The organism is Psychroserpens mesophilus (assembly GCF_050617655.1).
GTDB lineage: Bacteria > Bacteroidota > Bacteroidia > Flavobacteriales > Flavobacteriaceae > Psychroserpens > Psychroserpens mesophilus_A.
Map to the genome: position 1 here is coordinate 1 of NZ_JBODQC010000004.1, position 57,671 is coordinate 57,671.

Below are 57,671 nucleotides of genomic sequence, written 5' to 3' on the forward strand. Positions count from 1 at the left end.
TACTGGTTTGTGGTAGAGTACCTGGAACCTAATACATTAGAACAAAAAGAATTTAAAGCCCATTTCACCCTGAAAAGGTAGGTATAGGTTACAAGTTAAAAACAAAAAAGACTTTATATTTTATAAAGTCTTTTTGTGTTTGATAATACTTCAACTTAGAAGAGCCCAAAGTATGTTTTTGAATGTCATTTATTTTTGAAAAAACACTAAATAGAATCTAATATTTTAAAACCTATTTTGAGTATTCATCAATTAAAGGTTAAATGCGAGTGAAAGAGTAACGTTAGAATTAATAGCATCAATTGTTGCTGCATCAGTTAAGCCTACAGAGTATAGAGGATTGTTTACTGTTCTTTCTGCTTGATCAAATGTTATATCTAATCTGGTATTACCAAAATGATATCCTAACCCTACAGAATAGCCTGTCAGGTCTCCAACAAAAGAGTCATCTTCATATGGACTTTCCTCAAATCGATAACCACCTCTAAAACTAAATTGTTTAAACTTGTATTCACCACCAAATCTATAGGTATTTGCAGCTTTAAATGTATTACTTATGATCTCATTTTGAGAATTAAAAAAAATGTCATTTTCAGGTCTAAATTCAATGTTTGAATAGTCTCTTCTAGAATAATCAAAACTTAATAAACCTTTGTCTCCAAAAACATACGCTAAACTTCCGGTAATTTTACCAGGAGATCGTAATCTGTATTCAGGAAAAATATTAATGATATTAGGATTTACATTAGTAGTAAAACTACCATTAATATCATCAACAAAAGTAGAAAGACTTTGAGTAGTCTCTTCATTAATTCTAAACCATGTTGGCGAATTATAAGTAAATCCAGCTCTTAAATCTTTAGTTAGTTTAAGAATAGCTCCTAACTGAAAAGAAAATCCGTTACCAGTAGTTAGCAAATTGTTTTCAAATCCAACGTTAGTAACTAATGAGCCTGGGTTTGAATTGGTTTCTCTTAAAAAAGTAAACTTATCATAATTTATAAAATGTGCGTTTAAATTAATACCTAGATACAATCTGTCTTCATATTGAGCAGCAGCATTAAAACTTACTTTACCGTTATAACCACGTGAAATATAGTCATACTGTTGATTAAATGTACCAGGTGTTAAGTTTGATGTATAAATGGTATTAGCGTCTGTGTTATTTGCTGGTTCTAATATATAAGATTCATAGCCTAAAAAAGCCTGTTGGTTTCCAAAACCAAAAGAAGAACCAATTTCAGAATAAGCCTGAGAGATTGTTTCTCCAGTGAATCTTGATATTTCATCAAGTCTTAAGCCTTGTGCATAAGCTAAAAAGTAGTTATCTATAGAATTTGTATTATTACCACTAGCGAACCACTGGTTATCGTGATTGGCTGTTTTATCATAAGCGAAACTAATGACAAATTTTTTCCAAGAAGAGTTGTCATCTGTATTAGCGAAAACGAATACACCACCAGCTTGATGTAAATCTATTTTTGAATCTGACATAGAATTTGTTTGATTGAAAAAAGATACATCATTGTCTATATTTAAATTAGAAAGAGATAATGAAGCATGGCTTCTGTTAAAGACAGCAGATCCTGCAGGATTTAAATTAACAGCCGACATATCACCACCCAGAGCGCCAAAAGCACCACTTAAAGCCCTAAAACGAGCACTACCTTGTATGTCATCTTGAGAGTAGTTAAGGGCATCAGAGATGTCTTGAGCGATGAGATTAGACATAGATAAGACACCTATCATTAATATAGTTAGCTTTTTCATATTGGGATTTTTAATTGTTGAAAATTGTAATTTTATTATCTACGACGACTAGAGCCACCACCTCGGCTACTTGACCTTGAAGTTCCTGAAGACCTAGAACTACTTCCAGAGCTTCTTCTTACCGAAGAAGAACTGCTTCTCCTTGGAGTAGTAGACATTCTTGAATTTGATCTTGTACTATTTGAACGTGGTCTGGTAACATTACTTCTACTTCTTGTAGTATTCGTTCTTGGTCTAATAGCATTATTTGACCTGGTTCTTGTTACATTGGTTCTGATTGTAGACCTAGTTCTAGAATTGTTCCTTAAAGATGTCGAGCTTCGTCTTGACACAGTAGAAGAATTACGACGTGATATATTAGAAGTATTTCGTCTTGTTATTGAATTTCTATTACCATAGGCTAAATTAGAGCCTCTTCGTCCAGAATTGTAAGCTAATCCATGGTTGTTATAATAATAACCACTGAATCCTGGAGGACACCAAAAATTGTTATATCCCCAACCGGTATTCCAACCCCAACTGTTCCAGCCCCAGCCAAAGCCAACATTCCAACCCCAATTGTTATATCTCCAACTATTCCATCCCCAATTATTCCAGCCATAATTCCATCTCCAAGCACTATTCCATACCCATGGATCATAAAAGCCCCAGCTATTGTCAATGTAATTAATTGTTACATTATTACTTGCTTGTCCCCAACCAGCATGTTCACTCTGATTGCCTTCTTCAAGATTTTCATCTGAATAATCTCCTTCATAAGAATCGATATCAGTAAAAATGACGCGTTCATCATCTGGAATATCACTGTATTGATTTGCTTTTTCATTAAAGTAGTTTTTGTAATAACTATTGTTTTCAGTATCTGTAGATGGAGTTGCAGATTCAGAACCTGCTTCTTCATAATAAACTTCACGATCGCTGTAAATACCATCACTTTCATAACCAACATATTGGTATGATCCACAAGAAGCTAAAACAAATGTGAAGCTAAGTGCAACAAAAAATGGCAACTTCTTTATTATGTAGTTGTTGAATTGCATATTTATAGGTTTTTTTACTGTTGAACATTACAAAAATAGTCAGTTTTCATGAACTATTCTTTTATTTAACATAGTCACAATTTTTATGCCAAAAACGTGTATTTTGTTGGAAATTTAATAAATATGTTGCTAGAGTCGTATCAACCGTTTAAATATTTAATAATGTTTGAATTTTTAAAAATTAAAATAAATCAAGATATACATAAGCTTTGTTTTTATTGTAGAACATTATAAAAAATAGTTAGTTTTGCTAAATTAATTTCAGATTCAATAATCACAATTTTTTGTGCGAATATTATAATAATGAGTAAAAATCTTACAAGTAGAGCCGAAGACTATTCTAAATGGTATAATGAATTAGTTGTAAAGGCTGATTTAGCTGAGAATTCTGCAGTTCGTGGCTGTATGGTTATCAAACCTTATGGTTATGCTATATGGGAAAAAATGCAAGCAGAACTTGATCGTATGTTTAAAGAGACAGGTCATCAAAATGCATATTTTCCACTTTTTGTCCCTAAAAGTCTGTTTGAGGCTGAAGAAAAAAATGCTGAAGGGTTTGCGAAAGAATGTGCAGTAGTAACACATTACAGGTTACAAAATGATCCTGACAATGAAGGTAAACTTCGTGTGGATCCGGAAGCAAAGCTTGAAGAAGAGTTGGTTGTAAGACCAACGAGTGAAGCAATTATCTGGAATACATATAAAGGTTGGATTCAAAGTTATAGAGATTTGCCAATATTAATTAATCAATGGGCAAATGTTGTAAGATGGGAAATGAGAACACGTTTGTTTTTACGTACTGCAGAATTTTTATGGCAAGAAGGTCACACAGCACATGCTACTAAAAAAGAAGCTTTAGTGGAAGCAGAATTGATGAATAATGTTTATGCTGAGTTTGCTGAAAACTTTATGGCAATTCCAGTTATAAAAGGAGTGAAAACTGAAAGCGAGCGTTTTGCAGGAGCTATAGAAACCTTTTGTATTGAGGCTTTAATGCAAGATGGAAAAGCACTGCAAGCTGGTACATCTCATTTTTTAGGTCAAAATTTTGCTAAAGCTTTTGATGTTAAATTTACAAATAATGAAGGTCAGCTAGATTATGTCTGGGCAACGTCTTGGGGAGTTTCAACACGATTAATGGGAGCTTTAGTTATGACTCATAGTGATGATAAAGGTTTGGTATTGCCTCCAAATTTGGCTCCTTCACAAGTAGTTATTGTTCCTATATATAAAACAGATGAGCAATTAGATGTGATTACCAGTAAAGCCAATCAAATTATACAAGATTTGAAGGAAAAAGGGATATCTTGTAAGTTTGATGGTAGAACAACACATAGACCTGGAGCTAAATTTGCTCAACATGAATTGCAAGGTGTGCCTTTGAGGATTGCTATCGGTCCTAAAGATTTAGAAAATGAAACAATTGAATTAGCTAGACGTGACACTTTAACGAAAGAAATAGTTAGAATGTCTGATTTAGTTTTTAAAGTTGAGAGTTTATTAAAAACAATACAGGATGAATTATTTACAAAAGCTTTAAATTTTAGAGATTCACATATAACTGAAGTTGATGATTTTGAAATCTTTAAAAAGGTTTTAGAAACTAAAACCGGATTCATTTCAGCACATTGGGATGGAACTTCGGAAACCGAACTTAAGATTAAAGAGCTCACAAAAGCAACTATAAGATGTATTCCAACTAATTCAAAAGAAGAGCAAGGAAAGTGCGTCTATACTGGAAAACCTTCAAATAGAAGAGTGTTGTTTGCCAAAGCTTATTAATTTTTTTTTAAAAAACTTTAGTAAGGTGTTGCAACATTTAAAAATAGTTGTATTTTTGCATCCGCAATGGATAATTGCATGTTCATTTGAAATGTAAGTTTATTATTAAACAAATTATAAATTTACGATTGAATTTAAATCAAATGGCCCGTTCGTCTATCGGCTAGGACGCATGGTTTTCATCCATGTAAGAGGGGTTCGATTCCCCTACGGGCTACAATTTTTAATAAGAAAAAAAATACAATGGCAAATCATAAGTCAGCTTTAAAGAGAATAAGAAGTAACGAGGCAAAGCGTTTAACTAACAGATATCAGCATAAAACAACTCGTAATGCTATCAAAAAGTTACGCGAAATGGAAAAAGCTAAAGATGCAGAAGCTTTTTTACCTACAGTTATTTCTATGGTTGATAAATTAGCTAAGAAAAATGTTATTCACGATAACAAAGCCGCTAATTTAAAGTCTAATTTAATGAAGCATGTTGCTACATTAAAGTAAGGTTTCCATTATTAAAACATTTTTAAAGCTTCTCTTTTGAGAAGCTTTTTTGTTTTTATAAATTAAAAACATACAGGTAGTATAAAAATAAAAGCCTTGATTTCATTATCAAGGCTTTTGTCGTGTATATAATTCTTTTAAAAACTATCCGTTCATCGATACTAAAAACTCTTCATTGTTTCTGGTTTGTTTGAAACGATCATTAATGAACTCCATTGCTTCAACAGGGTTCATGTCTGCTAAATACTTGCGCATTACCCACATTCTTTGAATCGTATTGTCTTCTAGTAATAAATCGTCACGACGTGTACTTGATGATGTTAAATCAATAGCAGGGAAAATTCTACGATTAGATATTTTACGATCTAATTGTAATTCCATATTACCAGTTCCTTTAAACTCTTCAAAAATCACTTCATCCATTTTAGAGCCTGTTTCAGTAAGCGCTGTAGCAATGATTGTTAATGATCCTCCATTTTCAATGTTACGTGCAGCTCCGAAGAAACGTTTTGGTTTGTGTAATGCATTGGCATCTACACCACCACTTAATATTTTTCCAGAAGCAGGCTGAACAGTATTGTATGCTCTTGCCAGTCGCGTAATTGAATCTAATAAAATAACTACATCATGACCGCATTCCACTAAACGTTTTGCTTTTTCTAATACAATATTTGCAATTTTAACGTGCTCATGAGCTTCTTTGTCAAAAGTTGAAGCAATAACTTCTCCGCGAACATTACGTTGCATATCTGTAACTTCCTCAGGACGCTCATCAATTAATAATATCATTTGATACACCTCAGGATGGTTTGCAGCAATTGCATTTGCTACATCTTTTAAAAGCATCGTTTTACCTGTTTTAGGTTGTGATACAATCATACCACGCTGTCCTTTTCCTATAGGAGAAAACAAATCCATAATACGAGTAGAAATTGTACTTTGCTTTTCTGCAATATTGAATTTTTCCTGAGGGAATAAAGGTGTCAAATGCTCAAAAGAAACACGATCTCTGACAACTTCAGGTTTTTGACCATTAATTTTGCTCACTTTTATTAAAGGGAAATATTTTTCACCTTCTTTTGGAGGTCTGACATGTCCTAAAACAGTATCACCCGTTTTTAAACCAAATAAGCGAATCTGTGATTGTGATACATATATATCATCTGGAGATGACAAATAATTGTAATCAGATGAACGTAAAAACCCATATCCATCTTGCATAATGTCTAAAACACCTTCACTTTCAATAATAGCATCAAATTCAAAATCTGGTTCTCTATAGCGATTGCGATTGTCTTTATTTCCGTTGTTTTTATGAGTGTTTCCATCTTTTTGACGGGAATTCGACCTGTTGTCATTGCTTTTTTGACGAGGGTTCGGTTTATTATCTTCTTTTTGACGAGGATTTGGCTTATTGTCACCAGAATTTTTAGAACGATTATCGTTGTTTTGGTTACTCTTTTTTGTATTCCTATTGTCCTTTTTATCGTTAGAATTAGTTTTAGATGGTTTAGCATCTTTTTTATCATCTAATTCCATTTTTTGTTGAGAAGATTTTGGCTCAGATTTTTTCTGAACACGTTCTCTAGGTTTTTTTTCTTGTGCAGGCTTATTTTGCTGTGCAGGTTTTTTTTGTTCCGTTTTATTGGTGTCTTTGATAACTTCTTTCTTAACCACATCAGGATTAGCTGCTTGAAAATCAAGTATTTGATAAACGAGGTCTAATTTTTTTAAACTGCGGTATTTAGGAACATTTAATTTTTGAGCTATATCCTGAAGTTCAGGAAGCTTTTTTGCTTTTAATTCGGAAATTTCGAACATGTATGTTTAATAATTAAGTTTTATAAACTGAGATTGATTTGTTTCTTACTTTTCTGAAAAATGTAATTAATGGGAAAAATTTGAAAAAAATCGGAAGATTTAATAAGCTGTTACACTGTTGGTAACAAATTATATATGCAATAATACAATTTTATTTTTAAAATTTAATACATCTTTTAAAAAGAAACTATTAATTTTGTGCCTCATTATTAATAATAAATGATTCAACGTATACAAACTATATACCTTTTATTATCGGCAGCTGTTTCTGCGGGTTTAATTTTTGTGTTGCACTTATGGACAAACAGTGATGATGTTCCTGTATTTGCAAAAGATGAATATTTGTATTTAGGTTTGTTTTTAGGATCTGCTTTATTATCTTTATTTTCAATTTTAAATTATAAAAATAGAAAGTTTCAATTTGTTTTGGGACGACTAAATATCATATTAAACTTTATTTTATTAGGATTTTTTGTGTATCAATTACTAATACCACCTGGAGAGAGTAACATTTCAGAGAAAGGTGTTGGGATATTCATACCTATTTTATCTATCGTGTTATTGGTATTAGCCAATAAAGCCATAAAAAAGGATGAAGAGCTCGTAAAATCTGTTGATCGATTACGATAAACCCTATTATCTTAATTATTTTAGTGCGTAAACCCAAGGTGAAGACCTTGGGTTTTTTTAATAACGTTTTGGAAATTCAATAACCTCCAGATTATCTATAGATTTTTTATCTATGGTAAATCGTAGCATTGTTCTTACTTTATGAAAACCATGCTTACCAACAGCACCTGGATTCATGTGCAGTAAGTTATAACGTTTGTCTGGTATGACTTTTAAAATATGTGAATGACCACAAATAAATAGTTTTGGTGGATTTGACTTTATCAATTCACGCGTTCTCAAATTGTATTTAGGAGGATAACCACCAATATGTGTTATTAAAACATCAACATCTTCACACATAAAGCGATTGTTTTCAGGAAACTCCAGCCTGGCTTTGTCGTTATCAATATTTCCGTAAACAGCACGCAAAGGTTTTAGTTTTTTAATAGCATCAGTCACTTTTAAGTCACCAATATCTCCAGCATGCCAGACTTCATCTGCTTGTTTGACATATTTTATAATGTCATCATCAATATAACCGTGAGTATCAGAAAGTAAAAGGATTTTAGTCATGAATATGTTCCACTAATAAGCAGAAATCTTTTAATTATGTTAATCTAAGTTGAATACAATTAAAACTAATTATCTTTGTGCTTTTACAAAAATACGAGTTTACTTGAGATATTTTATTGAATTATCATATAACGGGAAAGCCTATCATGGATGGCAAATTCAACCTAATGCTATTTCGGTTCAGGAAATTTTAGAAAACGCGCTTTCAACATTGCTTCAATCTAACATGTCAATAATGGGAGCAGGAAGAACAGATGCTGGTGTTCATGCTTCCCAAATGTTTGCACATTTTGACAGTAATCATTCAATAGATGACAATTTGGTATTTAAACTGAATTCATTTTTGCCAGATGATATTGCTATTCACACTATATTTCAAGTTAATGACGAAGCACATACACGTTTTGATGCGCTAAGCAGAACTTATATGTACAGGATTTCTCAGAAAAAAAATGTGTTTACGTCTGATTTTGCTTATACATTTCAAAATCATTTAGATGTTAAGGCCATGAATATGGCTTGTGATATTCTATTAGACTATAATGATTTTCAATGCTTTTCAAAAGTACATACAGATGTAAAAACGTATCATTGCAATATTATGTATGCACAATGGGATTATAAAGAGGATCAACTTATGTTTACCATAAAGGCTGATCGTTTTTTAAGAAATATGGTGAGAGCAATTGTGGGAACCATGATAAATATTGGTTTAGGAAAAATGAAGGTTGAAGATTTGCACAATGTTATAAAATCAAAAGATAGAAGTGAGGCAGGTTTTTCAGTACCAGCACATGGATTATATTTGACTAAAATTGAATACCCAACGACTATAAACAGTTAAATGGCTAACGAGAAGAAAAAAGTTTTTGATGTATCGCTTTTCAAGCGCTTATTGCAATACATAAAGCCATACAAACTTGTGTTTATCATCTCTCTGGTTTGTGTGATTGGTCTTGCTGGTTTTGGTGCTTTAAGACCTTACGTGCTTCAACAAGCTATAGACAAGCATGTAGCCTTAAAAGCTTATGATGGCTTTTTGTTTTATGTGATTATAATGCTAGTCTTATTGTTACTAGAAGTGGTTAGTCAGTTGCTTTTTATCTACTATGCAAGCTGGTTAGGTCAATCTGTTGTAAAAGATATCAGAGTAAGGCTTTACGAGCATGTACTACGTTTTAAAATGAAATATTACGATAAGTCTTCAGTAGGTGTGCTTATTACTAGAACGGTTACAGATATGGAACGAATTGCAGATATATTTGGTGATGGACTTTTTATGATTTTTAGTGATGTCTTAAAAATGTTAGTTGTTGGTGGTATGATGTTTTATATGAACTGGAAATTGAGTCTTATTGCTTTTGTAACGATGCCAATCGTATTGTTTGCAACTAAAATATTTCAGAAATATATGAAACGTGCTTTTGAAGAGGTGCGAACTGAAGTATCTAATTTAAACTCATTTGTACAGGAACGTGTTACTGGAATGAAAATTCTTCAGTTGTTTACACGTGAAGATACCGAATATAAAAAATTTAAAACCATTAATGAACGGCATAAAAAGGGTTGGTTGAAAACGGTTTGGTATAACTCTGTATTTTTTCCAATTGCTGAACTATTATCTTCCATTACCTTAGGAACCATTATTTGGGTAGGTGGTATTGGAGTTGTAATGAATAACACAGCTACTGAAGGTGATTTATTTGCTTTTATCATGTTTGTTCCCATGTTATTTAGACCATTAAACCAAATAGCCAATAAATTCAATACGCTTCAAATGGGAATGGTTGCAGCAGATCGTGTGTTTAAAGTGTTAGATACCACATCTCAAATAGATGATACTGGAACTGAAATAGCTTCAGAATTTAAAGGAGACCTTACATTTAAAGAAGTTCATTTTTCGTATGTTGAAGATGAAGAAGTCTTAAAAGGAATTTCATTAGATGTCAAGGCAGGTGAAACGATTGCTATAGTTGGTGCGACAGGTGCTGGAAAATCAACAATTATCAACTTGCTGAATCGTTTTTACGACATTCAAAAGGGAACCATTTGCATTGATGGTGTTGATATTAAAAGCTTGACTTTAAAATCGCTTCGCGCTCAAATTGCAATTGTTCTACAAGACGTGTTTCTTTTTGCTGACACTATTCATAATAACATCACACTTAAAAACCCAAACATTACTGAAACTCAGGTTCAGCAGGCAGCAAAAGATATTGGTATTCACGAGTTTATTATGAGTCTGCCAAATGGTTACCAGTATAATGTAAAGGAACGAGGTGTAATGTTGTCTTCTGGTCAGCGTCAGTTAATTTCTTTTTTAAGAGCTTATGTGACTAATCCGAGTATTCTGGTATTAGATGAAGCAACGTCTTCAGTAGATTCCTATTCTGAACAGTTAATACAAGATGCTACAGATAAAATCACAAAAGACCGAACATCAATTGTAATCGCACATCGTTTAGCAACGGTTCAAAAAGCAGATCAGATTATTGTGATGGATGAAGGACGCATTGTTGAAAAAGGCACACATGACGAACTTCTTAAAAAAGAAGATGGGTATTATAGAAATCTTTATGAGGTTCAGTTTTTAAAAGCCGAAGTCGTTTAATTTAATCTTTTGCCTGTTCTGCAGCTTCCAATGCAGCGCGTTGTGCTTCAATCATTTCTTGCATATCACCAGTAATAAGCATAATCGCTATTACGATTATTATTATAATCACCATCGCTATACCCAAAACAGCAAAAAACAAGAGTGTTCTTAGTGCAATCTGGGCAAAACTAAGCTGATATAAGCGTTTAAGAATAAAAGCTGCATAAAGTATCATTAACGGTAGAAATAACATGCTCATTACACCATTTGCAATGCCAAACATAGCAGCTATTATAATCACTATAGCTGAAATTAGAGAAGTCTGAGATTGCCAGTACAAAAAGACAACAATCAACTCGGTATAATTGAATTTATTTAAACCGATAAACGAAATTCTGGCAATGAGTGCATATATTGGAATATACAGCATCATGAATATGGACATGTACTCTTGAATAAAGCTTACGTTCTTTTGTTGAAATTCTTCCTGACCTTCAACGACAAAATTTGAAAAATCTAATGATTCCGGAAAAAACTTGTTTAAAATTAAGAGGTATAAACCAGTTAAAGTAATTGCCAATCCAAAGTAACTTATAGGATTTACATAGCGTTTTCTTACACCTTCTATATAACCACCAATGACAACTTCTGGTTGTTTAAACATATCGATGAATGTTCGTAAAAGCTTATTGTCGTAATTAAAAAATGTCTCACTGATGTGTTCAAATAAATTTCTGAACGTTAGGCGATTTCTAATCACTTTTCCGCCACAGCTATTGCAAAAATCACTTTGTTCAGGAAGCTTAGTATGACAATTTTTACAATTCATTGTTATTTAAAAAATTTAAGATAGATAACACCTACAATGATTCCTACAATAAAAATTAATAAGAATATGGCGCAAATTATAGCTATTGATAAGATAAAACGTAAAATGATTGTAATAACACTTAACTTATGGGTTTTGTAAAAAACAAATCCATAATAAAACATATACAATAGTGTTGAAAGGGTAACTAATACGCCTATGTTTAAGTCAAAAATGGCAAAAAATAAATAAGTAAAGAAAGAGAATAAAACATACTGTGCTGTTATGTACGTGTTTACAACTATATGCTCTGTAAAATTATATAGCTTTTCCTTTAAAAAAGCTAATCGGGTTACAAATGCAGTGAGTGGAATGCCTATTACGTATATCAAACTTTGGTACTCATTTATAAACGTATAATAGTTCGTCATGAATTTTTCCATATCATGTCTGCTTTCTTCTGGATACGTAGCAAAGTAGTTTTGCGTATCAGTAAATACAGATGTGAAAAAGTCAGGATAAAACTTATTTAAAATAAAAAGTTGTAACCCTAAAAGCGTAAGTGAAATTGCTAAATACTGTATGACATGAATGTACTTTTTTCTTGTACCGTTTATATAGCCATTAATTACTGCTTCAGGTTTTGTGAAAAGATGAATAAAAGTAACTAAAAAGGTATTGTCATAATTTAAAAATTGAGCACTAAAGTCTGAAAAAATATTCTTAAGAGTTAGTCTGTTACGTATGACTTTAGCACCACATTCTGGACAAAAATTATGGTGATCACTCAATACTGTGTTGCAGTTTTTACAGTTCATATCACACCAAATCTTTCTTTACAAGGTTAAGTAATTCGTCACTGTTATCAAACATTATAAATTCGCCGTTTTTTAAATAAGACACCTGACCTGTTTCTTCACTAACCACTAAAGCAAGAGCGTCGGTTTTTTCAGTAATACCAACTGCTGCTCTATGTCTCAACCCAAATCGCTGCGGAATATTTTTTTCATTATTTACAGGAAGTATAACACGTGTTGCTTTTACAGTGTTGTTATCAATAATAATGGCACCATCGTGTAGTGGGCTATTTTTAAAGAAGATACTTTCTATAATGGGTTGTGTGACTTTAATATTCATTTCATCTCCTGTGCTTACTAAGAAATCGAGGTTGTTATTACGTTCTAAAACGATAAGCGCTCCAGTTTTTGTGCTTGCCATCTTATGACAAGCTGCAACAATAGCATCCACATTAGTTTCAGTTTCTATATCGTTTTTGAGGAATTTCATTTTACTGAATAGTTTTCCTCGTCCACTTAAATTAGTAGAACCAACCATGAGTAAGAATTTTCGAATTTCTGGCTGAAACACCACAATTAAAGCAATGATACCAACCTTCATAAAACCATCAAAAATATTGTGAAGCATTTGCATTTCCATCAAGTCTGTGACTTTCCAAACCACATAAATAATGATGATTCCGATAAATATATTTATGGCAACGGTTCCTTTTACAAGCTTATAGATGTAGTAGAGTAGAATAGCGACGAGAAAAACGTCAATAAAATCTATAATCCCAAAATCCCAAAATTTGAATTTATCCAAGGCTAGCGTGTTTCTGTAAATGTAATAATTTATGATTAATAAATAAACTCGTTGTGTTCTACAGGAACACCAATTTCTTTTAAACTCTCAATTTTAGACTTAATGGTGATATAATCCTGAAAGCTTAATGTTGAAGAGTATAATAGGTAAAGCTTAAAATCTTGTTCAGATTTAAAATAGGCTTCAATTTTTGAAATCGCATCTTCAATAGTAGAATAAACATCTGTGTTTGAAATGTCTTGATGATACGATTCTAAACTAAAATCAGTGCTTGAAAATGCATTTAAGGCAACACTCATTTTTTCTGGACGCTTATTGTATTCAAAAAAATCTCTGAGCGACTTATTTTGATAAAATACATTTGTAAACTCAATAAAACCTAAATTTTGAATACTGGTATTATTGCAGGTAAAATAATTCTTTGCATTTTCATTTGTATGCATTTGAGCGTTACGTTTTTTGTTTTGCAAGAATTTTATTTTCGGAATGGCTTGCTCTAAAGTTAAACGTTTGTCAACATTAAACAGCCAGTTGGTTGTGCCAATTAAGTTTTTCCGGTTGAGTTCAATACTGTCAGGTTGCGTTTCGTCATAAAATAAATAGGCTGGCGACACATCTAAGACTTCAGTGATTTTTGATTGTTCAATTTCAGGTAATAGCACTTTTTTCTCATTTCCACATGAAAAGAGAATTAAAATAATTAGAAATACTGAATAACGCTTTATGTTCATGTTCATTTTCATTTTTAATTTTATAACTCAATAACTCAACAACTCAACAACTCAACAACTCAACATGTCAGTGAGTTTTATACATTCTATAGCTTCTTTAACATCATGAACTCTCAAAATACTAGCGCCTTTTTGCAAAGCAACTGTGTTAAGAACTGTAGTGCCATTGAGAGCTTCTTCTGCAGAAAAATGTAGTGTTTTATAAATCATAGATTTCCGAGAGATACCAGCTAAAACAGGTAAATCGGTTATTTTTAAAAGCTCCAGTTTATTGAGCAATTCATAATTTTGTTCCAAAGTTTTTGCAAACCCAAAACCTGGATCAATCACCAAATCAACGATTCCTAGCGCTCTTGCTTTTTTGATACGTTCAGAAAAATAAAAGAGAATATCCTTTACCAAGTTATCATAATGGGTTTGCTGTTGCATGGTTTTTGGAGTTCCTCTCATGTGCATCATGATGTAAGGTACATTAAGCTTTGCAACGGTTTCAAGCATGTTTTTATCTAAATGTCCTGCTGAAATATCATTGATTAGGCTCGCTCCAGCGTTGATACATTGTTTGGCAACATGGCTTCTAAAAGTATCTACAGATACTATAATATCAGGAAAATTTTTGACAATCAGTTCTACGACAGGTAGAATACGTTGTAACTCTTCGATCTCACTAACATCATCTGCATTAGGCTTAGAACTATATGCACCAACATCAATAAATGTAGCACCTTCTTCAAGCATTTGATCTACCTGACGCATAACCGAAGACGTGTTTCTAAAGCGTCCACCATCGTAAAAAGAATCTGGTGTGACGTTCAAAATACCCATAACTTTTGGCTGGCTTAAGTCTATTAATTGTCCTTTGCAATTGATGGTTTTACTCAAAACTATATAGTATGGTTAAAGTTTTTAAATCTGATTAATTTATGCGAAATTTACGGAAAATTAAATGTTTTAAATGCAAGATACTTCAAAACAATATGATGACGTCATCGATCAATGCAGAAGTCTTTTTATCAACAAAATGAAAGATTACGGAAGTGCATGGCGTATTTTAAGGTTGCCATCGTTAACAGATCAGATTTTTATAAAAGCACAGCGCATTAGAGGGTTACAGCAAAATAATGTTCGTAAAGTTGATGAAGGAGAAGTTAGTGAGTTTATTGGAATTATCAATTATTGCACGATGGCTTTAATTCAGTTAGAGAAAGGTGTGGTGGAACAACCTGATTTATCTGTAGATGAGGCAATAGCACTTTATGATGACAAAATAGCGATAACCAAACAATTAATGATGGATAAGAACCATGATTATGGAGAGGCCTGGAGAGATATGCGAGTGAGTAGTTTAACCGATTTAATTTTACAAAAGTTGTTACGTGTTAAACAAATTGAAGATAATGCCGGAAAAACCATTGTGAGTGAAGGTATTGATGCCAATTATCAGGATATGATAAATTACTCAGTATTTGCAATGATTCATTTAAGTGAAACTAATTAACAGAATGTCACCTTTAGCATTACTGAAATGAAAATATATTTTTATTGAAAGTACATAACGAAGTTAGCGAAAGGTCTTAATAAAAAAACATGAAAACACTAGTTAACATTAGCCGAATCCTAGTTGGAGCCCTTTTTATTTTTTCAGGATTTATCAAACTCAATGATCCCTTAGGATTTTCATATAAACTGGAAGAATATTTTAGTTACGATGTACTTGATATTCCTTCTTTAATTCCTTATGCTCTTGGAATTTCAATATTTGTAGTCGTTTTTGAAGTGATTTTAGGTATGTTTTTATTAATTGGCTACAAGCCTAAATTTACCGTTTGGAGCTTATTAGGAATGATTGTATTCTTCACGTTTTTAACATTTTATGCTGCTTATTTTGATAAAGTGAAAGATTGTGGTTGTTTTGGTGATTTTCTGAAATTGACTCCATGGGAATCGTTTAGCAAAGATGTAATCTTATTGATTTTAATTTTGATACTATTTGTGGGTCAAAAACATATCCAACCTATCCTGAGTAAATTCGCATTGACTGTTAGTGCTTTATTGAGTTTTATCATTTGCTTATGGTTTGGATATCATGTGTTAATGCATTTGCCTGTATTCGATTTTAGGGCTTATAAAATTGGTGATAATCTTCAGGAAAACATGAAATTACCAGCAGATGCCAAGGATGCTATTATTGATTACCACTGGACTTACACCATAGATGGTGAAGAAAAAGTGTTTACAGATCGTGGTCGTGGACCAAAAACTTACGATAAGATTATTGGTGTTGAAACAGAAACGGTTCAAGAAGGTGATGTTCCTAAAATTCAGGATTTTTCTATAGAATCTGAAGACGAAAATTTAACACAGCAGTTTTTAGAAACTGAAAAGCTAGTCATGATTGTATCTTATAATCTCGATAAAGCTGAAGCAGATGGCATGGCTAAACTAAAAGTGATGACAGGTGAAGCTAAGGCCAAAGGATATACAGTAATTGGTTTGACAGCATCAGGAGAAGACAAGAAAAAAGAAATTCAAAATGCCTATAATTTAGATGTTGAATTCTACCTCTGTGATGAAAAAGTTTTAAAAACCATTGTTCGCGCAAATCCAGGAGTCGTAGTTCTTGAAAAAGGAACTGTGACACAAAAAGTACACTGGAACGATATGGATGAATTAGAATTTTAGTACCATGTGATGTCGTAAAGTCGTGGAGTCGTTAAGTTGTGGATACGTAATTTAGCATTTGATTCAGAATTTATCCTTATTTGATTGTTTTTTTAATTTTCACCTAAACACCTAAACACCTAAACACCTAAACACCTAAACACCTAAACACCTAAACACCTAAACACCTAAACACCTGATAAAATACATATTAAATAAAACGGTTTACGCTTTACTCACATTATTTGGAGTAGTCACGGTTATTTTCTTTTTATTCAATGTATTGCCTGGAGATCCTGCTCAAATGATGCTAGGGCAAAATGAAGACAGCGAACAAATTGCCGCTGTAAAAGCGAAATATGGTTTTGATAAGTCCATTTCAACACAATACCTGTATTACCTTAATGATGTGTCACCATTGTCATTTCATTCTACAAATGTTCAAGATTACACCTATTTAAAAGACGGGAAATATACAGCCACTTCATTGTTTACTATTGGAGCAACAACGACAGTTTTAAAATTTCCATATTTACGAGAATCCTTCACCAAGCAAGGTAAAAAGGTGTCTCAAGTTATTGGAGAAACCTTGCCTAATACAGCGGTTCTAGCTGTTTCAGCAATCTTTATTGCTATTGTATTAGGTGTTTTTCTTGGTATTATTTCAGCGTTATTCAAAGATAAATGGCTGGATAAAACCATTCAAATTTTTAGTACGCTTGGTATGAGTGTGCCATCTTTTTTTAGTGCGATTTTATTTGCCTGGTTTTTTGGATACATTTTACATAAATACACCAATCTTGAAATGACAGGTAGTTTGTATGAACTTGATGATTTCGGTGAGCGTATGAATATTAAATGGAAGAATTTAATCTTGCCAGCAATCGTTTTAGGAATTCGCCCGTTGGCTGTAGTCATTCAATTAATGCGTAATTCACTACTCGAAGTGTTTAATCAAGATTACATTAGAACAGCCAGAGCTAAAGGATTAAGCGAGTTTCAGATTATTACACGTCATGCTGTTAAAAATGCTTTAAATCCTGTGGTTACAGCCATTTCAGGTTGGTTTGCCTCTATGCTGGCAGGAGCCGTTTTTGTGGAATATATTTTTGGATGGAATGGCTTAGGAAAAGAAATTGTTAATGCATTAAACACTTTAGATTTGCCTGTAATTATGGGTTCTGTGCTTGTAATTGCACTTTTGTTTATCATTATCAATATCTTTGTCGATGTCATCTACGGATGGCTGGATCCTAAAGTGAAATTGGACTAATTAATTTTTATAAAAACAGGGATCTTATTGGTAATTGCTGTAAACTTTGATAGCGCAATAAAGAAATATAGTGTATTGAAAAGAATTATTTACATAACGTGTATATGTCTGTGCTTCATCAGTTGCTCAAAGGACATAAAAACTCAGCTTTCAGAAGAGGTCTTGAATGAAGCGTATATTAGTTTAAAAGGTAATTCTGTACCATTTAAAGATATCTTATCAGAGCATAAGGGAAAGCAAATTGTTATTGATGTTTGGGCAAGTTGGTGTAGAGATTGTATTGTTGGTTTACCAGAATTAAAAACATTACAGTCCGACAAGCCTGATGCTGTATATTTGTTTTTGTCTGCAGACAGAGATACAGATGCCTGGAAACGTGCCATCAAAAAACATGAGATCCAAGGAACACATTATTTTATGCCCAAAGGAACAAAAGGACATTTGGGTAAACTTATAGATATTGATTGGATACCAAGATATATGATAGTCGATTCTGATGGCCGAATAGAATTATTTGAAGCTATTGAAGCCGACGATCCTATAATCAAAAAAACATTGAACTAAGTATAACTTTAAACCGACCTGCTTCAGCAGGAAAAGACATGAGAAAACATATCGTAGCTGGAAACTGGAAAATGAATAATGGATTAATTCAAACCGAAACCCTAATTTCAGAATTAAAACAGCAAACCAAAACTTCAAATGCTGAGGTTATGATTGCACCTACATTTACAAATTTATGGCATGCTTTTGAAGCGACTAGACAAGATGATATTGAAGTCATTGCGCAAAATATGCATTATGCCGAAAATGGAGCATATACAGGAGAAATAAGTGCCGGAATGCTAAAGAGTATTGGTATAAAAACTGTGATTCTTGGACATAGTGAGCGTCGTGCCTATTTTAATGAAACGAATGCATCTTTGGCAAAAAAAGTCAACACAGCTTTAGCACATGACATGCGTATCATCTTTTGTTTTGGTGAAGAACTTTCAGATCGTAAAGCTGGTAATGAAGAAGCCGTTGTAGAAAACCAGATAAAGAGTGTATTGTTTCATTTAGAAGCCTCTGCGTTTAAACATATTGTACTGGCATATGAGCCTGTTTGGGCCATTGGCACAGGAGAAACTGCGAGTCCTGAACAAGCGCAAAACATGCATGCTTTTATCAGAAAAACTTTAGAAAGTAAATATGGTAACAGCGTAGCTGATGATATGACCATTCTTTACGGAGGAAGTGTAAAGCCAAACAATGCCAAAGAGATTTTTTCAAAACCAGATGTTGATGGAGGGTTGATTGGTGGAGCTGCTTTGAAGGCAGAGGATTTTTATGCTATTGTAAATGCTTTTTAGATAGTTTAGGGCGTTACCAACCTAAGTCATTACACTTAGGTTGGTCGTGCTTTCACTACTCGCTTCCAAATGCCAAACATTTGGAGAGCTTAAACAAACCGTTCAATCACTAACGCAAAACTTCAATTCAAATCATGTCAAACACTATATATTTAGGTTATTACTTTAAAGTTAAGCCATTACAACCAGCCGTAGAAATTCTTATTGCAGAGTTAGGATATGCTGGTTTTGAGAGTTTTGTTGAAACCGAAGAAGGTGTCACTGCTTACATTCAGAAAGATGACTGGTATGAAGTGATTTTAAATGATATTCAGATTTTAAACTCAGATGAATTTGACATATCGTACGCTTTTGAAGAGATCGAACAAACCAACTGGAATGAAGAATGGGAAAAGAATTTTAATCCAATTACAGTAGATGATGTTTGTACTGTTCGCGCACCATTTCACGAAAAACCGAATACAGAATACGATATCATCATTGAGCCCAAAATGAGTTTTGGTACAGGTCATCATGAAACGACACATATGATGATTCAACACATTTTAAAAAATGAGTTTACTGGCAAATCGGTCTTAGATATGGGTTGCGGAACAGGTGTTTTGGCAATTCTTGCTGAAATGAAAGGTGCTAAACCTATTGATGCTATCGATTATGACAATTGGTGTTACCTGAATAGTCTGGAAAATGTTGAACGAAATAACACCAAGCATATTACCGTTCTAGAAGGTGATGCGAGTTTGTTAGCTGGTAAATCTTATGATATTGTGATTGCGAATATTAATAGAAACATTTTGCTAAATGATATGAAAACCTATACAGATACATTAAATGCAAATGGAATTCTGTTTTTAAGTGGTTTTTACAATGATGATATTCCAATTATTGAAGCGGAGTGTAATAAATTCGGTCTAAAACACGTTGAAACCCTAGAAAGAAATAATTGGGTCGCTTTAAAATTTAAAAAATAATCTTTAAATTTATATAATAGTTTAGTTTTTAATCAACCTCATTTAAGTTAAATGTTATGCATCAAATAATGAGTTCTAAAGAAAAAACAAAAGAAGCTCTCCAAGTTGATACACTTGAGCAGCCTCTTAATGAGATATTATTGTACAATGACGATGTCAATACTTTTGATCATGTTATAGATACACTCATCTATGCTTGTGATCACACACCAGAACAAGCTGAACAATGTTCGATTATTGTTCATTATAAAGGTCAATGTACAGTAAAAACAGGTGAATACAAAGAGTTAGAGCCTCGTTGTTCTATGTTGTTAGAAGCAGGATTGAGCGCCGAAATAATTTAACTGTTCAAACGTCCAATAGCACAGCTTACAAAAGATTTTGCTTTTTTTGTTACTGGATTCGATTCGCCTTCTACTGGGTATCCCAGTGTTGATAAGACTGTTTTTACCGATTCTAATTCTTCAGCTTCAGTGTAGTTAAAGCCTACCGAATGTGCTTCGTTATCTACGACTACGTTAGTAACCCCTTCTAATTCTTCTAAACGTGTTATGATGGTATGTGCACAACCACCACATTTTAAATTTTGTATGTGTAATAAGCTTTCCATATTAAAGTGTTGTCGGACAAACAAAATCCGTAGTTGGTAAATCTGTGTTTTTGATTGCTCCAAAGCCACCAGCAACATCAACTAAATTGTGAAATCCTCTGGCTTTTAAAATAGAAGCAGCAATAACGCTTCTGTAACCACCAGCACAATGTATGTGGTAAGTTTTATCTTTAGAAACTTCATTCATTTTTGTATTGATATAATCCAAAGCAAAATGTTGGGCATTTTCCAGATGCATGCTTTTATATTCACCATCTTTTCTAACGTCTAAAATGTTGACATCACCATTTTTTACACGCTCAGCAAAAGTTTCAGCAGAAATAGACTCTAAGTTATCTGTATCTTTTCCAGAAGAAATCCAGGCATCTAAACCACCATCTAAGTAGCCAAGGGTGTTGTCGTAACCAACACGAGATAGTCTTGTAACGGCTTCCTTACTTTTTCCTTCAGGAACAACCAGCAAAATAGGTTGCTTTAAATCGGTTATTAATGCACCAACCCAAGGCGCAAATTGTCCGTTTAGCCCAATAAAAATAGAGTTCGGAATATGCGCTTTAATATATTCGCTTTCTGGTCTGACGTCAAGAACTAAAGCTTCTTCATGGTTAGCCATAGCTTCAAAATCATCTGGACTTAAAGGAGCATTTCCAGACTTTAAAACGGTTTCAAAACTGTCATAACCTGTTTTATTCATTAAAGCATTTTTAGCAAAATACTGTGGAGGAGGAGCAATACCATCTAATACTTCTTCGATAAATTCAGCTTTAGTCATGTCTGCTCTTAAGGCGTAATTTGTTTTCTTCTGATCACCAATAGTTCCAACCGTTTCTTTACTTAAGTTTTTTCCACAAGCAGAGCCTGCGCCATGAGCTGGATAGACAATAACATCATCAGCAAGAGGCATGATTTTCTCACGAAGAGAATCATAGAGCATTCCTGCTAAATCTTCTTTAGTTAAATCTGATTTTATAGCCAAATCAGGTCGGCCAACATCACCTAAAAACAAAGTGTCACCAGAGAAAATAGCGTGATCTTTTCCGTCTTTATCAATAAGTAAATATGTCGTAGATTCTAAAGTATGACCAGGAGTGTGTAAAGCTTTTATAGTGATATTTCCTAGTTTAAACTCTTCATTATCTTTGGCAGAATGGATTTCATAAGTAGTTTCAGCTCCAGGACCATAAATAATAGTAGCTCCAGTTTTTTTGGCTAAGTCGACATGACCAGAAACAAAATCGGCATGAAAATGAGTTTCAAAAATATACTTTATAGTTGCATTATTAGCAATCGCTTTATCGACATATGCTTGAGTTTCTCTTAAAGGATCAATAATTGCAACTTCACCTTCAGATTCAATATAATAGGCACCTTGTGCTAAGCAGCCAGTGTAAATTTGTTCAATTTTCATAATAATTTCAATTTAGTTGTTGGCATTTATAACGGAAACGTCAAATTTTAAACATGATGCAAAGATAAGAAGTATTCCGCTTTTTTTTCTGATATATATCAGGTTTAACTAGTGAGGCAGCTTATCTTTTATAACACCATAAACGTAAGTACCCAATAGTGCAGCAGCTATAACGATGAGTATTGAAAATGCACCAGTACCTACTAAGATATACATTGGTCCTGGACAAGCTCCAGATAATGCCCAGCCTAATCCAAAAAGGATACCGCCAAAAATATAACGAGTAAGACCTTTGTCTTTTTTAGGAACATCCATTTGATATCCTTCAGTATTATTTAGGTTTAATTTTTTAGATATAAGAATTAAAAGAACTCCAGTTCCTACAGCAGTTCCAATAATACCATACATATGAAAAGATTCAAATTTGAACATTTCATAAATGCGATACCATGACACAGCTTCAGATTTAACTAATACAATTCCGAAAATAATACCGACGAATAAAAATTTTAAAAGCTTCATATTAATCAAATATTATAGGAAATAGTAAATGAATCATTATGAGTCCACCAATAAAAAAGCCAACGACAGCTATTAAAGAAGGACGTTGTAAGGTGCTTAGACCAGTAATGGCATGACCTGAAGTGCAACCTCCAGCATATCGTGTGCCAAAACCAACTAAAAATCCACCAACTAGTAAAATGGAAATGCCTTTAAGGCTTAAAACAGCATCCCAACTATAAAGTTCAGCAGGCAGTAAAGATTGGCCAGCATTTTCAAAACCTAACAAAGAAAGGTTTTCAATTGTTTGAGGATTTAAATCAATATTAGTAGGAACAGATAAAAAATGATGTGCAATAAAACCACCAATAACAGCACCAATGACCACAATGAGATTCCATCGTTCTGCTTTCCAGTCAAAATCAAAAAAGTTAACTTTTTTTCCTGCACCACCAATGGCACAAAGTGTTCTTAGGTTTGATGACATGCCAAATGTTTTTCCAAAGTAGATTAAAAAAAACATAATGAATGCTATAAGTGGACCTGAAACGTACCAAGGCCAAGGCTGTAATAGATACTCCATAAATGCTATAATTTTTGCAAATATATACAGAGCTTATGATATGTTTTGCATTTTTAGTGATAAATAGCTTACCAATGCTGATGTTTAGTAATAGTCGATGTGGCCTGTGGACATATGTGTTATAAAAAAAGCAAGCTAAATTCAGCTTGCTTTTTTTGTGACCATGGCAGGATTCAAACCTGCAACCTCTTGAGCCGTAATCAAGTGCGCTATTCAGTTGCGCCACATGGCCATTTTTGTGAGTGCAAATATATTTCTTTTTAAAAGAAACACAAAACAAAATTCTTCAAAATAAATGATTAGTATGAAATGTGATAATTACAAGGGACTCAATTTAAGGCAAAGCACGCATAGTCACATAAGCGCGCCATCCAATAATTGCAAATTGAATTTTACTGGCTTTGCTAAGGTCTAAGTTACGTTTTGTATAACTAGGTAAGATTGCTTTGTTGATTTTAGCTAGTATTTTAAATAGCTCTTTCTTCATTGAGAGTTGTATATAAATACTTAAAAATACAGCTTTTGTTAATGGTCACCAAATTGGTCTTTAAAGAAGAATGTAAAACCTATTCTAGACTAAGTTTTACATTTTGGTTGATTGTTGTTTGATTGGTTACAATTGACTTTCAATTCAGTTAAATAGAAAAGATTATATCGATTATAAGTTTTGCAAGTGTCATCATAATTTCTTGGTTTTAAAGGTTAATTATTTGGTTGTTTTTTCGATTGAGTTTTCAATATATAACCTTGAAAATCCTTTTACCAAACGTTTTTATTAAAATTTATAAAATTGAATATGATATTATAACTAAAAAGACGAAATGCATTTTAAAATTTATGTGAAACTCTTTATTGAAATTACAAATTATAACTTATAAATTAAAAATTGTTTTAAAATGTAATAATTCAAGGGTGCTTTTGATGCTTTTTTTAAAAGACAAGGCAAGTTTTGTCTTCAAAACGGTATTTTTTAATGTTTTCATCTTTTTAAAAACTAAAAGAATTTGATCATAATCGATTTTAGAAACAAACAATTTTGAATCGTAATGTTAAAATTTATCATTTAATAAACCGATACCTCGATTATACTTAAATTGATGATTACATTTGCGTAAAACACATCATAAATGAAATCTTTATACCTTTTTATATTTTTAACTTTAGTGATAAACCCATTGTTTTCTCAAGTTGTAATCAATGAGTTAGATTGTGATACACCTGGAATTGATGATATGGAATTTGTTGAACTCCTTTCTGAGACTCCAAATTTTACATTAGATGGTTATGTGCTGGTCTTTTTTAATGGCTCTGATTCGGGAATGAATTCTAGCTATTTCACAATAGATTTAGATGGGTATGTTACAGATGTTAACGGACTTCTGCTCATTGGTAGTAATTCGGTATCTCCAGTGCCTCAATTATTAATTTCTGAAAATGTCATTCAAAATGGAGCAGATGCAGTTGCTATTTACCAGGCTAATGATTTTGATTTTCCTGAGGGAACAGTTGCAACCATCGATAATTTGATTGATGTACTTATCTATGACACTTCAGATAGTGACGATTTAGATATGATTGATATTTTTAATGACGATCCAGATTTTGTTGATATCGAACAAATCAATGAAGGTTCAAGTAATAATTCAAATTCCATTCAGCGTTTTGAAGATATGGCTGGAAACGTAACTTATACGTCTACAACACCAACACCTAGACAACTCAATGATGGTAGCGGAATTATATTCAACGGAATTAGTATCAGTATCGATCAATCGCAATACAATGAAGATGAAAGTTTTGATATTACCTTTACTTCACAATCTAATGTGACAGAAACTTTGAATTTTAATATTCTTTTAAATAATCAAGGGTTTGACACATCTGATTTTACTGGAAACACATCTATAACGATTCCAGCAGGACAAAATACAGCTACTACAACGATTACTCTTATTGATGATTCAGAGGATGAAGGTGATGAGGTGACCAGAATTAGATTTGAAAGTTTACCAGTTCCTTATGTACAACTTAATGATAATATAGAAATTAGAATCGTTGATAACGATTTTACTACGGCACCTTTTGGTACGCCTTTAGCGCCAACTTATGGAATTGTAGCCAGTACACAGCCCAATGGTTATTATAATAGTTTAGATGGTTTGGCAGACATTGAATTACGTCAGGCTTTACAGGATATTATAGCTGAAGAAGGCGTAGTGAGAGCTCAAACTTATGCTGATATTGTTGATATATTAAAAGAAGCGGATCAAAATCCAGAAAACAGTAACGAAGTATGGTTAGTGTACACAGAACAAGGTCGACCAAAGCTAGACTTTCAAACAGGTTCTGTAAGTACGGGAAAATGGAATAGAGAACATACTTATCCTCGTTCTCGAGGTGGGTTTTTTGATATCGATGAAGATGATATTGCCGATGGAAAAGATATCTTTTGGAATACCACAGCAGATTCTTTACGTCATGGGAATTCTGATGCACATGCATTACGAGCTGTCGATGGTCCTGAAAATAGTACACGCAATAATAAACATTATGGAGATCCAAATTTAGGAGGTTACGACGGTTCAGATGCATCACCATCAGACCCATTAAGAATGGGAGAAAGTTTTCGTGGAGATGTGGCGAGAAGTGTTTTGTATATGGAAATTAGATTTAACGGTTTAGCAGTAGTAAATGGTTATCCAGAAAATGGATCAGGAGAATTGGGAGATTTAGCAACTTTATTAGATTGGCATAGAAATGACCCACCAGATGATTATGAGATGAATCGCAATAATGTAGTGTATACCTGGCAATTTAATAGAAATCCATTTATTGATCAACCTGATTTAGTCGAATATATCTGGGGAACAGAAATAGGAGAGGTTTGGGATCAGTCATTGAGTGTTTCTGAATTTGATACCACTCGAATTCAGGTATTTCCTAATCCGACTTCAAACCGTATTTTTATAAAAGGTTTACAAACGGCTACCAACGTCGAAGTATTATCTATGGAAGGTCGTAAGATAAAAAGCTTTTATCTGGAAAGCGATGCTTCAATAGATTTACGATTGTCAAGCGGAATTTATTTGCTGCACTTGAATTCAAATAATAAACGGATGGTTAAAAAAATTATCATTAACTAATAGAAAAGCCCAAATTTAGATTTGGGCTTTTTTATTAATTACCAATAGCTCTTATAAATAACTTGTCATCTTTAGATTTTCCCATAACAATATCTGGAATCGCTTGATCTTTTTCTTTCCAACTGGCACTTGATTCTCTTCCGTTATTATCATCTAAAGAAATTTTAATACTGGTGATTTCTCCTTTTTTATTTCGTTTTACTTTTGAAAACCTGGCATCAATGTCATAAGATTTAAAGTCGTTTTTTAGTTTCTCTAAAAATTGGTCTGATACATCTTTCGTGATTACAAATTCCATACCTAGTGTAGTGCCTTCGTCATCATAAAACTGAACTGAGGTTACTGAAGTGTCAATTTTCCAAGGACCATCGTTTTCAGTTTCAAAAAACATGACATTATGGTCGCCTATTACAGTTTTAGTTTCCTTTTCTGTATTTATAATAATAACGCCATTTTTTCCTTCATCTCCATATTTTTTCTGAGCTTCTTCACCTTTAAAAACAAAAACAGATTGAATCTTGTCAGAATTGATATTTTCAAAAAGTAATTTATCGACTTTATTTCCATTAATGATAAATAAAGGGGTTTCAGTGTCGTTGATGAATATGTTAGAGTCTTTGTCATCTGTTGAAAACGTGAATTTGTTTTGCTTTTGAATGAAAACAGAATTATTATGCTTCATGGTCTGAGTGTTGATATATAGGGTGTCTTTCACATTATTTTCATCAATAACGATTACTTTACTGGTTCCGTTTGCAGATTGTATTTTTGTAGGTCCATTTTTAATCCTGTATTCCAAAGTATTTTTATTTACTGTGCCAACGTTAAACGTACCATCACTGCTTTTAAAACGGAAAGGTTTGATACCATCATCACCTGAGATATTATAATTTGATGAATTTTCATCACTTTTAAATTCTGTATTTATACCTGTAATTTCACCATCTGAATTTCGTTTAACATTACTATACTTAAAAGAGATGCCTTCGTTTTTTAATTCTTTTTTGATGTTCTTTAAATCCTCATTAGTAGTGTTTTTGTTGATGTGGATTTCTATAGTTTCAGCCTCAGACCTTCTTTTTTTATCTTCATCATTAAAAAGTCCATTTTTAATCACAGCAGATTCAACTCTTTTCTGAAAGGCTTTTACTTGACTTTCGTTTTCTTTGGTTAAAATCTTTTTAAGATCACTGCCAAAATGTGTTGTCCCATTTCCTAAACGACCTACGTAGCCTCCTTTAAGTCCTGATAACTCTTTGTAAATTATAAACGCTTTGATAGCCTTACTTGAATTACTACTGCCATAACTGTGGTTATAGAGTTTTACAAAAATATGAGTGAGTTCGTTTGATTCATTTCTTTTAACATCACTAAATGTGAGATGGCCACCTTTTTGTTTGACAGCGTCTGACATAGATTTCAGTTCAGAGTCAGTTGTGTTTTTGGTGACAATAAACTCAAGTTTATGGTCTGTTTTTTCAGCATTACTATTTGATTCGACAAAAACTTCTTTTGTGTTCATGCTTAGTAATAAGAGCGCTAATAGCGGAAGTACAAGTAAGTACCTCCATTGTTTTCTCTTATTTGATCTTGATTTTTTTAACATAACGATTCGTTCTTTGATTAATGAATTATAAAAATTATTTGATAATGAAATATGATGATTTGCAACTGTGGTTTTTAATAATAAGTGTTGATATGTTCGGTCTTTATTTGACGTTTTTTGAGTAGTAAAGTCTGCGATGTATTCCAGGTTTTGTCTGACAGCTTTTCGATACAACCACATTAGCGGATTAAACCAAAATACAGCACAAGCTAATTGTGTGACAAGAATATCGATAGAGTGTAATTGACTGGCATGAACCTTCTCATGTGTTAGAATGAGTTCTAATTCATCATCTTGAAATGTATTTGGATTGTAAACAATCCATTTAAAAAAAGAAAAAGGTGAAATATTGTAATTAACTGTGACGTAAGTATAAATGCCATCTTTGTTTTTAGGGTTTCTTAAAACCAGCAACAGTAATGACCCAAACTGAAATAAGAATTGAATTAAAAAAATCGCAAGTCCAATCCCATACACAACAGGTATAACGTCAGTCCATTGCATCTGTTGTGCAGAAGTATGCATTGCGAATTGAGTTGTGTTTTCAGTGAAATATTCAGTTTCAGGTAAAGCTATTGAAGTGGTTTCTACAGGTATATAAACTGGAATAACGATTAAAGGGAAGAGCAGTGCCATTATAATTCCTATTAACAAGAAACCTCTATTGTGCTGGAAAAATGTTTCTTTTTTTAGAAATAATTGGAAACATAAATAAAATAGAATAATGACCATTGAAGATTTTAATAGATACTCCATAATTATTTCTTTTTTTCGATTAAATCAATTATTTCTTTTAATTCATCGACGCTAATTTTTTCCTCTTTGGCAAAAAAAGAAACGACATTTTTGTACGAATTGTTAAAGTAGTTTTCAATCGCAGTATTCATAAAACGCTCTTTATATGCTTCTTTGCTAACCACAGGGAAATATTGGTGTGTTTTTCCGTAGGCATTATAACTTACATATCCTTTTTCTTCTAAATTTCTAATAATGGTAGATAGTGTATTGTAATGTGGTTTATTGTTGTTAATCTCAGCGAGTACATCTTTTACAAAAGCTTTTTCAAGCTTCCATAAAATATGCATGATTTCTTCTTCTTTGTTTGTTAATTTTTGCACGATAACATAATTTAATTTTTAACTGAAGTAAATTTATAACTATTTTTATAGTTATGCAACTATTAATTTAGTTATTTAACTAAAATTTAAGTTATCAAAACTAATTTTATAATTAATCAGATGAAGTAGTATCTTCGCAAAAAAAATGATGACATGAGTGTGTTTTGGATCATCTTAGGTTTGATACTTTTAGTAATAGGAGGAGAGTTTTTGGTGCGTTCTTCGGTTGCTTTGTCTTTTAAGTTGAACATTTCTAAAATGGTTATTGGGATGACCGTTGTTAGTTTTGCTACATCTGCTCCAGAACTTTTGGTAAGTTTAAATGCTGCATTAACTGGTTCTCCTGCAATCGCTTTAAATAATGTTATAGGTTCTAATATTGCTAACATAGGACTGGTTTTAGGAATTACCGCCTTGGTAAGTTCGATAGCTGTAGATAAGAGTTTTTACAAACTCAATTGGCCAGCAATGATGTTGTTCTCAATATTGCTTTATTACTTTTTAAACAACGATAATCAACTCACATCAATTGAAGGTGGTATTTTATTTGGAGCGTTAATTCTGTTTTTAGTCATATTATTAAAAGCTGCTAAAAAAGAAAAAGTGCTTGAAGAGGTGGATGATAGTTTGGCTGTAGTTTCAAATTTTAAAATCCTTATCTGGTTGCTTATTGGTGCAGTTGCGTTATATTTTGGTTCGGTTTGGTTAGTTGATGGAGCTAAAGAATTAGCAATGGCTTTAGGAGTGAGTGATGCGGTAATTGCAGCAACAGTCATTGCTATAGGTACAAGTGTACCTGAGTTGGCTGCTTCAATTATTGCGGCTGTAAAAAAAGAGAAAGCATTATCGCTTGGTAATTTAATTGGTTCAAATATATTTAATATTGGTTCTGTATTGGGTCTTACATCAATTATAAAAGCAATTGAAGTTACTGATGCGTCAATCTTATCTCGTGATATTTATTGGATGTTAGCTTTTGCTGCCATATTGATTCCTCTAATTATTATTCCGAAGCGATTAAATATTTCAAGATACAAAGGATTACTATTGGTTGTTGGTTATGGAATGTTCATCTTCTTCGCGTTTAAATCTTAAACAAAAACGCCTTCTTAAAATTATAAGAAGACGTTTCTGAACAAAATACTTTTATCTGGTCTAGCTGATATTAGCCGATTTTACAGTTTTGATGATTCGACCTGCAATTTTGTAAGGGTCACCATTTGATGCTGGGCGACGATCTTCAAGCCATCCTTTCCATCCTTTTTCAACAGTAATAATAGGTATTCTGATTGATGCGCCTCTGTCAGATATGCCATATGAGAAATCTGATACATGTGCAGTTTCGTGTAATCCAGTTAAACGCTCATCATTAAACTCTCCGTAAACAGCCATATGCTCGTCTACGACTGGTCTGAAGGCTTCACAAATCTTTTCATATGTTTTTTGAGAGCCACAAGTTCTTAGTGTTGTATTTGAAAAATTTGCATGCATGCCTGACCCATTCCAGTCTCCTTTTACGGGTTTTGGGTGGTATTCAATATAGTAGCCATATTGTTCTGTAAGACGGTCTAATAAGTAACGTGAAATCCAGATTTCATCACCTGCTTTTTTAGCACCTTTTGCAAATAATTGATATTCCCATTGTCCAGAAGCAACCTCTTGGTTGATGCCTTCAAAATTCAATCCAGCAGCAATGCATAAATCGGCATGTTCTTCTACAAAATTTCTTCCATGTGTATGTCTTCCACCCACAGAACAGTAGTACATTCCTTGTGGTCCAGGATAGCCTCCTATAGGAAATCCTAAAGGCAATTGTGTGTGTGTATCCATAATAAAGTACTCTTGCTCAAATCCAAACCAAAAATCATTATCGTCATCATCAATAGTGGCTCTTCCGTTGGATTTATGAGGTGTGCCATCAGCATTCAAAACTTCAGTCATCACTAAATATCCATTTTCTCTCGCAGGATCTGGATAAATTGCGACAGGTTTTAGTAAACAGTCAGAGGAGCCTCCTTCGGCTTGTCGTGTTGAACTGCCATCGAAAGACCAAATAGGACAGTCTTCTAGTTTACCGCTAAAATTATCTTCAATTTTAGTTTTACTTCTCATGTTTTGTGTTGGTCTGTAACCATCTAACCAAATGTACTCTAACTTAGATTTGCTCATGCTCATTTATTTTAAATAATTAAAAGTAAATTTAATATTTTTAAACAAACATCCTTTAAAACAGGGTTGTTTTAGATAAAATGTTATTAATAAACGTTTAAACCCTATTTTTTTTGGGGTAGAATATAATATTAAATGAATTTTTAGTTAAATTTGCCTCATTAACTTTAAAACATCATTATATGTCCACTCTAAGATTTCATGCTTTAAAAGAAGTGTTTAACCATAAGCCTGTTGTTATTGAAGAAAATGTTAGACGTTCAGAAATTTTTGGATCTAATGTTTTTAGCGAATCGATAATGCGTCAATACTTAACAAAAGAAGCATTCGAAGGCGTTATGAATGCTGTAGATAAAGGTTCTAAAATTGATAGAACTGTTGCTGACCATATTTCTACTGGTATGAAAGAATGGGCTATATCTAAAGGCGTTACACATTATACGCACTGGTTTCAGCCTTTAACAGGAGCAACTGCAGAAAAGCATGATGCTTTTTTTGAAACCATCGGAAATGGTTTAGCTATTGAAAAATTTGGAGGAGGACAATTAGTTCAACAAGAACCTGACGCATCAAGTTTTCCAAATGGAGGGATAAGAAATACATTTGAAGCGAGAGGTTATACCGCTTGGGATCCTACATCACCAGCTTTTGTGTACGGAACAACTTTATGTATACCGACTGTATTTGTATCCTATACAGGTGAAGCTTTAGATTACAAAACACCATTGTTAAGAGCACTTCAGGCTGTAGATAATGCTGCAGTCGCTGTTTGTAAATATTTTGACAAGAATGTTAAAAAAGTAAATGCCTCTTTGGGATGGGAGCAAGAGTATTTTTTAATAGATAGCGGTTTGGCAATGTCAAGACCAGATATTACCTTAACAGGAAGAACACTTTTAGGGCATTCTCCAGCTAAAGGTCAGCAACTAGACGATCATTATTTTGGAACAATTCCTAACAGAGCTATGGCTTATATGCGTGATTTAGAAACCGAATGTATGTTGCTAGGGATTCCCGTAAAAACAAGGCATAATGAAGTTGCTCCAAATCAATTTGAATTAGCTCCTATTTACGAAGAAGCTAATTTAGCAGTAGACCATAATTCACTTCTAATGGATGTGATGGATAAAATAGCAGAACGTCATAAATTTAAAGTTTTATTTCACGAAAAACCATTTGCAGGCGTCAATGGTTCAGGCAAACATAATAACTGGAGTTTAAGTACAGATACAGGAGTAAACTTGTTGAGTCCAGGGAAAACACCAATGAGTAATCTTCAGTTTTTGACCTTTTTTATAAATACAATTAAAGCAGTTTATGATAATGAAGAATTGCTTAGAGCTGCTATTGCCTCAGCAAGTAACGATCATCGTTTAGGAGCAAATGAAGCGCCTCCAGCAATAATTTCAGTATTTATTGGAGAACAATTAACACAAACGTTAAATGAGTTAGAAAATGTGACCAATGGTAAATTGTCTCCTCAAGAAAAAACAGATTTAAAATTAAATGTCGTTGGTAAAATACCTGACGTATTATTAGATAATACCGATAGAAACCGAACGTCTCCTTTTGCTTTTACTGGAAATAAATTTGAGTTCAGAGCTGTAGGTTCAACTGCAAATTGTGCTAATCCAATGACCGTTTTAAACACAATTGTTGCCAAACAATTAGTGAACTTTAGAGAGGAAGTAGAAGCTTTGATTTCTAAAAAGGAAATGAAGAAAGACGATGCTATATTTAATGTGTTAAGAGAATATATTAAAACGTCTAAAAATATTCTTTTTGAAGGGAATGGATATTCTGAAGCTTGGGAAAAAGAAGCTAAAAAGCGAGGTCTAAGTAATAATAAAACGACGCCTGAAGCATTAAAAGCTAAAGTATCGAAGAAAGCTATTCAACTTTTTGAAGAGATGAATGTCATGAATAAAATCGAATCTGAAGCACGTTATGAAATTGAAGTTGAAGAATATGTATTAAGGATTCAAATTGAAGGACGTGTATTGGGAGACATTGCAAGAAACCATGTGGTGCCAACAGCAGTACGATACCAGAATATTTTAATTGATAACGTAAAAGGGCTTAAAGAGATTTACGGAACATCGTTTAAAAAACTAGCTAAAGAGCAACTCAATCTTATTGAGCAAATTTCTAATCATATAGAAAGCATCAATTCTAATGTTACAAAAATGATTGAAGAACGTAAAAAAGCAAATGCTATTGATAATTTAGAAAAGAAAGCAAATGCATATTGTAAAACAGTAAAGCCATTGTTTGAAGATATTAGATATCATTGTGACAAATTAGAACTTTTAGTTGATGACGAATTGTGGCCACTCACAAAGTATAGAGAGCTTCTTTTTACAAAATAATCTACATTTTTGACAGAAAAATCTCATTTTATCTACTTTACTTAACTAGTAATCGAATTTTTGATGATTGCTAGTTAAGTATTGCAGTTATTTGACATGCAATTGTATTGCGAAGCTTATCCCTACAGTTGAAATGTAAAATAGTTTTCAATTAGAGCGTTGCAATTTAGAACTACACAATTGTTTTAATTAATCCATTTTAAAAGTAAGTCCTAATACTTTGTATGCTATTGTGTACAAGCTAAAAATGTGATTATGATTAAACCTACGATAGTGAAACATGTGTTATTGAATGTAATGTTGTTATTTTCAATACAAAGTTTTACACAAGAATTAACTGATATTGGTGATAATCCTGTTTCAGATTCTGTTTCAAATTCCAGCATAAGAACCAAAAATATAATAATGGTTGGTGTAGGAAGTACTCTTTTAAATGGGAAATTAAGTTCTCCAGACTACGAGAATTTCATTCAGCTTCAATTAAAACGATTTATCAGTCCTAATTTTAATGTCAACGGAAACCTTAAGAAATTTGATATTAAAAATTATGATTTTCATACCAATGGTTTTCTTTCTGGAGATTTAAATATAGAATGGTATGTCTGTCCCAATAATAAATTAACACCTTACACGTATTTAGGTGTTGGGCTTTTAACATCCAATAATTTTGAAGATCAAAACTATAAGGTTCAAGGCGGATTAGGTCTGGATTATTTGATAACTGATAATATAGCAGTTACAGGATCCATTGAGGCCAACTACATTTATGATGAACAAAAGGGATCGCAACTTATGCAGGAAGCAGATCATTTGTATTTTAATGCGCTCATAGGATTGCATTTTTATGTTGGTAATATTAACAAGCAGCCTAAACGAAAAATAAAGAAAAACGAAACTAGTGTTATTAATTCAAATCTTATAGGAGTAAATTAATGCAATAAAAAAGGTCTGTTAATCTCACCTGTCAAACTATAATGAGGTATAGTTTCGCAGGTTTTTTTGTGCTTAAATGTGTGATTTTTGTACGTATTTCTACCCACTTTGTAAGAAAAAAGCTGTATTTCAACGCCTTATTTTTACAAGTAGTCGAAAAAGAGGTGAACTCCCCGTATCTAGTGAGATATTTGATTAAGTTTGTAATGCTATTAATCAAATTTTTGTAAAAATGAAGAAGTTACTACTAAGTGTGGCTGCTTTAATGTTTGCTACACTGCTATTCTCTCAAGATGACTCTACGGATGTCAAAGAGAGTTTAACACAAGATGATGTCGCAAGGACTGAATTGAGTATTCAAGCAGAATCGTAAACACTTTATCAGTTACAAAAGAGACAGTCTGATAGGTTAATATCTATCGGCTAGAAAGACAAGCGGATTATAATTATTCGTTTGTCTTTTTTTATATTAACTGGTGAAATCTTAAAAAAGTAACCTGTTGAGTATTAATTTTTTATATTACAACTCAATTTACCCCTAAATTGTGAACTTTAGCTTTCTTACGTTATTAACTAATTCGGTTTAATTAATATCTAAGATTGATGATAGCAAAACCATTTTACATACTAGTAATTGCTTTATCCTGTTTTATTCTGTTCCCATCATTAGCACTAACCCAAGAAGAAATTGCAAGCGATAATAATGAAGTTAAAATTAAAAAAACTTTTAAAACAGAATTTTATAATCTAAGAGGAACAAACGTATTTGATGTTGCTCTAGGAACTTCAGTCATTAATGGAGATTTTGTAGATCCTATGTTTGAAATCTATACTCATTTTGGCTATAAAAGACATGTTACACCTCACTTTGGGATAGATGTTGGATACCATAAATTCAATTTGGCTTATATCGATTCATATAATGAAGGTTTTATGTCATTTGATGTCAATCTTGAATTAACAGTACTTCCACACAATAAATTTTCACCATTCGTGTTTGCTGGTGCAGGTTTGAATGCGTCTAATCATTTTAGAGAAACGGCTCATAAGTTTCAAGGTGGAGGTGGAGTCGAATATATCGTGTCTAATCAATTTGGAATTAAATTATATACAGATTATAATTATGTATTAAGTGATGAATTAGATGGTCTGGAAGCAGGAGATTCTGATGATACCTATTTCAGATTGGCAATAGGTATTAATTATTATTTTGGAGGCTCTAAAATAAAGGCTAAAAAACTTAAAGGGCAAGCCACTGTAATTGATTCTAATCTTTTAAATGATGAATATTACATTAAAAAATAGATAACAATTGTTACTTTTGTGGTATAATTTGAGGTTATGAGTCAAGACATAAGTAAACGCTATGCGCAACGTGGTGTTTCAGCATCGAAAGAAGATGTTCATAATGCTATAAAGAATATAGATAAAGGATTATTTCCTAAAGCATTCTGTAAAATTGTACCAGATTATTTAACTAATGATGACGATTTTTGTCTAATCATGCATGCTGATGGTGCTGGCACAAAATCATCTTTAGCCTATATGTATTGGAAAGAAACTGGAGATATTTCAGTTTGGAAAGGCATTGCTCAAGATGCACTTATTATGAATATTGACGATTTATTATGTGTTGGTGCAACAGATAATATCATGCTGTCCTCTACTATTGGTCGTAACAAAAACTTGATTCCTGGAGAGGTTATATCAGCTATTATCAATGGCACTGAAGAACTCATTCAGGATCTAAAATCGTTTGGCGTAACCATTCATTCAACAGGTGGAGAAACTGCCGATGTTGGTGATTTAGTGAGAACTATTATTGTAGATTCTACAGTCACTGCCCGAATGAAACGTAGTGACGTTATTGATAATGCTAATATTACACCTGGTGATGTTATTGTTGGTTTAGAGAGTTTCGGACAAGCAACTTATGAAACGGAATACAATGGTGGTATGGGAAGTAATGGGTTAACGTCAGCACGTCATGATGTGTTTCATAAGTATTTGGCTGAAAAATATCCTGAAAGTTTTGATGAGTCTGTTCCTGAAGATTTGGTGTATTCAGGACAAACAAAATTAACAGATGCTGTTGAAGATTCACCTATTGATGCTGGTAAATTAGTGTTGTCACCAACGCGAACTTATGCGCCAATTATAAAAGCGATTCTTTCAAAATACACGAGTAAAAACCTTCATGGAATGGTTCATTGTTCAGGAGGAGCACAAACCAAAATTCTTCATTTTATTGATAATTTACACATAATAAAGGATCATATGTTTCCAATTCCGCCTTTGTTTAAATTAATCCAAGAGCAATCAAAAACGGACTGGAAAGAAATGTATCAGGTTTTCAATTGTGGACATCGAATGGAATTATACGTGTCGCCAGAAATAGCTGAAGAAATCATCACTATATCAAAATCATTTAATGTCAATGCTCAAATTATTGGTCGTGTTAAAGCTTCTTATACTAAAAAGCTGACAATTAATAGTGAGTTTGGAGTATTTGAATATTAGAGATTTAAGCTGCCTGAACTCAAATATTTAAAAAACTCTAAATCTCTCAAATCATTAATTAATTTAGTGTGTCCATCTTTAAGTAAATAAATGTCATCAGCTAATTCAATAATAGGTTTATACATATGATCTGTTATAATAATGACTTTATTGTGTTTTTCCGTATCAATTAAACTTTTGATTTTTTCAATATATAAAGGAGCAATGTGAGAAAAAGGTTCGTCTAATAAGATGATTTTATGGTTTCCTTTTACAATCAAATACGTTTCAATAATGCGTCTTTCTCCACCAGATACTCTGTTAATAGTGTAATTTTTATAGCGTGATAAGTTTCTGAAAACAGTGGTAAATTCATGCCAGTCGATATTTAACATGCTAAATAGTTTTGAAACCTCTAAATGATTGGGTGTAAAATTGTGTTGAGGTAAGAAACCAATAAGTTTCGTTTTATAAGAGGGTTTCAGTAACGGTCTCTTGTCAATTCTAACTAGTTTGTATTTCGGTTTGATTGTTCCAAAAATGATTTGAAGTAAACAACTTTTTCCACAACCATTATTGCCAAGGATAGCAGTTGTTTTTCCAGTTTCAGCTTTCAAATAAACACCATTTAAGATACGCTTATTTGAAAAGTAAAGTTCTATGTTGTCAACTTCTAAAATCATAATATCAATTCCAGTATTAAAAAACAAATAATAGTAAGGCAAGTATCCATTAAAAAACTAATTACATATAATTTTAGTGTCGATATTCCTGTGTTTTTGTAAAAAATCAATGTCTTTTTTGCTGAAGTTTCATTGGTAAAATACCAAAGTAAAACCAACAGTAATACCTTTGTAATTAATGTGAAAACAATATTAGTATTGATAACAAAAAGAATAACAGATAAAGGTATTGACCAGAGTATCAGTGGACTGTAAAAAGCAAAAATAAGTCTTAGCTGTTTCATTTTTATAAAGAAAATCAATCTCCTTCATAAAGTGTCCTATAGATACGTTAAAATAAAATATAGAGCTATATAAAGCCTTTAATAAGAGATAAAAAAGCAGAGGTTATCAAACTGTCAAAAAGAAAAATTACGCTGAAAAACTTTAAATTAGAAACACCTCGTATTTTATAAAACCGAAGACGTTGTCTCATTTTTATGTCGTTCAATACAAACCATAACAAGAAAATCAAACATAATTTCGTACTGAGTGCTAAAATCAATTCAGGGTTGATGACTGTAACAGTTAAGGTAACCAGAAAGGACCAAAAAGCCATTGATTTATAGTAGTTTAGTATGGATATAAATTGCTTTTGCATATCACATATAACGCTAAAACTCAAAAAATTATTTTTCTGATTTGATAACAATTAATGAATCATTTGAAATCCATAAAATATTGTATTTTTGAATCACAATTTTAAGAGATAAATGTTAGAGAAATTACAGATTATAAAACAACGCTTTGATGAGGTGAGTGATTTAATCATTCAGCCAGATATTATCACAGACCAGAAGCGTTATGTACAGCTTAATAAAGAATATAAAGATCTGAGGTTATTAATGGATAAACGTGAAACGTATATTGAGTTAACTAATAATCTTAAAGAAGCTGAAGGAATTATTGCAGATGGTGGTGATCCAGAAATGGTAGAAATGGCTAAAATGCAATACGATGAAGCTAAAAATGGCATTCCCGAGCTGGAAGATGAAATCAAGTTTTTATTAATTCCGAAAGATCCTGAAGATTCTAAAAATGCTGTAGTCGAATTACGTGCAGGAACTGGTGGTGATGAAGCCAGTATTTTTGCAGGCGATTTATTCAGAATGTATTCTAAATATTGTGAAAGCAAAGGCTGGAAGGTGGATGTGGTAGATTATAGTGAAGGAACTAATGGTGGGTTTAAAGAAATTCAGTTTGAAGTCACAGGTGAAGATGTTTACGGAACTCTTAAGTTCGAAGCTGGTGTACATCGCGTACAACGTGTGCCTCAAACAGAAACACAAGGAAGAGTACATACCAGTGCTGCAACCTGTATGGTGTTTCCAGAAGCAGAGGAGTTTGACATAGAAATTAATCCTAAAGATGTTCGCATCGATTTTTTCTGCTCATCTGGTCCAGGAGGTCAGTCAGTAAATACAACCTATTCTGCAGTTCGCTTAACTCATGAACCGACAGGATTAGTTGCACAATGTCAAGACCAAAAATCACAACATAAAAATAAAGAAAAAGCTTTTAAAGTATTGCGCTCTCGTTTGTACGATATGGAGTTGGCAAAAAAACAAGAAGAAGATGCTGCAAAGCGTGGAAGTATGGTAAGTTCTGGAGATAGAAGTGCAAAAATTAGAACCTACAACTATCCGCAAGGTCGTGTAACCGATCATAGAATTGGTCTCACATTATACGATTTATCAAATATTGTAAATGGCGATATTCAAAAAATAATAGACGAATTACAACTTGCTGAAAATACTGAAAAACTTAAAGCAAGCGACGAACATATCTAATATGAAGCCTCTTTTTGAGGCTTTTTTTGGCAAATGAATTATTTGACATTTCGCACTTGATGCGGAATCCATTATTAAAAATAAATTCTGCATCGTATTGTAGAACGACAACAAACATTATTTTGACAACACAACAACTCACCGAACAAATACAAAAAAAGAAATCCTTTCTATGTATTGGATTAGATGTCGACCTCAATAAAATTCCGAAACATCTATTAGAAGAAGAAGATCCTATTTTTGCTTTTAATAAAGCCGTAATTGATGCGACACACCACCTTTGTGTGGCTTATAAACCTAATACTGCCTTTTACGAAGCATACGGATTAAAAGGATGGAAAGCCTTAGAGAAAACCATCATGTATCTGAATGTTAAGCATCCTGAAATATTTACTATTGCAGATGCAAAACGTGGTGATATTGGTAATACAAGTCGTATGTATGCTAAGGCATTTCTTGAAGACTTGGCCTTCGATAGCGTAACTGTGGCTCCATATATGGGAAAAGACTCTGTTGAACCTTTCTTAGAGTTTAAAGACAAACATACCATTTTATTAGCGTTGACGTCTAATACTGGTGCTTTCGATTTTCAAACATTGAGTATCAATCGAAAAGAATTGTATAAACAGGTTCTGGAAACCTCTAAAACTTGGGAGAACTCTCAAAATTTAATGTACGTTGTTGGTGCTACTAAAGCTGAGTATTTAGCCGATATCAGAAAGATTATTCCTGAAGCTTTTTTACTAGTGCCTGGTGTTGGTGCACAAGGTGGAAGCCTAAAGCAAGTTTGTAAATACGGAATGACTCCAGATGTAGGTTTGTTAATCAATTCGTCCAGAGGCATTATTTACGCCTCTAATGGAAAAGATTTTGCTCAAGCTGCGACTCAAAAGGCGGAAGCTTTACAAAAAGATATGGCAATTGAATTGAATCGATAATAGAATTAATTTTCAAATGCGATTGTAATATTACTGCTTATTTCAAACCTTAATATTAAATTTGTAATCTCTAAAACGATATTTAATATCCTAAGATTTCACACATGCATAAGATAGATTTTGAGCTTATAGAAATGACCATGGATGTCATGAAATATGCTATTGATCGAATTTCACATACTAAACAAAAAATAGGGAAGCCTCAAAAAGCAGAAGCATTGAAGGCTTTGGTTGGAGAAACCATTACCGAAAAAGGGATTGGTGGTGAGAATGCTTTTCAATTATGGAAAGAACACCTGGCTAAAGCAAATGTTCCTGTAGATCATCCGCGTAATTTGGCTTTTGTGCCTGCTGCGCCTACCAGAACTGCTGTCATGTTTGATTTGGTAACGTCTGTGTCTAGTATCCATGGAGCCTATTGGATGGAAGGTGCTGGTGGTATTTTTTGTGAAAATGAAGCAATGAAATGGATTGTTTCATTAACAGGTTTGCCAGAAGGTGCTTTTGGAGTGTTTACCAGTGGTGGGACAGCTGCTAATTTATCTGCAATTGTAACTGCACGAGAACACTGGCGAGAAGATGAAACCTATAAAAGAGAAAAGGGATTGATTATCACCTCTATCGGAGCACATTCTTCTATTAAAGCGATGGCGAAAGTAGCAGATGTTGATATTTTGCTGGTTAATTCTGAAGAACGGTTAACAGGTGATAATTTGCGAAAAACGATTGACGATTTAACATTTCACCAACGTAAACGACTTTTTGCTGTTGTCGCTACAGGAGGTACAACCAATGCAGGAATTATTGATGATTTAACAGGTATTGCAGAGGTGTGTGAAGCTGAAAGAATATGGTTTCACGTTGATGCTGCATATGGAGGAGGAGCTTTGGTAGCCGATTCTGTTCGTCATTTATTCAACGGAATTGAAAACGCAGACAGTATTACCATAGATCCACATAAATGGATGTTTTCGCCTTACGATTGTGGAGCTGTAATTTATAAGCGTCCAGAACTTGCGAAAAACGCCCATTCTCAGCAAGGATCATACCTCGATATTTTTAAAGATGAAGGAGCTCATGGGTTCAATCCAACCGATTATCAAATCCAGTTAACACGTCGTGTTAGAGGCTTGCCTTTATGGTTTTCATTAGCAACTCATGGCACAAACCGCTACAAGGAAGCTGTAGAGCGTGGTATTGAGTTGGCTCAGATAGCTGGTAAAATGATAGAAGATAACCCAAATGTTGAACTGGTTAGAGAACCGAGTTTGTCTTGTGTCTTGTTTAGAAGAATAGGATGGAAACCTGAAGAATATACAAATTGGACCTATGATAATCACGACAAAGGATTTGCATTAGTAACGCCTACCAAGTGGAAAAATGGAGATACCTACGAAACAGTCTCAAGATTCTGCTTTATCAATCCAGATACTACTGAAGAAGACATTCAGATGATTTTGGATACAATGGTGTGATATTTTTAATAAGTTGTTTAAAAAATCGTAAATCGTAAATCGTAATTCCTAAATCATTCCTATTTTTGTACATGCAACACAACAAAGTCCTTATTTTAGATTTCGGATCGCAATACACTCAGCTCATTGCGCGTCGTGTAAGAGAGTTAAACATCTACTGCGAAATTCATCCTTACAATAAAATTCCTTCAGAGATAAATAGCTTTAAAGCTGTTATTCTATCTGGTAGCCCAAACTCAGTAAGAGGAGAGGCTGTTTTACATCCAGATCTTTCTGGTATAAGAGGAAAAAAACCAATGCTTGCCGTATGCTATGGCGCTCAGTATTTAGCTCATTTTTCGGGTGGTGAAGTTGCAGAATCTAGTACGAGAGAGTATGGTCGTGCTAATTTAGGATTTGTAAAGTCTGATGAAGATTTCTTAGAAAACATACATGAAGGAAGTCAGGTGTGGATGAGCCACAGTGATACCATAAAACAGTTACCAACAGGAGGTGTTTTGTTGGCTAGTACTAATGATGTAGAAAATGCAGCCTATAAAATTGAAGGGGAAGAAACCTATGCCATTCAATTTCATCCAGAAGTATATCATACGACTGATGGTCACCAGTTGTTGCATAATTTCCTAATCAAAATTGCCAAAGTTGAGCAGGACTGGACGCCACAATCCTTTGTAGAGGAAACAGTTGATGCACTTAAAGCACAAATAGGAAGTGATAAAGTTGTTTTAGGGTTATCTGGAGGTGTTGATTCTTCAGTAGCTGCAATGTTGTTACACAAAGCTATTGGTGAAAACCTGTACTGTATATTTGTAAACAACGGATTGCTACGTAAGAACGAATTCGAAGATGTATTACATCAATACGAAGGGATGGGACTCAATGTAAAAGGAGTTGATGCTTCGGCACGCTTTTTGGATGCCTTAGCAGGAAAGAGCGACCCAGAAGAAAAACGAAAAGCGATAGGTCGTGTGTTCATTGAGGTTTTTGATGATGAAGCGCATCACATTCAAGATGTGAAATGGCTGGCACAAGGAACCATTTATCCAGATGTAATCGAAAGTGTTTCGGCAACAGGAGGACCAAGTGCAACAATTAAAAGTCATCATAATGTTGGAGGATTACCTGATTTTATGAAACTAAAAGTGGTTGAACCGCTTAAAGCTTTATTTAAAGATGAGGTAAGACTTGTTGGTGCTTCTATGAACATGGATGCGCAGCTTTTAGGACGTCATCCATTTCCAGGTCCAGGACTTGCAATTCGTATTCTTGGTGATCTAACTCGTGAGAAAGTTCGTATATTACAAGAGGTAGATTTTATTTTTATAAATAATTTGAAGTCATGGAATTTATACGATAAAGTTTGGCAAGCAGGAGCAATCCTGTTACCAATAAATAGTGTAGGTGTGATGGGAGACGAAAGAACCTATGAAAAATGCGTCGCTTTAAGAGCTGTTGAGAGTACAGATGGTATGACGGCAGATTGGGTAAATCTTCCGTATGAATTTTTACAAAAAACCTCAAATGAAATAATAAATAAGGTGAAAGGCGTTAATAGAGTAGTATACGATATTAGCTCAAAACCACCAGCAACTATTGAATGGGAATAAAATTTTGTGACTTGTGCACTGAATTTGTTTCAAAACGATAAACATTCAGTACATAAAATTTTTTTTTGAATGAAAAAACTCTTAATCATCATTGTTATTTTGCTTTGCAGTTTTTCTGTAACAGCTCAAGATTACAAAACGCACAAAGTCCAAAAAGGAGAAACGATTGAACAAATAGCTAAACAGTATTTGGTAACACCACATGATATTTTAGCGCTCAATCCTGATGCACAAAAAGAATTAAAGCCAGATATGGTTTTGATTATTCCAACATCTCGTGTAAAAAATGAAGACATTGTATCAGAAACCAAAGAACTTATTGGTTATAATACCCACAAGGTAAGGCGTAAGGAAACGCTCTTTAGTATTTCTCAAAAATATAGCATAGAGATTGAAGACATCAAGAAAGCAAATCCGTCGCTTTATTCTGAAAACTTGAGAAAAGGCGATAAAATTAAAATTCCGCGTTACAAGACGATTGTCAATAATGTAAGTTTAAACAATACCATTAAAAAATACAAAGTTCAACCAAAAGAGGGTAAATGGCGAGTGGCTTATAAATTTGGAATTACAGTTCCAGAATTAGAGGCTTTAAATCCTAATATAAACGATATACTTCAGCCAGGTGATGAGCTTAATGTTCCAAATATTAGCAATAACGAAGAGAAAACGGTTGAAGAAGAATTCAACTATTATACGGTTTTAAAAAGTGAAGGCTTTATGGCCTTAAACCGCAAATTAGGAGTTACTCAAGAAGAGTTAGAGGCTTTAAACCCAGAGCTTAAAGAAGGTGGCTTAAAACTGGGAATGGTTTTAAAAGTCCCAGGAACTATTGAAACAAAGCACACATTAAAAGATATTGCCAATACAAACTTATCTAAAAATCTAAAAAACTTAAGTGCTAAGCGTATTGCCTTAATGCTACCATTTAGCTTAAATAAGGTTGATGTTGATTCTGTTCAAGAAGCAAAAAAAATGATTCGCACTAATGGTTTATTGTCGGTATCTTTAGATTTTCATTCTGGCGTTTTAATGGCTTTAGATTCAGCAAAACAGTTAGGGATTTCTACTAATTTAAAAGTGATAGACACAAGAAATCAAAGTTCGGAGATTTCAAAAATATTAGAGACTAATGATTTTTCAGACTACGATGCAGTTATTGGTCCATTAATGCCGAATAATTTAGAACGCGTTGCTTCAAAATTAAAACGTGATCGTATTCCGGTAATTTCACCTTTAACGATGCCTAAAAATCTATATGATAATGTGTTTCAAACTATTCCAACAGATGAATTGCTAGAGAAAGCCATTATCAATTATGTGAAAAGAGATTCGTTTCCTAGGCATATGGTCCTTATTTCAGATTCAAAACACAAAGCTGTTAGTGATAGGTTGAAAAGCGAATTCCCTTCAGCAAAACAAATTTTATCCAGAAAAAATAAAGAAGGTAAAGAAGCTTATTTCATGTATCCAGCAGATTTAGAGAATGTATTTCAAAACGGTACAAATATTGTGTTTTTAGAAACAGATAACGAAGGATTTGCTTCTAATGTAATTAGTATGATTAATGGTCTAAATATGAACGATCAGAAAATTATTTTAATGACGACAAATAAAAACAAAGCTTTTGATGGTAAAGAGATTTCTAATTACCATTTGTCTAATTTGAAGTTTCATTATCCTTCGGTAAATAAGACCATTGCTGTAGAGTCCAGAAATAGCTTTGTCAAGCAATATATGAACATTTATAATGTGAGTCCGAATAAATACGCTGTTCGTGGTTTCGATTTGACCTTAGATTTATTATTGCGTCTGGCTTCACAGGATGATTTGTACCAGGCCTCATCGAGCGATATAGAAACTGAATATGTTGAGAATAAATTTAGATACTCCAAAAAAATATTTGGTGGTTATTATAACGAAGCGGTTTACATTGTTCAGTATGATGATTTATCGATTATTGAAGCGAAAGAATAACTTCTAAAGGCAGCCCTTTTGTCGATTTAGGCATCGAAAGACAAGTTCTCAAACCTGAAAAGACCTTCACTACAAATGTGTTAACAGACAATAATAGAATAACGGAAACGTTCTTATCTACAAGATGATAAATGTCTTGATAACCAAAAAGACATCACGCCTTAACTGAGACAAATGTTAACTAGATTTTTTTTTATTGTGGTCTTGTGTCTGAGTAACTCAGTTACTGATCAGAAAACCATTTCATGGACTGAGTCTAAAAAGTTAGTATGGACAGATTTTAAAGGTCCAAAACAACCCAACTCTGATGCTGCTGCTGTAACCGCTTCAGGAATTACATTCTCATATTCCTTAAAAAAGGCAGACCATCGTATCACAGGTTTTGATGCATTTGCTACTGCTCATTTTTATCCTGAAAGCTCATGGTATATTGTAGATCGATGTAACAATCATATTCTAGCGCATGAGCAACTTCATTTTGATATTACTGAATTGCATGTGCGTATCTTTCGTTATAGATTAGCCCAATTGAAAGTCTCTCAAAGCATAAAAACACAATTAGATAAACTTCACAAAACCATTAATAAAGAATTAGCAGACACGCAATATCTATACGATACAGAAAGTCAGAATTCTATTAACAAGGAAGAACAAGCCAAATGGGCTGCTTATGTTTCTGAAAATTTAAAGAAGTTTGAAGCGTACAAATCTGAGTAGAAACAACTTCATTTTGATTGACTCTAATTGATGAGAATTGTACCAAAATAAAGGATTACATATTGTGGTTTTTCCAAAAACTCAAAATGACAGATAGAATTTTAAACGACCTTAGCAAATAAATATAAACATGATACAACCAGACCAGCAATTCTTAATCAAACTTGCACATACCAAAATGCCGTATGGAAAATATGAAGGCAGATACCTCATTGATTTGCCAGAATATTATATAGTCTGGTATCATAACAAGGGCTTTCCAAAAGGAAAGTTAGGCGATATGCTTATGCAGGTGTATGAACTTAAACTAAACGGTTTGGAATATTTGATTAGAGATATTAAAGAGCGGTTTCCGAAATGAGTTTTTAATATATGTAAATTTGTGTTTTTATAATTCTAATAGATGTAAAGAGCACGTTTATGAAAAGGAAAGAAGAAACAGATGAAAAATTAAAAACACCTTGGCCAACCAAAAAAGCTATGGAGCAGATTTATAACTTGAATCTTTGGGGAAGTGATATTTCTGATTTTTATTCTGGTATGGGATCACATCATCCTGAGATTGTAAATCCTTATATTGATAGCATTACATCTTTTTTAACGTCTTTTGTAAACCCTCTAGTGGTTTGTGATCTAGGATGTGGAGATTTTAATGTAGGTCAGCATCTGGTAAAACACACTAAAGCTTATGTAGCTGTAGATATAGTTGAAAAACTTATACAGCATAATGAAGAAAAATTTAAAGAAGAAAATTTAGAATTTCATTGTTTAGATCTCGCACTAGATGATTTGCCTTCTGCTGATTGTGCATTGTTAAGGCAAGTATTACAACATTTGTCAAACAATGAAGTGCGAAGCATCTTAAATAAACTGACAGATTTCAAATATGTTATTATAACAGAACATTTACCTGAAGGCGAATTTGTACCCAATAAAGATATCATTTCAGGACAGGGAACACGACTGAAAAAACAAAGTGGCTTAAACGTGTTGAAACCTCCTTTTAGTCTCAAAGCAAAAGAAGAAAGACAATTACTGTCGGTTCTTTCACAAGATTTTAAAGGTGTTATCGTCACTACGCTTTATAAAATGTTTTGAACCACAGCTAAGGTGGATCGTGTAAACAAAATTATTAAAAAAGCTATTCAATAGTGATAATCAAGTCATCTTGTTTTACCATGCTGCCTTCTTTTAAACTAATCGATTTTATTTTTCCTGTTTTAAAAGCAGTTACGGTAGTTTCCATTTTCATTGCTTCAATTATAAATAAAGGATCATTCTCTTTTACATCTTGTCCTTTTTTGACCAATACTTTATATAGAGAGCCTTGTAAAGGTGCTCCAATTTGATTAGTATTTGCTGGATCTATTTTTGTGTTTTCTTCTATTTTTATATTCAATGATTTGTCTAATACATCAACAAATCTGTTTTCACCATTTACTTTAAAGAAAACAGTTCTCTTACCTTCTTCGTTGGGAATACCTATTGAAAGTAGTTTAATAATAACGGTTTTTCCAGGTTCTAATTCTATTAAAGTTTCCTCGCGAAGTTTCATGCCATAAAAGAAATTTTTGGTAGGCACTAATGCTAAATTTCCATACTTTTTATAGTTTTCATGTGCCTGTTCAAATACTTTAGGATATAGAGTGTACGATAAAAAATCTTCCATTTCAATAGCGCGAGTGAAGCCCTTTTGAAACTTCTTTTTAAAGGCTTTGTATTCCACATCAAAATCAATAGGTTCTAAGTGGGCATTTGGTCTGCTGGTATATGGTTTTTTGTTTTTTAGAATAATTTTTTGAAGCTTTTTAGGGAAGCCTCCAGCTGGCTGACCTAAATCTCCTAAAAAGAAGCTTACTACTGAGTCGGGAAATGAAATGTCTTGACCTCGTTCAAAAACATCTTCAGTAGTTAGGTTATTAGTGACCATAAAAATAGCCATGTCACCAACTACTTTTGAACTAGGTGTTACTTTTACCAAGTTACCAAACATCATATTTACTTCTGCGTACATTTTTTTAACCTCGTCAAAGCGATCTCCTAATCCTAAGGCTATAGCTTGAGGACGTAAATTTGAATATTGACCACCAGGAATTTCATGTTCAAAAACTTCAGCAGTTCCAGCTTTCAATCCAGATTCGAAAGGATAATACAGTTCACGTGTGTCTTCCCAGAAATTAGAAAATTCGTTTAATTTATGCATGTCAAACTCATGTGACCTTGGTTGGTTTTTCATCATTTCAACAATTGCATTAAAATTGGGCTGAGATGTCAATCCAGATAAGCCACTCAATGCTACATCCACAACGTCTACACCAGCTTCAATGGCTTTTAAATAAGTTGCAGATTGTAATGAAGAAGTGTCATGTGTGTGTAAATGAATAGGCACATTCACTGTGTTCTTTAATGCAGTAACCAGCTCAGTTGCAGCATAGGGTTTTAATAATCCAGCCATGTCTTTGATTGCAATCATATGCGCACCAGCATTTTCTAAATCTTTAGCTAATTGCGTGTAATATTTTAGATTGTATTTTGTTTCATGAACATCTAAAATATCTCCTGTGTAGCTCAATGCAGCTTCTGCAATACCACCAGTTTTATTACGTACATAATTAATACTGGGTTCCATAGCTTTTACCCAGTTTAAAGAATCAAAAATTCTAAAGATATCGACCCCGTTTTCCCAGGATTTTTCGACAAACTTTTCGATTAAATTATCTGGATATGCCTTATAACCAACGCCATTAGAACCTCGTAATAGCATTTGAAATAATATATTAGGAACAGCTTTGCGTAATTCTCTTAAGCGTGTCCATGGACTTTCGTGTAAGAAACGCAAGCAAACATCAAATGTTGCTCCTCCCCAAACTTCCATGCTAAAGGTATTGGGATGATTTTTTGCAAAGCTTTCAGCAACTTTTAACATATCAAAGGTTCTCATTCTTGTCGCTAAGAGTGATTGATGAGCATCACGCATGGTCGTATCTGTAAAATGAATTTTATTTTCATTTTTCAACCAGGTGCAAAATTTCTCAGGACCCATTTCAGTTAGCATGTTTTTAGTGCCTTTTGGATGCGGTTCTGATAAGCTAAACTTAGGGACTTTAGGATTTCTGAAAACCTTATTTTCTTCAATATATTTTACATCTGAATTTCCATTCACAATGACTTCAGCTAAAAAATTTACTACTTTCGATGTTCTGTCTTGTGGTAATTTTATATTAAATAACGAAGGTGTGTTTTGAATAAAATTAACAGTAACCTTACCCTCTTTGAATGTTTGATGCTGAATTACATTTTGTAAAAAGTGAATGTTTGTTTTTACACCGCGAATTCTAAATTCTTTTAAAGCGCGAATCATTTTTCGTGTTGCACCATCTAAAGTTCTTCCGTGAGACGATACCTTTACCAGCATAGAATCAAAAAACGGACTCACTTGATAGCCTTGATAAATGCTTCCAGCATCTAAGCGGATACCCATTCCAGAAGCACTTCGGTAAGTTGTGATATGACCATAATCTGGTGTGAAGTTATTTGCAGGATCTTCTGTAGTTAATCTACATTGTAAGGCAAAACCATATGTTGCAATTGAGTTCTGATCATAAATTTTTATTTGCTTACTATCCAGTTTATAATTTCCAGCAACAAAAATTTGAGTTTTGACTAAATCGATTCCTGTTACCATTTCGGTAACTGTGTGTTCGACTTGAATTCTAGGATTAACTTCAATAAAATAGATGTTATCGTCATTGTCAACTAAAAATTCAACAGTACCAATATTATTATAATTTACCTCTGTGGCAATAGCAACCGCATACTTATATAAATTCTGCTTTACCTTGTCGCTAACATTATAAGAAGGTGCAATCTCTACAACTTTTTGATGACGACGTTGTACAGAGCAATCACGTTCATGTAAATGACGAATATTACCATAATTATCAGCTACAATTTGGACTTCAATATGCTTAGGGTTTTCTACATATTTTTCTAAAAACATAGTGTCGTCTCCAAAAGCATTGAGCGCTTCGTTTCTTGCTGAATCGAAATTAAATTCTAAATCCTCATCTTTTCGTATAATTCGCATGCCTCGTCCACCACCACCAGATGCTGCTTTCAGCATAAGCGGATAGCCAATCGTTGATGCTTCAGATAAGGCTGTTTTTAATGAACTTAATTTTTTCTTGTTGCTTTCAATAATCGGGACCTTACATTTTACTGCTACTTTTTTTGCCGTAATTTTATCACCTAAAGCATCCATTACCTCAGGTTTGGGTCCTATAAAAATAATGTCATTAGCAGCACATTGCCTTGCGAATTCGGAGTTTTCAGATAAAAATCCATAACCAGGATGTATGGCATCTACATGTTTTGCTTTTGCTAAGTCTATAATTTGAGCAATATCTAAATAAGGCTTTAAAGGTTGGTTGTTTTCACCAATCTGATACGATTCATCGGCTTTATTTCTGTGTTGAGAATAACGATCTTCATAAGTGTAGATAGCAACAGTAGTTAAATTTAACTCTGTACAAGCACGTAAAACGCGAATTGCAATTTCACCTCGATTAGCAACAAGAACCTTTTTGATTTTCATTTTATAAAAGTGTATTTAGTGGTGTTATTTAATGTGGTGTTATTTAATAATATATGGATTTTCATTTTTGTAATTTCTGATAATAAAATCAATAGCCGAATTAAGTAGTTCACCCATATTTTTTGCGCGTTTAAAGCGAATATCTCCAGTTAATTTATATAAGCCTTTTTTCAGTTCTTTGACTTTTTCAGCTGAAGAAATGGTGTCTTTTTTCATGCAATTAATTAAGTCTTGTAACCGCTCATTTTCACTCGTAGCACGTTTTGCTAAAAGAGAACGTTCCTCTTTTTCATACTGTTCAATAGATTCTTTAGCTAAAACCTCTAAACTCATTTTAACCAAAGCATTGTTTTCTTTTAAAAATTGTGGTTTATAAACCTTAGGATTGCCTTCATAGCTTTGTTGGTCAAAATCTACTGCACGAATTCGGTATTGGATACGGTCAAAATCGTGCGTAATTACGATTACGTAATTATAAGAGCGCATATCTGCCAGTAATCTTACAAAACAACGTTCATTAAACTTTACAAATTCTTTTGCTAATGCTCTTTTATCTTGTTCAGAAATCTTATGAAGATATTCACTTATAAATGTATCACCTGGGATTCCAGAAATATGTTCTTCAATTAGAGTATCTTTATAAACTAGAAAGTTTATATGGTTTGGTGATAATAAATGTTCTAATTCTAATCCATAAATACGAGAAGCGTCTGCTTTTTTTATATAGAGAAAAATATAGTTGTCATTTAATATATTTCTCACTTTTACACGGAAAGGTTTAGTATTTCCAAAAGTGCAAAAATCAATACTATCAATATTCAAATAAGGAAGAATGGTGTCACTTCCATCAGAATGTAAGATGGAATAAATTTGTTTTAAGCTCAATAATATTTCCTCACGCTCATATTCAGCATAATAGCAACTTACCCAAAGTGTATCGTTGTCATCATCATCAAAAATCTCTATTGCACCCTGAAAACGCAACAAATCATCATAAAAAATAGGGATTTTTATATTTCGCCCTTGATCTGTAAGATAACTTGAGAGCAGATCAGTAATAGGATATGCTGGTTTTTTCTTAGAAATTAGTTTTTCATTCATAATGATTATTGAAAGGCTATAAGGTAATTTTTAATTATCAAAAATACAATGCGTGCATAGTATTTATTTTATGATTGTTTTATAAATGGTTAAAAGGTGTCTTAGGTTTCAAATTGGGGAATAAAACCTACAAAAAACTATACTTCTGTCATGTTCCAATTAAAAAATGAAAAATGATTAAGATTTAATTATAAACAATATCTACTTTTTTAATTTGATACTCTTAAGCTTGTCATTTTGAATGCATTTTAAAAACTAAAGAAAAAATTAGCTTATCCTAACGTAATAATTGTACTTAAGCCATTTTTTATTGTAAATTTGCCTGCGTTTAACAGCGCAACATGACAACTACTAAATACATCTTTGTAACGGGAGGCGTAACATCCTCACTTGGAAAAGGCATCATTGCTGCTTCTTTAGCAAAACTGCTGCAAGCACAAGGTTACAGGACGACCATTCAAAAACTAGATCCTTACATTAATGTAGATCCAGGAACTTTAAATCCTTATGAACATGGCGAATGCTATGTTACAGATGATGGAGCAGAAACTGATTTAGATTTAGGACATTACGAGCGATTTTTAAACGTGCCTACCAGTCAATCTAATAATGTTACTACTGGTCGTATCTACCAAAGCGTCATCGATAAAGAGCGTCGAGGTGAGTTTTTAGGAAAAACTGTCCAGGTCATTCCTCATATTACTGACGAGATTAAACATCGTGTACAAATCTTAGGTCAAACTGGTGATTACGATATTGTTATCACAGAAATTGGTGGAACTGTTGGAGATATTGAGTCTTTACCTTACATTGAAGCTGTACGTCAGTTGAAATGGGATTTAGGAGAAAATAATGCCATTGTGATTCATTTAACCTTAGTTCCATATTTGTCGGCTGCTGGTGAACTAAAAACAAAACCCACACAACACAGCGTAAAAACCTTAATGGAAAGTGGAGTGATGGCAGATGTACTTGTATGTCGAACGGAACATGAGTTACCTGAAGACTTAAGAATAAAACTCGCTAAATTTTGTAATGTGCGTCAAGAGGCTGTTATTCAGTCTATCGATGCATCAACCATATATGATGTGCCCAATTTAATGTTGGAGCAAGGTCTCGATAAGGTGGTTTTAAAGAAATTAGCGTTAGAAAGTTCAACCCCAGATTTAACACAATGGAATCAGTTTTTAGAACGCCATAAAAATCCAACAGGTGAAGTCACAATCGGATTGATTGGAAAGTATGTAGAACTTCAAGACTCCTATAAATCTATTTTAGAAGCTTTTATTCACGCTGGTGCAGAAAATGAAGTAAAAGTTAAAATAGAGTCCATTCATTCTGAATCTCTAACTGAAAAAAGCGCAGCAAAAAAATTAAAACATTTAGATGGAGCCCTTGTAGCTCCAGGTTTTGGCGAACGTGGTATTGAAGGGAAAATTGAAGCTGTGAGATATGTTCGTGAAAACAATATTCCATTTTTAGGAATTTGTTTAGGCATGCAGATGGCAGTTATTGAATATGCTAGAAATGTATTGAAATTAGCAGATGCCAATTCAACCGAAATGGATGAAAACACACCAAATCCAGTGATTGATTTAATGGAATCTCAAAAGACAATTACAGACAAAGGTGGAACTATGCGTCTTGGTGCCTGGGATTGTAACCTTGTTGATGGTAGTATTGCAGAAGAAGTCTACCAATCTTCTAACATACAAGAGCGTCACAGACATCGTTACGAATTTAATAATAAATACAAACAGCAAATTGAAGAGGCTGGTATGAAAGCCACTGGACTGAATCCGGAAACAGGATTGGTTGAAATTGTAGAAATTCCTAAGCATAATTGGTTTGTTGGTGTACAATATCATCCCGAATACAAAAGTACTGTGGCCAATCCACATCCATTATTTGTGGCTTTTGTGAAAGCAGCTCTAAATTTCAAAATCGATAAAAATAGTGTCAGTATGGCACAAAACTAATAGTGGACAGCTTTTTGTTAATCAAAATACGTCCTTTCCTTTTTTTAGGAAACTCTAATTAATACAAATGGAAGAAAAAAAATTTGACTTAAACTCCATCATAGGATTCGTTCTTATTTTCGGAATCTTGCTATATATGATGTGGCAAAATCAGCCAACACCTGAAGAATTAGCTGAACAGGAAAAAGCAAAACAAGAACAAGTTGAAGCTGAGAAAAAAGCAGCTAGCAAAGCAACTGAAAATACAGTGGTTACTTCAGCTGAAGACTTCTCTAATACTTCTGTAAAAGATTCCCTTCAGTTAGAAAACTTAAAAAATAAATTAGGTTCGTTTGCTTATGCATCAACCTTAACTTCAGCAACCGATAAAGAAACATCTGTTTCTACAGATGTTTTAGACTTAAAATTCAGTAATAAAGGTGGTTTTCTTTCTGAAGTCAAATTGAGAAACTTTGTCGATTACGACTCTATTCCTATACAGTTAATCAAGAATGGTAATCAAGATTTTAATATCACGTTCCCAACAGCAGATAACAGGATTTTAAATACTAAAGACCTGTATTTTCAGCCTTCAGTAAGCAAAAATGGAGATAATACTGTTGTCTCTATGAAACTTAAAGTGTCTGAAAGTAAATTTTTAGAATACCGTTACGAGCTAAAGCCCAATGATTATATGATTGATTTCTCAATTGTATCTAAGGGATTAAATAACGTAATTAACAGTTCTCAAACTATTAATTTAGATTGGAAATTAAAAACCTATCGTCATGACCAGAGTATCACTTACGAAAATCGTTATACACGTTTAACATACATGCATGAAGGTGATAAGATCAGTAAATTAGCACAAAATGGAGATGATGAAGAGCTTATTGAAGATGTTAGGTGGCTTTCATACAGACAACATTTTTTTAGTTCCATTTTAGTTGCAAACCAACCCTTTAAAAAAGCGACAATTACATCTACAGATCTGGTGCAAGATGAAGAAATTGATACCATGTTTACTAAAGCGTTTGCTTCAAAGTTACCTTTGGCATTTAATGGAGGAGAAGCCGATAATAATTTTCAATTGTATTTCGGTCCGACAGATAGTAAGATTTTAAAGCAGTACGATTATGATTTAGAGGAAAGTATTCCATTTGGTTGGGGGATTTTTGGTTGGATTAACAAGCAGTTGTTTATTCCTTTGTTTAGTTTTTTAAGTTCGTTTTTGCCTTATGGTATTGCTATTATTGTCATGACGGTTTTAATCAAATTAATGATGTCGTTTGTACAATATAAGCAGTTCTTATCACAAGCTAAAATGCGTGTATTAAAGCCAGAATTAGATGCCATAAAAGAAAAGTACAAAGACAATAAAATGAAGGCACAACAAGAAACGATGGCTCTTCAGAATAAAGCAGGAGCTAGTCCGTTAGCTGGATGTTTACCTGGTTTAATCCAGTTGCCAGTATTTTATGCCTTATTCATGTTCTTCCCTACAGCATTTGCTTTAAGGCAAAAAAGTTTCTTATGGGCTGATGATTTATCGTCTTATGATGTGATTGCTGAGTTGCCTTTTAATATTCCATTTTATGGAGATCATGTGAGTTTATTTCCAATATTAGCGGCTATTGCAATTTTCTTCTACATGAAAATGACAACTGGTCAGCAAATGGCTTCGCAACCAACTCAAGAAGGGATGCCAGATATGGCTAAGATGATGAAGTACATGATTTACTTTTCGCCAATATTAATGTTAGTATTCTTTAATCAGTATGCTTCAGGATTGAGTTTATATTATTTTATTTCTAATATGATTAGTATAGCAATTATGTTAGTGATTAAAAATTATATTTTAGATGAAGATAAGATTCATGCTCAAATTCAAGTCAATAAAAAGAAACCTAAAAAGCAAAACAAGTTTCAGAAGAAAATGGCTGAAATGATGGAGCAGGCAGAACAACAAAAGCAAGCTCAACAAAACCGTAAAAAATAAACGTAAAGTAATATACTATTGAAAAGCCTCTGGAATGTCCCAGAGGCTTTTTTACGGTTGTAATTCAGGTTTGTTATAGGTTGCATTACTGTTATTAGAGACTATTGGTTCAATTCAAATAAGTATTAATCAATTACTAATTGATTATTAAAGAAAGAAAAAGCGCTTCTAGAAGATCCAGAAGCGCTTTCAACCAACCAACCAATCAGGTCAAATTAATCTGCTATTAACCAATTAATCTGAAATGAAAATTTTTACAAGTCTCTTATAACTCTACTGATACCGTGAATAACACCGTTGATAGCTTGAACATTATTTATATTTGTAATAGGATTTGAACCTCCATCTGGATCAATTATAGCTGGTGTTGTAGCATCGATAGTTATACTAGGACCTCCAAATGTTGGAACTGAAGCACCATCTAGTCCACTTAAATCTTCTGCTCTTACGTTTGAATCGGTTGATACATGTAAGTTTAGAGTCGCTTCTAAAGTAGCAGTAGGAATTTCAGTAGCATTATCCAGACCTAAATCACTTAATAAATCTACAAATGCATCGTTAACAGGAGCGAAGACTGTAAATGGAGAAGCATCATTGTTTGCATCGTTGCTGCTTAACACACTAACATAGTCAGTTGGTGTTAAATCTGTTAAAGCAGCTACTAATGTTGAAAAATTCGGATTGGCCACAGCATGAGTGACTACAGTAGGCAAATCTATAACATTATCAACGACATGTACAACACCATTTGTGCCAACAATATCAGTTACAACAACCATTGTAGAGCCATTAAGCATTACGTTTTCTCCAACGTTTACAAATAAACTTAAGTTGTCACCATCGGCATTTGTGGCACCAGTAGTCTGGTAGCTCGTAGATAAATCTGAAGATAAAACAGTAGCACCAATAATTACATGGTTTAAAAGTACATTTGATAAAGTATTACCATTAGGGTTTGAAAATGAAACGAACGCATCATTCGTTGGTGCAAATACTGTAAACGGACCATCAGTTCTTAAAGTAGATACTAAACTCTCAGAAGTTAAAGCTCCTGTTAATGATGTTAAGTTGTCATTGTTTAAGGCATGATCAACGATGTCTGGCAAACCTAAAACAGCATCAATTACATGGATTGTTCCATTTGAAGCTGAAATATTAGCAACGTCAGCAGACACAACGCTTGCAGTATTGTTAAATCTTGGCAGAGCTGAATTGGTGTCAAATAGGATGCTTAAATTTTCATTTCCTGCTCCTGCAGCATTGGTTCTTGTGTAACCTTTACCATCAGGACCTGATAAGGCAATTAAATCTGTAGCGCTAACATTTGCAGAAATAACATGATTTAATAAAATTTGCTCTAATACAGCAGGATCAACTTGGTCTAATGGAGTACCACCTAAGAATTCATTGAACGCATCATTAGTTGGTGCCAATACTGTAAAAGGACCATTTCCTCTTAAAAGATTGACTAAATCACCATCGGCAGCTTGCAAAGCAGCGACCAAATTTGATAACTCTGGAGTTGCTAAGGCCGTATCGACAATGTCTAATTGTTGTGGCAAGGTAATTGTATCGTTATCATCATCGTTACTGCATGCTTGAAAAGCAAAAACGAATAATAATAAGGGCAAAATCTTGAATGTTTTTGAAATAATTTTCATTTTTTTGAGTTTTTGTTGTTTAACTTTATTCTATAATGAATTAAAATGTTTAACGAATTTACAAAATGATTAAACAAAATATGATGAGTCGCTTATTTTTTATGTT

Annotated in this window: 51 protein-coding genes and 2 tRNA genes (1 of these 53 running past the window's edge); 31 read left to right on the forward strand and 22 right to left on the reverse strand. The window is 33.2% G+C overall.

Annotated elements, in window-relative coordinates; genetic code table 11:
* Positions 1 to 252: 252 nt before the first annotated feature.
* Positions 253 to 1,770, reverse strand: a complete 1,518-nt coding sequence (locus tag ACRHNM_RS08645; RefSeq protein ID WP_431135661.1) for an OmpP1/FadL family transporter — start codon at positions 1,768 to 1,770, stop codon at positions 253 to 255.
* 35 nt (positions 1,771 to 1,805) lie between these two features.
* Positions 1,806 to 2,810: a hypothetical protein gene (locus tag ACRHNM_RS08650; RefSeq protein ID WP_431135663.1), complete on the reverse strand. Its 1,005-nt coding sequence runs from the start codon at positions 2,808 to 2,810 to the stop codon at positions 1,806 to 1,808.
* Between the two features lie 303 nt (positions 2,811 to 3,113).
* Here ACRHNM_RS08650 and proS point away from each other — a divergent pair, with 303 nt between their 5' ends.
* From proS to rpsT, 3 genes are all read left to right on the forward strand, one after another.
* On the forward strand, positions 3,114 to 4,592 hold the full coding sequence (gene proS, locus ACRHNM_RS08655) for a proline--tRNA ligase (protein ID WP_431135664.1): 1,479 nt from the start codon (positions 3,114 to 3,116) through the stop codon (positions 4,590 to 4,592).
* A 145-nt stretch (positions 4,593 to 4,737) separates the two neighbouring features.
* Positions 4,738 to 4,809 (forward strand) — tRNA-Glu (locus ACRHNM_RS08660).
* A 26-nt stretch (positions 4,810 to 4,835) separates the two neighbouring features.
* The gene (rpsT, locus tag ACRHNM_RS08665) at positions 4,836 to 5,090 is read left to right on the forward strand and encodes a 30S ribosomal protein S20 (protein ID WP_431135666.1); all 255 of its coding nucleotides are present in this window, start codon (positions 4,836 to 4,838) and stop codon (positions 5,088 to 5,090) included.
* Between the two features lie 144 nt (positions 5,091 to 5,234).
* On the opposite strand, the gene rho is transcribed toward rpsT, so the two are convergent.
* Positions 5,235 to 6,911: a transcription termination factor Rho gene (gene rho / locus ACRHNM_RS08670; RefSeq protein WP_431135668.1), complete on the reverse strand. Its 1,677-nt coding sequence runs from the start codon at positions 6,909 to 6,911 to the stop codon at positions 5,235 to 5,237.
* 219 nt (positions 6,912 to 7,130) lie between these two features.
* Between rho and ACRHNM_RS08675 the strand changes: the two genes are divergently transcribed.
* Entirely contained in the window at positions 7,131 to 7,541 is a 411-nt protein-coding gene (locus ACRHNM_RS08675) for a DUF4293 domain-containing protein (RefSeq protein WP_431135670.1), read from the forward strand.
* A gap of 57 nt (positions 7,542 to 7,598) precedes the next feature.
* On the opposite strand, the gene ACRHNM_RS08680 is transcribed toward ACRHNM_RS08675, so the two are convergent.
* Positions 7,599 to 8,096: a metallophosphoesterase family protein gene (locus ACRHNM_RS08680; protein ID WP_431135672.1), complete on the reverse strand. Its 498-nt coding sequence runs from the start codon at positions 8,094 to 8,096 to the stop codon at positions 7,599 to 7,601.
* A gap of 103 nt (positions 8,097 to 8,199) precedes the next feature.
* On the opposite strand from ACRHNM_RS08680, the gene truA reads away from it, so the two are divergent.
* The gene (gene truA / locus ACRHNM_RS08685) at positions 8,200 to 8,940 is read left to right on the forward strand and encodes a tRNA pseudouridine(38-40) synthase TruA (RefSeq protein ID WP_431135673.1); all 741 of its coding nucleotides are present in this window, start codon (positions 8,200 to 8,202) and stop codon (positions 8,938 to 8,940) included.
* A complete protein-coding gene (locus ACRHNM_RS08690; protein ID WP_431135675.1) occupies positions 8,941 to 10,707 on the forward strand; it encodes an ABC transporter ATP-binding protein in 1,767 nt (588 codons plus the stop codon).
* Position 10,708: 1 nt separating this feature from the next.
* Here ACRHNM_RS08690 and ACRHNM_RS08695 read toward each other — a convergent pair whose 3' ends face one another.
* Genes ACRHNM_RS08695 through folP form a run of 5 tightly spaced genes read right to left on the reverse strand, consistent with a single transcriptional unit; the run spans position 10,709 to position 14,655 of the window.
* Positions 10,709 to 11,518: a DUF3667 domain-containing protein gene (locus tag ACRHNM_RS08695; RefSeq protein ID WP_431135677.1), complete on the reverse strand. Its 810-nt coding sequence runs from the start codon at positions 11,516 to 11,518 to the stop codon at positions 10,709 to 10,711.
* 2 nt (positions 11,519 to 11,520) lie between these two features.
* On the reverse strand, positions 11,521 to 12,315 hold the full coding sequence (locus ACRHNM_RS08700) for a DUF3667 domain-containing protein (RefSeq protein WP_431135679.1): 795 nt from the start codon (positions 12,313 to 12,315) through the stop codon (positions 11,521 to 11,523).
* Between the two features lies 1 nt (position 12,316).
* Positions 12,317 to 13,099, reverse strand: a complete 783-nt coding sequence (gene cdaA / locus ACRHNM_RS08705; RefSeq protein ID WP_431135681.1) for a diadenylate cyclase CdaA — start codon at positions 13,097 to 13,099, stop codon at positions 12,317 to 12,319.
* Positions 13,100 to 13,134: 35 nt separating this feature from the next.
* Positions 13,135 to 13,830 carry a hypothetical protein gene (locus ACRHNM_RS08710; RefSeq protein ID WP_431135683.1) on the reverse strand — a complete coding sequence of 232 codons (696 nt, stop codon included), beginning with the start codon at positions 13,828 to 13,830 and terminating at the stop codon, positions 13,135 to 13,137.
* Between the two features lie 51 nt (positions 13,831 to 13,881).
* On the reverse strand, positions 13,882 to 14,655 hold the full coding sequence (gene folP, locus ACRHNM_RS08715) for a dihydropteroate synthase (protein ID WP_431136212.1): 774 nt from the start codon (positions 14,653 to 14,655) through the stop codon (positions 13,882 to 13,884).
* 130 nt (positions 14,656 to 14,785) lie between these two features.
* On the opposite strand from folP, the gene ACRHNM_RS08720 reads away from it, so the two are divergent.
* The 7 genes from ACRHNM_RS08720 to ACRHNM_RS08750 all read left to right on the forward strand — a co-directional run bounded on the left by ACRHNM_RS08720 (position 14,786) and on the right by ACRHNM_RS08750 (position 20,431).
* Positions 14,786 to 15,328, forward strand: a complete 543-nt coding sequence (locus ACRHNM_RS08720; protein WP_431135685.1) for a DUF1599 domain-containing protein — start codon at positions 14,786 to 14,788, stop codon at positions 15,326 to 15,328.
* 89 nt (positions 15,329 to 15,417) lie between these two features.
* Positions 15,418 to 16,512 (forward strand): BT_3928 family protein, encoded by a 1,095-nt coding sequence (locus ACRHNM_RS08725; RefSeq protein ID WP_431135687.1) that lies wholly within the window; start codon positions 15,418 to 15,420, stop codon positions 16,510 to 16,512.
* 175 nt (positions 16,513 to 16,687) lie between these two features.
* On the forward strand, positions 16,688 to 17,764 hold the full coding sequence (locus tag ACRHNM_RS08730) for an ABC transporter permease (protein WP_431136214.1): 1,077 nt from the start codon (positions 16,688 to 16,690) through the stop codon (positions 17,762 to 17,764).
* Between the two features lie 75 nt (positions 17,765 to 17,839).
* A complete protein-coding gene (locus tag ACRHNM_RS08735) occupies positions 17,840 to 18,328 on the forward strand; it encodes a TlpA family protein disulfide reductase (RefSeq protein WP_431135688.1) in 489 nt (162 codons plus the stop codon).
* Between the two features lie 38 nt (positions 18,329 to 18,366).
* Complete coding sequence (tpiA, locus tag ACRHNM_RS08740; RefSeq protein WP_431135690.1) at positions 18,367 to 19,116, forward strand: triose-phosphate isomerase; 750 nt, start codon at positions 18,367 to 18,369, stop codon at positions 19,114 to 19,116.
* Positions 19,117 to 19,250: 134 nt separating this feature from the next.
* Positions 19,251 to 20,087: a 50S ribosomal protein L11 methyltransferase gene (gene prmA / locus ACRHNM_RS08745; protein ID WP_431135692.1), complete on the forward strand. Its 837-nt coding sequence runs from the start codon at positions 19,251 to 19,253 to the stop codon at positions 20,085 to 20,087.
* A gap of 68 nt (positions 20,088 to 20,155) precedes the next feature.
* Positions 20,156 to 20,431, forward strand: coding sequence for an ATP-dependent Clp protease adaptor ClpS (locus ACRHNM_RS08750; protein WP_431136216.1), 276 nt, complete (start codon positions 20,156 to 20,158; stop codon positions 20,429 to 20,431).
* Here ACRHNM_RS08750 and ACRHNM_RS08755 read toward each other — a convergent pair.
* The 6 genes from ACRHNM_RS08755 to ACRHNM_RS08780 form a co-directional block, all read right to left on the reverse strand.
* On the reverse strand, positions 20,428 to 20,697 hold the full coding sequence (locus ACRHNM_RS08755; RefSeq protein WP_431135694.1) for a heavy-metal-associated domain-containing protein: 270 nt from the start codon (positions 20,695 to 20,697) through the stop codon (positions 20,428 to 20,430). The two genes, ACRHNM_RS08750 and ACRHNM_RS08755, sit on opposite strands and share 4 nt — an antisense overlap.
* A gap of 1 nt (position 20,698) precedes the next feature.
* Entirely contained in the window at positions 20,699 to 22,105 is a 1,407-nt protein-coding gene (locus ACRHNM_RS08760; protein WP_431135696.1) for an MBL fold metallo-hydrolase, read from the reverse strand.
* A 108-nt stretch (positions 22,106 to 22,213) separates the two neighbouring features.
* The gene (locus ACRHNM_RS08765) at positions 22,214 to 22,627 is read right to left on the reverse strand and encodes a DUF6691 family protein (protein ID WP_431135698.1); all 414 of its coding nucleotides are present in this window, start codon (positions 22,625 to 22,627) and stop codon (positions 22,214 to 22,216) included.
* A gap of 1 nt (position 22,628) precedes the next feature.
* Complete coding sequence (locus tag ACRHNM_RS08770) at positions 22,629 to 23,189, reverse strand: YeeE/YedE family protein (RefSeq protein WP_431135700.1); 561 nt, start codon at positions 23,187 to 23,189, stop codon at positions 22,629 to 22,631.
* A 158-nt stretch (positions 23,190 to 23,347) separates the two neighbouring features.
* Positions 23,348 to 23,421, reverse strand: a tRNA-Arg gene (locus ACRHNM_RS08775).
* A 102-nt stretch (positions 23,422 to 23,523) separates the two neighbouring features.
* The gene (locus tag ACRHNM_RS08780) at positions 23,524 to 23,676 is read right to left on the reverse strand and encodes an SsrA-binding protein (RefSeq protein WP_431135702.1); all 153 of its coding nucleotides are present in this window, start codon (positions 23,674 to 23,676) and stop codon (positions 23,524 to 23,526) included.
* A gap of 640 nt (positions 23,677 to 24,316) precedes the next feature.
* On the opposite strand from ACRHNM_RS08780, the gene ACRHNM_RS08785 reads away from it, so the two are divergent.
* Positions 24,317 to 26,332: an endonuclease gene (locus ACRHNM_RS08785; protein ID WP_431135703.1), complete on the forward strand. Its 2,016-nt coding sequence runs from the start codon at positions 24,317 to 24,319 to the stop codon at positions 26,330 to 26,332.
* A gap of 34 nt (positions 26,333 to 26,366) precedes the next feature.
* Here ACRHNM_RS08785 and ACRHNM_RS08790 read toward each other — a convergent pair whose 3' ends face one another.
* A complete protein-coding gene (locus ACRHNM_RS08790; protein ID WP_431135705.1) occupies positions 26,367 to 28,574 on the reverse strand; it encodes a M56 family metallopeptidase in 2,208 nt (735 codons plus the stop codon).
* Between the two features lie 122 nt (positions 28,575 to 28,696).
* On the reverse strand, positions 28,697 to 29,056 hold the full coding sequence (locus ACRHNM_RS08795) for a BlaI/MecI/CopY family transcriptional regulator (RefSeq protein WP_431135707.1): 360 nt from the start codon (positions 29,054 to 29,056) through the stop codon (positions 28,697 to 28,699).
* 153 nt (positions 29,057 to 29,209) lie between these two features.
* Between ACRHNM_RS08795 and ACRHNM_RS08800 the strand changes: the two genes are divergently transcribed.
* On the forward strand, positions 29,210 to 30,151 hold the full coding sequence (locus tag ACRHNM_RS08800) for a calcium/sodium antiporter (RefSeq protein WP_431135709.1): 942 nt from the start codon (positions 29,210 to 29,212) through the stop codon (positions 30,149 to 30,151).
* Positions 30,152 to 30,211: 60 nt separating this feature from the next.
* On the opposite strand, the gene ACRHNM_RS08805 is transcribed toward ACRHNM_RS08800, so the two are convergent.
* The gene (locus tag ACRHNM_RS08805) at positions 30,212 to 31,225 is read right to left on the reverse strand and encodes a glutamine synthetase beta-grasp domain-containing protein (protein WP_431135711.1); all 1,014 of its coding nucleotides are present in this window, start codon (positions 31,223 to 31,225) and stop codon (positions 30,212 to 30,214) included.
* A gap of 182 nt (positions 31,226 to 31,407) precedes the next feature.
* Between ACRHNM_RS08805 and ACRHNM_RS08810 the strand changes: the two genes are divergently transcribed.
* The 5 genes from ACRHNM_RS08810 to ACRHNM_RS08830 all read left to right on the forward strand — a co-directional run bounded on the left by ACRHNM_RS08810 (position 31,408) and on the right by ACRHNM_RS08830 (position 37,047).
* Complete coding sequence (locus tag ACRHNM_RS08810) at positions 31,408 to 33,594, forward strand: glutamine synthetase III (RefSeq protein ID WP_431135713.1); 2,187 nt, start codon at positions 31,408 to 31,410, stop codon at positions 33,592 to 33,594.
* Positions 33,595 to 33,849: 255 nt separating this feature from the next.
* Complete coding sequence (locus ACRHNM_RS08815; protein WP_431135715.1) at positions 33,850 to 34,527, forward strand: hypothetical protein; 678 nt, start codon at positions 33,850 to 33,852, stop codon at positions 34,525 to 34,527.
* 232 nt (positions 34,528 to 34,759) lie between these two features.
* The gene (locus ACRHNM_RS08820; RefSeq protein ID WP_431135716.1) at positions 34,760 to 34,900 is read left to right on the forward strand and encodes a hypothetical protein; all 141 of its coding nucleotides are present in this window, start codon (positions 34,760 to 34,762) and stop codon (positions 34,898 to 34,900) included.
* A 230-nt stretch (positions 34,901 to 35,130) separates the two neighbouring features.
* Positions 35,131 to 35,832 carry a Curli production assembly/transport component CsgG gene (locus ACRHNM_RS08825; protein ID WP_431135718.1) on the forward strand — a complete coding sequence of 234 codons (702 nt, stop codon included), beginning with the start codon at positions 35,131 to 35,133 and terminating at the stop codon, positions 35,830 to 35,832.
* A gap of 36 nt (positions 35,833 to 35,868) precedes the next feature.
* Positions 35,869 to 37,047, forward strand: a complete 1,179-nt coding sequence (locus tag ACRHNM_RS08830; RefSeq protein WP_431135720.1) for an AIR synthase related protein — start codon at positions 35,869 to 35,871, stop codon at positions 37,045 to 37,047.
* Here the strand turns inward: ACRHNM_RS08830 and ACRHNM_RS08835 are convergent.
* Positions 37,044 to 37,709, reverse strand: coding sequence for an ATP-binding cassette domain-containing protein (locus ACRHNM_RS08835; RefSeq protein WP_431135722.1), 666 nt, complete (start codon positions 37,707 to 37,709; stop codon positions 37,044 to 37,046). The two genes, ACRHNM_RS08830 and ACRHNM_RS08835, sit on opposite strands and share 4 nt — an antisense overlap.
* 752 nt (positions 37,710 to 38,461) lie before the next feature.
* Here ACRHNM_RS08835 and prfA point away from each other — a divergent pair.
* The 8 genes from prfA to ACRHNM_RS08875 all read left to right on the forward strand — a co-directional run bounded on the left by prfA (position 38,462) and on the right by ACRHNM_RS08875 (position 47,350).
* Positions 38,462 to 39,538 (forward strand): peptide chain release factor 1, encoded by a 1,077-nt coding sequence (prfA, locus tag ACRHNM_RS08840; RefSeq protein ID WP_431135724.1) that lies wholly within the window; start codon positions 38,462 to 38,464, stop codon positions 39,536 to 39,538.
* A 122-nt stretch (positions 39,539 to 39,660) separates the two neighbouring features.
* Positions 39,661 to 40,476 (forward strand): orotidine-5'-phosphate decarboxylase, encoded by an 816-nt coding sequence (pyrF, locus tag ACRHNM_RS08845; protein WP_431135726.1) that lies wholly within the window; start codon positions 39,661 to 39,663, stop codon positions 40,474 to 40,476.
* A 104-nt stretch (positions 40,477 to 40,580) separates the two neighbouring features.
* Positions 40,581 to 41,951 (forward strand): pyridoxal phosphate-dependent decarboxylase family protein, encoded by a 1,371-nt coding sequence (locus ACRHNM_RS08850; protein WP_431135728.1) that lies wholly within the window; start codon positions 40,581 to 40,583, stop codon positions 41,949 to 41,951.
* Between the two features lie 71 nt (positions 41,952 to 42,022).
* Positions 42,023 to 43,558 carry a glutamine-hydrolyzing GMP synthase gene (guaA, locus tag ACRHNM_RS08855; RefSeq protein WP_431135729.1) on the forward strand — a complete coding sequence of 512 codons (1,536 nt, stop codon included), beginning with the start codon at positions 42,023 to 42,025 and terminating at the stop codon, positions 43,556 to 43,558.
* 69 nt (positions 43,559 to 43,627) lie between these two features.
* The gene (locus tag ACRHNM_RS08860; RefSeq protein WP_431135731.1) at positions 43,628 to 45,535 is read left to right on the forward strand and encodes a LysM peptidoglycan-binding domain-containing protein; all 1,908 of its coding nucleotides are present in this window, start codon (positions 43,628 to 43,630) and stop codon (positions 45,533 to 45,535) included.
* Positions 45,536 to 45,709: 174 nt separating this feature from the next.
* On the forward strand, positions 45,710 to 46,252 hold the full coding sequence (locus ACRHNM_RS08865) for a DUF922 domain-containing protein (RefSeq protein ID WP_431135733.1): 543 nt from the start codon (positions 45,710 to 45,712) through the stop codon (positions 46,250 to 46,252).
* Positions 46,253 to 46,382: 130 nt separating this feature from the next.
* A complete protein-coding gene (locus tag ACRHNM_RS08870; RefSeq protein ID WP_431135735.1) occupies positions 46,383 to 46,613 on the forward strand; it encodes a DUF3820 family protein in 231 nt (76 codons plus the stop codon).
* A 59-nt stretch (positions 46,614 to 46,672) separates the two neighbouring features.
* Positions 46,673 to 47,350, forward strand: a complete 678-nt coding sequence (locus ACRHNM_RS08875; protein ID WP_431135737.1) for a class I SAM-dependent methyltransferase — start codon at positions 46,673 to 46,675, stop codon at positions 47,348 to 47,350.
* Positions 47,351 to 47,393: 43 nt separating this feature from the next.
* On the opposite strand, the gene ACRHNM_RS08880 is transcribed toward ACRHNM_RS08875, so the two are convergent.
* Both ACRHNM_RS08880 and ACRHNM_RS08885 read right to left on the reverse strand, forming a co-directional pair.
* Positions 47,394 to 50,846, reverse strand: coding sequence for a pyruvate carboxylase (locus ACRHNM_RS08880; RefSeq protein ID WP_431135739.1), 3,453 nt, complete (start codon positions 50,844 to 50,846; stop codon positions 47,394 to 47,396).
* A gap of 39 nt (positions 50,847 to 50,885) precedes the next feature.
* On the reverse strand, positions 50,886 to 51,947 hold the full coding sequence (locus tag ACRHNM_RS08885; protein ID WP_431135742.1) for a hypothetical protein: 1,062 nt from the start codon (positions 51,945 to 51,947) through the stop codon (positions 50,886 to 50,888).
* 341 nt (positions 51,948 to 52,288) lie between these two features.
* Here ACRHNM_RS08885 and ACRHNM_RS08890 point away from each other — a divergent pair, with 341 nt between their 5' ends.
* Positions 52,289 to 53,926, forward strand: a complete 1,638-nt coding sequence (locus tag ACRHNM_RS08890) for a CTP synthase (protein WP_431135744.1) — start codon at positions 52,289 to 52,291, stop codon at positions 53,924 to 53,926.
* 67 nt (positions 53,927 to 53,993) lie between these two features.
* The gene (gene yidC, locus ACRHNM_RS08895) at positions 53,994 to 55,904 is read left to right on the forward strand and encodes a membrane protein insertase YidC (RefSeq protein WP_431135746.1); all 1,911 of its coding nucleotides are present in this window, start codon (positions 53,994 to 53,996) and stop codon (positions 55,902 to 55,904) included.
* A gap of 254 nt (positions 55,905 to 56,158) precedes the next feature.
* Here yidC and ACRHNM_RS08900 read toward each other — a convergent pair whose 3' ends face one another.
* Complete coding sequence (locus ACRHNM_RS08900) at positions 56,159 to 57,565, reverse strand: fasciclin domain-containing protein (RefSeq protein WP_431135748.1); 1,407 nt, start codon at positions 57,563 to 57,565, stop codon at positions 56,159 to 56,161.
* Between the two features lie 65 nt (positions 57,566 to 57,630).
* On the opposite strand from ACRHNM_RS08900, the gene ACRHNM_RS08905 reads away from it, so the two are divergent.
* Positions 57,631 to 57,671 carry the start of a toxin-antitoxin system YwqK family antitoxin gene (locus tag ACRHNM_RS08905; protein WP_431135750.1) on the forward strand. 682 nt of this gene lie beyond the right edge of the window, so the window shows 41 of its 723 coding nt (coding positions 1-41); its start codon is at positions 57,631 to 57,633; its stop codon lies beyond the right edge, outside the window.

What these genes read in the sequence shown, in the direction of transcription:
- ACRHNM_RS08645 (WP_431135661.1), bottom strand. Translation starts at nt 1,770, where the DNA reads ATGAAAAAGCTAACTATATTAATGATAGGTGTCTTATCTATGTCTAAT.
- ACRHNM_RS08650 (WP_431135663.1), bottom strand. Translation starts at nt 2,810, where the DNA reads ATGCAATTCAACAACTACATAATAAAGAAGTTGCCATTTTTTGTTGCA.
- proS (WP_431135664.1), top strand. Translation starts at nt 3,114, where the DNA reads ATGAGTAAAAATCTTACAAGTAGAGCCGAAGACTATTCTAAATGGTAT.
- rpsT (WP_431135666.1), top strand. Translation starts at nt 4,836, where the DNA reads ATGGCAAATCATAAGTCAGCTTTAAAGAGAATAAGAAGTAACGAGGCA.
- rho (WP_431135668.1), bottom strand. Translation starts at nt 6,911, where the DNA reads ATGTTCGAAATTTCCGAATTAAAAGCAAAAAAGCTTCCTGAACTTCAG.
- ACRHNM_RS08675 (WP_431135670.1), top strand. Translation starts at nt 7,131, where the DNA reads ATGATTCAACGTATACAAACTATATACCTTTTATTATCGGCAGCTGTT.
- ACRHNM_RS08680 (WP_431135672.1), bottom strand. Translation starts at nt 8,096, where the DNA reads ATGACTAAAATCCTTTTACTTTCTGATACTCACGGTTATATTGATGAT.
- ACRHNM_RS08690 (WP_431135675.1), top strand. Translation starts at nt 8,941, where the DNA reads ATGGCTAACGAGAAGAAAAAAGTTTTTGATGTATCGCTTTTCAAGCGC.
- ACRHNM_RS08695 (WP_431135677.1), bottom strand. Translation starts at nt 11,518, where the DNA reads ATGAATTGTAAAAATTGTCATACTAAGCTTCCTGAACAAAGTGATTTT.
- ACRHNM_RS08700 (WP_431135679.1), bottom strand. Translation starts at nt 12,315, where the DNA reads ATGAACTGTAAAAACTGCAACACAGTATTGAGTGATCACCATAATTTT.
- ACRHNM_RS08710 (WP_431135683.1), bottom strand. Translation starts at nt 13,830, where the DNA reads ATGAACATAAAGCGTTATTCAGTATTTCTAATTATTTTAATTCTCTTT.
- folP (WP_431136212.1), bottom strand. Translation starts at nt 14,655, where the DNA reads ATGGGTATTTTGAACGTCACACCAGATTCTTTTTACGATGGTGGACGC.
- ACRHNM_RS08720 (WP_431135685.1), top strand. Translation starts at nt 14,786, where the DNA reads ATGCAAGATACTTCAAAACAATATGATGACGTCATCGATCAATGCAGA.
- ACRHNM_RS08725 (WP_431135687.1), top strand. Translation starts at nt 15,418, where the DNA reads ATGAAAACACTAGTTAACATTAGCCGAATCCTAGTTGGAGCCCTTTTT.
- tpiA (WP_431135690.1), top strand. Translation starts at nt 18,367, where the DNA reads ATGAGAAAACATATCGTAGCTGGAAACTGGAAAATGAATAATGGATTA.
- prmA (WP_431135692.1), top strand. Translation starts at nt 19,251, where the DNA reads ATGTCAAACACTATATATTTAGGTTATTACTTTAAAGTTAAGCCATTA.
- ACRHNM_RS08750 (WP_431136216.1), top strand. Translation starts at nt 20,156, where the DNA reads ATGAGTTCTAAAGAAAAAACAAAAGAAGCTCTCCAAGTTGATACACTT.
- ACRHNM_RS08755 (WP_431135694.1), bottom strand. Translation starts at nt 20,697, where the DNA reads ATGGAAAGCTTATTACACATACAAAATTTAAAATGTGGTGGTTGTGCA.
- ACRHNM_RS08760 (WP_431135696.1), bottom strand. Translation starts at nt 22,105, where the DNA reads ATGAAAATTGAACAAATTTACACTGGCTGCTTAGCACAAGGTGCCTAT.
- ACRHNM_RS08765 (WP_431135698.1), bottom strand. Translation starts at nt 22,627, where the DNA reads ATGAAGCTTTTAAAATTTTTATTCGTCGGTATTATTTTCGGAATTGTA.
- ACRHNM_RS08770 (WP_431135700.1), bottom strand. Translation starts at nt 23,189, where the DNA reads ATGGAGTATCTATTACAGCCTTGGCCTTGGTACGTTTCAGGTCCACTT.
- ACRHNM_RS08780 (WP_431135702.1), bottom strand. Translation starts at nt 23,676, where the DNA reads ATGAAGAAAGAGCTATTTAAAATACTAGCTAAAATCAACAAAGCAATC.
- ACRHNM_RS08785 (WP_431135703.1), top strand. Translation starts at nt 24,317, where the DNA reads ATGAAATCTTTATACCTTTTTATATTTTTAACTTTAGTGATAAACCCA.
- ACRHNM_RS08790 (WP_431135705.1), bottom strand. Translation starts at nt 28,574, where the DNA reads ATGGCACTGCTCTTCCCTTTAATCGTTATTCCAGTTTATATACCTGTA.
- ACRHNM_RS08800 (WP_431135709.1), top strand. Translation starts at nt 29,210, where the DNA reads ATGAGTGTGTTTTGGATCATCTTAGGTTTGATACTTTTAGTAATAGGA.
- ACRHNM_RS08805 (WP_431135711.1), bottom strand. Translation starts at nt 31,225, where the DNA reads ATGAGCAAATCTAAGTTAGAGTACATTTGGTTAGATGGTTACAGACCA.
- ACRHNM_RS08810 (WP_431135713.1), top strand. Translation starts at nt 31,408, where the DNA reads ATGTCCACTCTAAGATTTCATGCTTTAAAAGAAGTGTTTAACCATAAG.
- ACRHNM_RS08815 (WP_431135715.1), top strand. Translation starts at nt 33,850, where the DNA reads ATGATTAAACCTACGATAGTGAAACATGTGTTATTGAATGTAATGTTG.
- ACRHNM_RS08820 (WP_431135716.1), top strand. Translation starts at nt 34,760, where the DNA reads ATGAAGAAGTTACTACTAAGTGTGGCTGCTTTAATGTTTGCTACACTG.
- ACRHNM_RS08825 (WP_431135718.1), top strand. Translation starts at nt 35,131, where the DNA reads ATGATAGCAAAACCATTTTACATACTAGTAATTGCTTTATCCTGTTTT.
- ACRHNM_RS08830 (WP_431135720.1), top strand. Translation starts at nt 35,869, where the DNA reads ATGAGTCAAGACATAAGTAAACGCTATGCGCAACGTGGTGTTTCAGCA.
- ACRHNM_RS08835 (WP_431135722.1), bottom strand. Translation starts at nt 37,709, where the DNA reads ATGATTTTAGAAGTTGACAACATAGAACTTTACTTTTCAAATAAGCGT.
- prfA (WP_431135724.1), top strand. Translation starts at nt 38,462, where the DNA reads ATGTTAGAGAAATTACAGATTATAAAACAACGCTTTGATGAGGTGAGT.
- ACRHNM_RS08850 (WP_431135728.1), top strand. Translation starts at nt 40,581, where the DNA reads ATGCATAAGATAGATTTTGAGCTTATAGAAATGACCATGGATGTCATG.
- guaA (WP_431135729.1), top strand. Translation starts at nt 42,023, where the DNA reads ATGCAACACAACAAAGTCCTTATTTTAGATTTCGGATCGCAATACACT.
- ACRHNM_RS08860 (WP_431135731.1), top strand. Translation starts at nt 43,628, where the DNA reads ATGAAAAAACTCTTAATCATCATTGTTATTTTGCTTTGCAGTTTTTCT.
- ACRHNM_RS08865 (WP_431135733.1), top strand. Translation starts at nt 45,710, where the DNA reads ATGTTAACTAGATTTTTTTTTATTGTGGTCTTGTGTCTGAGTAACTCA.
- ACRHNM_RS08870 (WP_431135735.1), top strand. Translation starts at nt 46,383, where the DNA reads ATGATACAACCAGACCAGCAATTCTTAATCAAACTTGCACATACCAAA.
- ACRHNM_RS08875 (WP_431135737.1), top strand. Translation starts at nt 46,673, where the DNA reads ATGAAAAGGAAAGAAGAAACAGATGAAAAATTAAAAACACCTTGGCCA.
- ACRHNM_RS08880 (WP_431135739.1), bottom strand. Translation starts at nt 50,846, where the DNA reads ATGAAAATCAAAAAGGTTCTTGTTGCTAATCGAGGTGAAATTGCAATT.
- ACRHNM_RS08885 (WP_431135742.1), bottom strand. Translation starts at nt 51,947, where the DNA reads ATGAATGAAAAACTAATTTCTAAGAAAAAACCAGCATATCCTATTACT.
- ACRHNM_RS08890 (WP_431135744.1), top strand. Translation starts at nt 52,289, where the DNA reads ATGACAACTACTAAATACATCTTTGTAACGGGAGGCGTAACATCCTCA.
- yidC (WP_431135746.1), top strand. Translation starts at nt 53,994, where the DNA reads ATGGAAGAAAAAAAATTTGACTTAAACTCCATCATAGGATTCGTTCTT.
- ACRHNM_RS08900 (WP_431135748.1), bottom strand. Translation starts at nt 57,565, where the DNA reads ATGAAAATTATTTCAAAAACATTCAAGATTTTGCCCTTATTATTATTC.